Origin of the sequence: Candidatus Amarolinea aalborgensis (genome assembly GCF_900491745.1) — a bacterium.
Lineage (GTDB): Bacteria > Chloroflexota > Anaerolineae > SSC4 > Amarolineaceae > Amarolinea > Amarolinea aalborgensis.
Map to the genome: position 1 here is coordinate 1 of NZ_UETR01000016.1, position 57,671 is coordinate 57,671.

The 57,671-nt window shown below is 61.7% G+C and carries 46 protein-coding genes and 3 pseudogenes (1 of these 49 running past the window's edge); 28 read left to right on the forward strand and 21 right to left on the reverse strand.

Features of this window, described 5'->3' with window-relative positions; genetic code table 11:
- The first annotated feature begins 549 nt into the window (after positions 1–549).
- From ACPQ6D_RS16860 to ACPQ6D_RS16870, 3 genes are all read left to right on the forward strand, one after another.
- Positions 550–1,818, forward strand: coding sequence for a hypothetical protein (locus ACPQ6D_RS16860; protein ID WP_423225517.1), 1,269 nt, complete (start codon positions 550–552; stop codon positions 1,816–1,818).
- A gap of 125 nt (positions 1,819–1,943) precedes the next feature.
- On the forward strand, positions 1,944–4,433 hold the full coding sequence (locus ACPQ6D_RS16865) for an alpha/beta fold hydrolase (protein ID WP_423225518.1): 2,490 nt from the start codon (positions 1,944–1,946) through the stop codon (positions 4,431–4,433).
- Between the two features lie 140 nt (positions 4,434–4,573).
- Positions 4,574–5,740, forward strand: coding sequence for a low temperature requirement protein A (locus ACPQ6D_RS16870; protein WP_423225519.1), 1,167 nt, complete (start codon positions 4,574–4,576; stop codon positions 5,738–5,740).
- On the opposite strand, the gene ACPQ6D_RS16875 is transcribed toward ACPQ6D_RS16870, so the two are convergent.
- From ACPQ6D_RS16875 to ACPQ6D_RS16890, 4 genes are all read right to left on the reverse strand, one after another.
- Positions 5,727–6,995 (reverse strand): glycosyltransferase, encoded by a 1,269-nt coding sequence (locus ACPQ6D_RS16875; protein ID WP_423225520.1) that lies wholly within the window; start codon positions 6,993–6,995, stop codon positions 5,727–5,729. The genes ACPQ6D_RS16870 and ACPQ6D_RS16875 overlap by 14 nt on opposite strands.
- Positions 6,992–8,026: a glycosyltransferase family 2 protein gene (locus ACPQ6D_RS16880; protein WP_423225521.1), complete on the reverse strand. Its 1,035-nt coding sequence runs from the start codon at positions 8,024–8,026 to the stop codon at positions 6,992–6,994. The genes ACPQ6D_RS16875 and ACPQ6D_RS16880 overlap by 4 nt, the downstream gene beginning before the upstream one ends.
- A gap of 68 nt (positions 8,027–8,094) precedes the next feature.
- Complete coding sequence (locus ACPQ6D_RS16885) at positions 8,095–9,216, reverse strand: DegT/DnrJ/EryC1/StrS family aminotransferase (RefSeq protein ID WP_423225522.1); 1,122 nt, start codon at positions 9,214–9,216, stop codon at positions 8,095–8,097.
- A 50-nt stretch (positions 9,217–9,266) separates the two neighbouring features.
- A complete protein-coding gene (locus ACPQ6D_RS16890) occupies positions 9,267–10,583 on the reverse strand; it encodes an ATP-binding protein (protein WP_423225523.1) in 1,317 nt (438 codons plus the stop codon).
- A gap of 217 nt (positions 10,584–10,800) precedes the next feature.
- On the opposite strand from ACPQ6D_RS16890, the gene ACPQ6D_RS16895 reads away from it, so the two are divergent.
- Positions 10,801–12,003 (forward strand): trans-sulfuration enzyme family protein, encoded by a 1,203-nt coding sequence (locus ACPQ6D_RS16895; protein ID WP_423225524.1) that lies wholly within the window; start codon positions 10,801–10,803, stop codon positions 12,001–12,003.
- Positions 12,004–12,015: 12 nt separating this feature from the next.
- Here the strand turns inward: ACPQ6D_RS16895 and ACPQ6D_RS16900 are convergent, their stop codons facing one another.
- The 3 genes from ACPQ6D_RS16900 to ACPQ6D_RS16910 all read right to left on the reverse strand — a co-directional run bounded on the left by ACPQ6D_RS16900 (position 12,016) and on the right by ACPQ6D_RS16910 (position 19,190).
- Entirely contained in the window at positions 12,016–15,252 is a 3,237-nt protein-coding gene (locus ACPQ6D_RS16900; protein ID WP_423225525.1) for a two-component regulator propeller domain-containing protein, read from the reverse strand.
- A 123-nt stretch (positions 15,253–15,375) separates the two neighbouring features.
- Positions 15,376–16,425, reverse strand: coding sequence for a Gfo/Idh/MocA family protein (locus ACPQ6D_RS16905; RefSeq protein ID WP_423225526.1), 1,050 nt, complete (start codon positions 16,423–16,425; stop codon positions 15,376–15,378).
- 8 nt (positions 16,426–16,433) lie between these two features.
- A complete protein-coding gene (locus tag ACPQ6D_RS16910; RefSeq protein ID WP_423225527.1) occupies positions 16,434–19,190 on the reverse strand; it encodes an interleukin-like EMT inducer domain-containing protein in 2,757 nt (918 codons plus the stop codon).
- 67 nt (positions 19,191–19,257) lie between these two features.
- Between ACPQ6D_RS16910 and ACPQ6D_RS16915 the strand changes: the two genes are divergently transcribed.
- Together ACPQ6D_RS16915 and ACPQ6D_RS16920 are read left to right on the forward strand one after the other, a co-directional pair.
- Positions 19,258–20,676 carry a bifunctional folylpolyglutamate synthase/dihydrofolate synthase gene (locus ACPQ6D_RS16915; protein WP_423225528.1) on the forward strand — a complete coding sequence of 473 codons (1,419 nt, stop codon included), beginning with the start codon at positions 19,258–19,260 and terminating at the stop codon, positions 20,674–20,676.
- 4 nt (positions 20,677–20,680) lie between these two features.
- The gene (locus ACPQ6D_RS16920) at positions 20,681–22,099 is read left to right on the forward strand and encodes an ATP-binding protein (RefSeq protein ID WP_423225529.1); all 1,419 of its coding nucleotides are present in this window, start codon (positions 20,681–20,683) and stop codon (positions 22,097–22,099) included.
- A gap of 237 nt (positions 22,100–22,336) precedes the next feature.
- Here ACPQ6D_RS16920 and ACPQ6D_RS16925 read toward each other — a convergent pair whose 3' ends face one another.
- From ACPQ6D_RS16925 to ACPQ6D_RS16945, 5 genes and pseudogenes are all read right to left on the reverse strand, one after another.
- Entirely contained in the window at positions 22,337–22,729 is a 393-nt protein-coding gene (locus ACPQ6D_RS16925; protein WP_423225530.1) for a GxxExxY protein, read from the reverse strand.
- A gap of 151 nt (positions 22,730–22,880) precedes the next feature.
- A complete protein-coding gene (locus tag ACPQ6D_RS16930; protein ID WP_423225531.1) occupies positions 22,881–23,282 on the reverse strand; it encodes a type II toxin-antitoxin system VapC family toxin in 402 nt (133 codons plus the stop codon).
- The gene (locus ACPQ6D_RS16935) at positions 23,279–23,605 is read right to left on the reverse strand and encodes a helix-turn-helix domain-containing protein (protein ID WP_423225532.1); all 327 of its coding nucleotides are present in this window, start codon (positions 23,603–23,605) and stop codon (positions 23,279–23,281) included. Before ACPQ6D_RS16935 ends, ACPQ6D_RS16930 begins: the two co-directional genes overlap by 4 nt.
- A gap of 141 nt (positions 23,606–23,746) precedes the next feature.
- Positions 23,747–24,298 carry a hypothetical protein gene (locus tag ACPQ6D_RS16940; protein ID WP_423225583.1) on the reverse strand — a complete coding sequence of 184 codons (552 nt, stop codon included), beginning with the start codon at positions 24,296–24,298 and terminating at the stop codon, positions 23,747–23,749.
- A gap of 195 nt (positions 24,299–24,493) precedes the next feature.
- A pseudogene (locus tag ACPQ6D_RS16945) lies at positions 24,494–25,087 on the reverse strand (SH3 domain-containing protein); the annotation flags it as partial.
- Between the two features lie 213 nt (positions 25,088–25,300).
- Here ACPQ6D_RS16945 and ACPQ6D_RS16950 point away from each other — a divergent pair.
- From ACPQ6D_RS16950 to ACPQ6D_RS16965, 4 genes are all read left to right on the forward strand, one after another.
- Complete coding sequence (locus ACPQ6D_RS16950) at positions 25,301–25,597, forward strand: hypothetical protein (RefSeq protein ID WP_423225533.1); 297 nt, start codon at positions 25,301–25,303, stop codon at positions 25,595–25,597.
- Entirely contained in the window at positions 25,572–26,009 is a 438-nt protein-coding gene (locus ACPQ6D_RS16955) for a toxin-antitoxin system TumE family protein (RefSeq protein ID WP_423225534.1), read from the forward strand. Before ACPQ6D_RS16950 ends, ACPQ6D_RS16955 begins: the two co-directional genes overlap by 26 nt.
- A 132-nt stretch (positions 26,010–26,141) precedes the next feature.
- The gene (locus tag ACPQ6D_RS16960; RefSeq protein ID WP_423225535.1) at positions 26,142–26,444 is read left to right on the forward strand and encodes a hypothetical protein; all 303 of its coding nucleotides are present in this window, start codon (positions 26,142–26,144) and stop codon (positions 26,442–26,444) included.
- Positions 26,419–26,835, forward strand: a complete 417-nt coding sequence (locus tag ACPQ6D_RS16965; RefSeq protein ID WP_423225536.1) for a toxin-antitoxin system TumE family protein — start codon at positions 26,419–26,421, stop codon at positions 26,833–26,835. Before ACPQ6D_RS16960 ends, ACPQ6D_RS16965 begins: the two co-directional genes overlap by 26 nt.
- A 178-nt stretch (positions 26,836–27,013) precedes the next feature.
- On the opposite strand, the gene ACPQ6D_RS16970 is transcribed toward ACPQ6D_RS16965, so the two are convergent.
- The 4 genes from ACPQ6D_RS16970 to ACPQ6D_RS16985 form a co-directional block, all read right to left on the reverse strand.
- Positions 27,014–27,850: a fibronectin type III domain-containing protein gene (locus tag ACPQ6D_RS16970; RefSeq protein WP_423225537.1), complete on the reverse strand. Its 837-nt coding sequence runs from the start codon at positions 27,848–27,850 to the stop codon at positions 27,014–27,016.
- The gene (locus ACPQ6D_RS16975; RefSeq protein ID WP_423225538.1) at positions 27,847–28,674 is read right to left on the reverse strand and encodes a hypothetical protein; all 828 of its coding nucleotides are present in this window, start codon (positions 28,672–28,674) and stop codon (positions 27,847–27,849) included. Before ACPQ6D_RS16975 ends, ACPQ6D_RS16970 begins: the two co-directional genes overlap by 4 nt.
- A 61-nt stretch (positions 28,675–28,735) precedes the next feature.
- Positions 28,736–29,170, reverse strand: a complete 435-nt coding sequence (locus ACPQ6D_RS16980) for a hypothetical protein (RefSeq protein ID WP_423225539.1) — start codon at positions 29,168–29,170, stop codon at positions 28,736–28,738.
- 211 nt (positions 29,171–29,381) lie between these two features.
- Positions 29,382–29,819 (reverse strand): hypothetical protein, encoded by a 438-nt coding sequence (locus ACPQ6D_RS16985; RefSeq protein ID WP_423225540.1) that lies wholly within the window; start codon positions 29,817–29,819, stop codon positions 29,382–29,384.
- Between the two features lie 152 nt (positions 29,820–29,971).
- Between ACPQ6D_RS16985 and ACPQ6D_RS16990 the strand changes: the two are divergent.
- Together ACPQ6D_RS16990 and ACPQ6D_RS16995 are read left to right on the forward strand one after the other, a co-directional pair.
- A pseudogene (locus ACPQ6D_RS16990) lies at positions 29,972–30,679 on the forward strand (hypothetical protein); the annotation flags it as partial.
- 967 nt (positions 30,680–31,646) lie between these two features.
- On the forward strand, positions 31,647–33,566 hold the full coding sequence (locus ACPQ6D_RS16995) for a WD40 repeat domain-containing protein (RefSeq protein ID WP_423225541.1): 1,920 nt from the start codon (positions 31,647–31,649) through the stop codon (positions 33,564–33,566).
- A 12-nt stretch (positions 33,567–33,578) separates the two neighbouring features.
- Here the strand turns inward: ACPQ6D_RS16995 and ACPQ6D_RS17000 are convergent, their stop codons facing one another.
- Genes ACPQ6D_RS17000 through ACPQ6D_RS17015 form a run of 4 tightly spaced genes read right to left on the reverse strand, consistent with a single transcriptional unit; the run spans position 33,579 to position 38,936 of the window.
- On the reverse strand, positions 33,579–33,938 hold the full coding sequence (locus ACPQ6D_RS17000) for a hypothetical protein (RefSeq protein WP_423225542.1): 360 nt from the start codon (positions 33,936–33,938) through the stop codon (positions 33,579–33,581).
- Entirely contained in the window at positions 33,935–37,483 is a 3,549-nt protein-coding gene (mfd, locus tag ACPQ6D_RS17005; RefSeq protein ID WP_423225543.1) for a transcription-repair coupling factor, read from the reverse strand. Before mfd ends, ACPQ6D_RS17000 begins: the two co-directional genes overlap by 4 nt.
- A 15-nt stretch (positions 37,484–37,498) precedes the next feature.
- A complete protein-coding gene (pth, locus tag ACPQ6D_RS17010) occupies positions 37,499–38,074 on the reverse strand; it encodes an aminoacyl-tRNA hydrolase (protein ID WP_423225544.1) in 576 nt (191 codons plus the stop codon).
- Positions 38,075–38,117: 43 nt separating this feature from the next.
- Complete coding sequence (locus ACPQ6D_RS17015) at positions 38,118–38,936, reverse strand: hypothetical protein (RefSeq protein ID WP_423225545.1); 819 nt, start codon at positions 38,934–38,936, stop codon at positions 38,118–38,120.
- Positions 38,937–39,432: 496 nt separating this feature from the next.
- Here ACPQ6D_RS17015 and ACPQ6D_RS17020 point away from each other — a divergent pair, with 496 nt between their 5' ends.
- The 3 genes from ACPQ6D_RS17020 to ACPQ6D_RS17030 all read left to right on the forward strand — a co-directional run bounded on the left by ACPQ6D_RS17020 (position 39,433) and on the right by ACPQ6D_RS17030 (position 41,359).
- Positions 39,433–39,993, forward strand: coding sequence for a sigma-70 family RNA polymerase sigma factor (locus ACPQ6D_RS17020; RefSeq protein WP_423225546.1), 561 nt, complete (start codon positions 39,433–39,435; stop codon positions 39,991–39,993).
- An 81-nt stretch (positions 39,994–40,074) separates the two neighbouring features.
- Positions 40,075–40,914, forward strand: coding sequence for a DegV family protein (locus ACPQ6D_RS17025; RefSeq protein ID WP_423225547.1), 840 nt, complete (start codon positions 40,075–40,077; stop codon positions 40,912–40,914).
- A gap of 46 nt (positions 40,915–40,960) precedes the next feature.
- Positions 40,961–41,359 carry a hypothetical protein gene (locus ACPQ6D_RS17030; protein WP_423225548.1) on the forward strand — a complete coding sequence of 133 codons (399 nt, stop codon included), beginning with the start codon at positions 40,961–40,963 and terminating at the stop codon, positions 41,357–41,359.
- A 113-nt stretch (positions 41,360–41,472) separates the two neighbouring features.
- Here ACPQ6D_RS17030 and ACPQ6D_RS17035 read toward each other — a convergent pair whose 3' ends face one another.
- Positions 41,473–43,008 carry a leucyl aminopeptidase gene (locus ACPQ6D_RS17035; protein ID WP_423225549.1) on the reverse strand — a complete coding sequence of 512 codons (1,536 nt, stop codon included), beginning with the start codon at positions 43,006–43,008 and terminating at the stop codon, positions 41,473–41,475.
- A gap of 636 nt (positions 43,009–43,644) precedes the next feature.
- On the opposite strand from ACPQ6D_RS17035, the gene ACPQ6D_RS17040 reads away from it, so the two are divergent.
- The 13 genes and pseudogenes from ACPQ6D_RS17040 to nuoL form a co-directional block, all read left to right on the forward strand.
- On the forward strand, positions 43,645–44,577 hold the full coding sequence (locus ACPQ6D_RS17040) for an L-lactate dehydrogenase (RefSeq protein WP_423225550.1): 933 nt from the start codon (positions 43,645–43,647) through the stop codon (positions 44,575–44,577).
- A 238-nt stretch (positions 44,578–44,815) separates the two neighbouring features.
- Complete coding sequence (locus tag ACPQ6D_RS17045) at positions 44,816–45,172, forward strand: NADH-quinone oxidoreductase subunit A (protein ID WP_423225551.1); 357 nt, start codon at positions 44,816–44,818, stop codon at positions 45,170–45,172.
- A gap of 3 nt (positions 45,173–45,175) precedes the next feature.
- Positions 45,176–45,694: an NADH-quinone oxidoreductase subunit B gene (locus ACPQ6D_RS17050; protein ID WP_423225552.1), complete on the forward strand. Its 519-nt coding sequence runs from the start codon at positions 45,176–45,178 to the stop codon at positions 45,692–45,694.
- A 147-nt stretch (positions 45,695–45,841) separates the two neighbouring features.
- Positions 45,842–46,219: pseudogene (locus tag ACPQ6D_RS17055) on the forward strand (NADH-quinone oxidoreductase subunit C); the annotation flags it as partial.
- A 27-nt stretch (positions 46,220–46,246) separates the two neighbouring features.
- Positions 46,247–47,509, forward strand: coding sequence for an NADH dehydrogenase (quinone) subunit D (gene nuoD, locus ACPQ6D_RS17060; RefSeq protein ID WP_423225582.1), 1,263 nt, complete (start codon positions 46,247–46,249; stop codon positions 47,507–47,509).
- A 53-nt stretch (positions 47,510–47,562) separates the two neighbouring features.
- Entirely contained in the window at positions 47,563–49,431 is a 1,869-nt protein-coding gene (gene nuoF / locus ACPQ6D_RS17065) for an NADH-quinone oxidoreductase subunit NuoF (protein ID WP_423225553.1), read from the forward strand.
- A gap of 4 nt (positions 49,432–49,435) precedes the next feature.
- Positions 49,436–52,045: an NADH-quinone oxidoreductase subunit NuoG gene (gene nuoG / locus ACPQ6D_RS17070; RefSeq protein WP_423225554.1), complete on the forward strand. Its 2,610-nt coding sequence runs from the start codon at positions 49,436–49,438 to the stop codon at positions 52,043–52,045.
- A 126-nt stretch (positions 52,046–52,171) separates the two neighbouring features.
- On the forward strand, positions 52,172–53,176 hold the full coding sequence (gene nuoH, locus ACPQ6D_RS17075; protein ID WP_423225555.1) for an NADH-quinone oxidoreductase subunit NuoH: 1,005 nt from the start codon (positions 52,172–52,174) through the stop codon (positions 53,174–53,176).
- 63 nt (positions 53,177–53,239) lie between these two features.
- Positions 53,240–53,716, forward strand: a complete 477-nt coding sequence (gene nuoI, locus ACPQ6D_RS17080) for an NADH-quinone oxidoreductase subunit NuoI (protein WP_423225556.1) — start codon at positions 53,240–53,242, stop codon at positions 53,714–53,716.
- Positions 53,717–53,778: 62 nt separating this feature from the next.
- Positions 53,779–54,276 carry an NADH-quinone oxidoreductase subunit J family protein gene (locus tag ACPQ6D_RS17085; RefSeq protein WP_423225557.1) on the forward strand — a complete coding sequence of 166 codons (498 nt, stop codon included), beginning with the start codon at positions 53,779–53,781 and terminating at the stop codon, positions 54,274–54,276.
- A gap of 41 nt (positions 54,277–54,317) precedes the next feature.
- Positions 54,318–54,620, forward strand: a complete 303-nt coding sequence (gene nuoK, locus ACPQ6D_RS17090) for an NADH-quinone oxidoreductase subunit NuoK (RefSeq protein WP_423225558.1) — start codon at positions 54,318–54,320, stop codon at positions 54,618–54,620.
- Positions 54,621–54,676: 56 nt separating this feature from the next.
- The gene (locus ACPQ6D_RS17095; protein ID WP_423225559.1) at positions 54,677–56,179 is read left to right on the forward strand and encodes a glycosyltransferase family 39 protein; all 1,503 of its coding nucleotides are present in this window, start codon (positions 54,677–54,679) and stop codon (positions 56,177–56,179) included.
- 97 nt (positions 56,180–56,276) lie between these two features.
- On the forward strand, positions 56,277–57,671 hold the 5' portion of the coding sequence (gene nuoL, locus ACPQ6D_RS17100; protein WP_423225560.1) for an NADH-quinone oxidoreductase subunit L. The gene runs 483 nt beyond the window's last position; the window shows 1,395 of its 1,878 coding nt (coding positions 1–1,395); its start codon is at positions 56,277–56,279; the stop codon falls past the right edge of the window.

Genomic DNA, 57,671 nt, shown 5'->3' on the forward strand with positions numbered 1-57,671 from the left:
GGAGGTGGTTGCAGCGGCCTTCGACAAGCTCAGGCCCCGTGCGGTGAGCCTGTCGAACGCTCGGTCGAGCCGCTCACGACGAAGCTTCAATCGTTCGACGTCGGACCCACCCCCAAACTGAAATGCACCCCAGCAGATTTTGCTGCTTGACAGGCTCTGGCATGTGCGCTACAATGAATCTAGTCGTTCGTGAGTCTCCTCGATTAATCTTCCACCCTCGATTCTGTGTGAGCCTGCCCGCAAGGCGCGGACCACACAAAGGACCGGCGTTTCGCAATGAGCGAATTCTCTGTTCTGAGCGCATTAGCCGCCGCGCAAGCTGGCCCGCGATTCTCCCCGGGAAGGAGGCATAAAGCCAAACAAACGCGTGTTTTTGTGTTCCGACCACCTTCTTCGACAGAAACCTCGTCATTTTTGAGGCTGTTGACCAGGTTCCGCCGGTTCCTTGACTCTGTTTCGTTCGATCACAACTCACGTAGGAAGGATCGTCTACAATGCGCAAGGTAATCCTGTATGTTTTCCTGGTAACTACTCTCTTTCGGCCTCGTCGTGGCGGTATCGGCCAGCAAGGCCAACCCGCCGACCGCCAATGGTCTCTCTCGCACCGCCGCCATCTTGCCGGCGCATCCCGTGATCGTCACCCGCCCGCCTGCCAACCCCCATGCGTTGGTCAATGACGGCAGCTTTGAAAACGGCCCGCCGCCCGGATCCGCCTGGACCGAAGTCACCAATTCCACCTGTGAGTGGATTGGCGACTGGAGTGGTGTTTGGGGCGCGGCTGCGTTCGATGGCTCGATAGACTTCTGGGCTGGCGGCTATTGCAGCGGCGTAGCGACCACGTCATCCGTGTCGCAGGCCGCCATCGCGGTTCCGGCCGCAGACAACACGCTGCATTTCCACTATATGGCCTACCGCCCGGATCCAGATGACCCGACGCCCGATGACTACGCCTACCTGAAGGTCAACGGCACCACCGTCTGGACGCTCAACCTGACGCAGGCCAACGATACGTTCCCGAATTGGGCCGAGGCGACCTACTCGCTGGCCGCCTATGCTAACACGAACGTGACCCTGGAGTTTGGCGCCGTATCAACGGGCGCCTCCACCGGCAACATCCGCTATGACTACATCTTGATTGGCGAGCCGCCGCCGCCGCCCCTGCGCTGCGAGATTGGCTACCATGAGGTGACTGTCTTCACGCAGGGCTTCGAAGGCGCGTTCCCGCCGGCCGGTTGGGCTGTGGCCAACAACGGCGGCAGCTGCACCAACGCCAGTGCATCGCCTGTCTGGACGAACGTTGACAGCAATGCGCGCGGCAACCTGACTGGCGGCACCGGCGCGTTTGCCATTGCGGACAGCGACTACTGCGGCAGCGGTAGTTACATGGACACCGAGCTGTGGACGCCGAACGTGGATCTGACCGGCCTGGTGGCCCCTCACGTCGTCTTCAACCTGGACTACTATGCCCTGGGCGACTATGCCGCTGTGGACGCCAGCACCGATGGTGGGACCACATGGACCAACGTACACACCTGGACGGCCAGTGCACGCGGCCCACGTCTTTACGACACGGCCATGCCCGGCGACGGCCAGAATGATGTCAAGATTCGCTGGCACTATGGCAACGCCAGTTGGGCCTGGTGGTGGGAACTGGACAACGCTTCCGTCACCGCCTGCACGCCCGATACGCCGACGGCCATCAACCTGACCTCTGTCACTGCCAACCCCGCCGCGCCATTGGCCGCGCTCCCGTGGGCCATCCCGGCCGCGGCCGCCGTGGCTGGCCTGGCTTGGGCGGCTCGCAAGCGTACACGCTGAGCAAACGACTGAGGCCCCGGTAACGAATCGAAGGTTCAACCTTTGTAGTCTCAGCTCGCGTTGAGTAACGGGCAAGACCCGTTTTCGTGCATCGAAAACGGGTCTTGTTTTTGGGATTCATGTCTATGCAGATTGATGTCGAACTCTATCGAACCGATGTGCGTGTGCAAAACAGGCCGCCGGTGGCGCTGAGCGTCATTGAAATCGCACCGGAGCAGCCCAAGCGCACGCTGCTTTTCATTCACGGTTTTGGCGGTCAGGCCAGTCAGTGGGCGCGCCAACTGAGCCACTTCAGCCATGAGGCGCGCGTCATCGCCTATGACCTGCGCGGCCACGGTCAATCGGACAAGCCGGCCTCCCAGTATACGATGGAGGAGATTCAGCAGGATCTCGAAACCCTCGTTGCGCGGCTGCGCCTACCAGAGCGGTTCATCCTCTTGAGCCATTCCTTCGGCGGCGCGATTGCGGCCCAGTATGCGGCCAATCATCCCGAACGCGTGGAGCGCCTGGTGTTGATCGGCACTGCGTCCGCATTTCAACTCAACCGCTGGGCGCGCCTGCCCTTCAAATTGCCCGCTGCCTGGTTGGCGCCGCTCTGGCGCGTTGCGCGGCGTACGCTGTCGGCTCCGCCGCACGTCGCCAAAACACTGTATGACAACGCCTTAACGCGCTGGAACGGCGCGCTTGTCTTTCCCAAGATCCAAACACCCACGCTGGTCATCAGCGGCTATCGTGACCGCCTGTTTCCGACGGCGGCCTTCGCCGAGGTGCCCGCGCTCATCCCCGGTGCGCAGCAGGTCAAGGTGCCGGCTTCCGCGCACATGGTCATGATCGAGCGCGCCGAGGCTGTCAACCGCGCGATTGAGCGCTTCTTGGCCGAACCGGTCGTTGCGCCAGCCGGCCGGTCAACGCCGCGCGTCATCAGCCGGCCCATGTCCAGCACGCGGGGACGTTATCCCACGCGGCCCTGGCTGCGTTTCTACGATGAAGGCGTCCCCTACACCGTGTCGCTGCCGGAGCGGCCGCTGTACCGCTTCCTGGAACGATCGGCGCGGCGCTTTCCGTTGAAAACCGCCGTGCGCTTTCCGTTGGGCGGCGCCAATCTGACCTATCGGCGCCTGGAACGCCATGCCAACCGCTGCGCGACCGCCTTGACCGGACTGGGTGTGCAGCGCGGCGACCGCGTCATGCTCCTGCTGCCCAATCTGCCGCAGGCCGTCATCGCCTTCTACGGCGCGCTGAAGGCCGGCGCCGTGGTGGTGGCCTGCAATCCTCTCTTCGACCAAGAGGAATTGCTGCGCCAGGCGCGCGACAGCGGCGCGCGCGTGCTGATCTGCCTGGACCGGCTGCGCAGCGTGGCGGTGCACCTGGCCGCAGGGAGCCAGATTGAGCGCGTGATCGAGACGCGCACCGACGACTATTTTAGCCTGTGGCGCAAGGCCCTCTACGGCGTGCGCTTTCGCGCGGTGGGCGATGACATTCCCGCCGCCTTCCTGCATTGGGGCGACTTGATGCGCGGCACCTCGCCGCAGCGGCCTGATATCGCCGTGGAACCGCACGACCTGGCCGTCATCCAGTACACTGGCGGCACGACGTCAACGCCCAAAGGCGTCATGCTCACGCACGCCAGCCTGGTGGCGAACACGCTGCAAACGCGCCATTGGCTGAGCGATATGCGCGATGGCAAGGAGTCTTTCCTGTGCGTGCTGCCCTTTTCGCACATCTATGGCATGACCACGGCCATGCACGTGCCGATTGCGCTGGGCGCCACGTTGATCCTGCAGCCTACCTTCGAGGTCAGCCAGGTGCTCAAGGCGATCAAACGCGATCGCCCCACGGCGTTTCCAGGCGTCCCGGCCATGTACGTGGCGATCAACAACGCGCCCAACGTGCGTCGCTACAACATCTCGTCGGTGAAATTCTGTATCAGCGGCGCCGCGCCGCTGCCGGTGGAAGTGGCTGAGGAATTCGAGAAGCTGACCAAAGGGCGTCTGATCGAAGGCTACGGGTTGACCGAAGCCGCGCCGGTCACGCATGCGAATCCGTTCAAGGGTCAGCGGCGTGTGGGCACGATTGGCGTGCCCTTGCCCAACACCGAGGCGCGCATCACCGACCTGCAGACGGGCGAGGATTTGCCGCCCGGCGAGGTGGGCGAGCTGCTTGTGCGCGGGCCGCAGGTAATGGCCGGCTATTGGAATCTGCCGCAGGCCACCGCGGAAACGCTGATCACCGACGGCGCCGGGATGACATGGCTGCGTACGGGCGACCTGGCGCGCATGGATGAGGACGGCTACTTCGAGATCGTCAATCGCCGCCAGGAAATCTGGTATGCGGACGATGCCATGCGCAACCCCATCTTCCCACGTGAAATCGAAGAGGTGCTCTACGAGCATCCGAAGATCAAGGAGGCTGTGGTGGTGCCGATTGGGCGCACACCCAAGGCGTTCATTGTCCTGCGCGAAGGTGAGACCGCGTCGGTGGAGGAGGTCATCGCGTACTGCCGCGCGCGCATGGAAGAAGCCATGGTGCCGGCGCTGATCGAATTTCGCCAGGACCTGCCCAAGAGCTTCGTGGGCAAGGTGCTGCGGCGTCTGTTGGTGGATCAGGCCGAGTAGGCGTTGATCCTTGAGCGATGACCGAAGTGCGTCGTCAAAGGGAAGCAATTCTACAGATGTGCGGGCCTTGAAACGTCATACCTTCATCCCTACAAAATACCCGCTGCCGGTGGGCAGTGGTCAGCGGAGATGAAAAGACGATGCTGAATCGCGACTGGTTTTACAACATTCCGGGCCACACGCAACATCACGAGGAACGCAAGGTCACGTGGATCGAGTTGTTCTACGATCTCGTGTACGTTGCGACGGCCATCCAGCTGGGCAATCTACTCAGTAAGGATGTTTCGCTGTTGGGGTTCGTCAAGTTTGCCGCTCTGTTCATTCCGATCTGGTGGGCGTGGACCGGCATCACCTTTTTCGTGACCCGCTTTGTGGTGGATGACGTATGGCATCGCCTGCTGCTGTTCGCCCAAATGGCCAGTATTGCGGCATTGGCCCTGAGCATTGATGGTGTGTTCGGCGACCTCTATCAACAATTCGTTTTTGCCTACGTCATCGCGCGCTTCATTCTGGTGCTGCTTTATGTACGTGCCGCGCTGGCGGTGCCAGCCGCGCGTCCGCTGGCAGCCGGTTATGCCCTCGGTTTCAGTCTCGGCGCGGCGCTTTGGTTGGTGTCGGCGTTTGTTCCAGCGCCCGCGCGTTATGGTCTTTGGGCAGCCGGTTTGATCGTCGAGTTTGCTACTCCCCTTTCACCCGCCATGCGACGCTGGCAGGCGCGCTTTCCACCGGATGTGGAGCATGTGGCTGAGCGCTACGGCGTCTTCACCCTCATCGTCCTGGGTGAGTCCTTTGTCAAGGTCATTGATGGATTGGCCGGCACGCAATTGACGATAGATCTCGTGCTGCTGGGATTGGTTGCTGTGGGGCTGGCTGCAGCCCTGTGGTGGCTCTATTTCGACGATATCGGCGGCTCGCGGGTGCAGCATCGCGGCCTTGAGACCTATGTCTGGATTTACTCTCACCTGCCGCTCACGCTCTCGCTCACGACGTTTGGCGTGGCGGTCAAAAAGATCCTCTTGCACCCGAGTGGCGAACCGCTGGAGGATAAGTATCGGCTGCTGCTTGGCATCGCGGTCGTGCTGTTCTGCCTTTTCCTGGGAACCATGGACAGAGTCACTGCGCGCCAGGATGACATGACAGAAAACAAGACGCGATCCGGTTGGCGGTTTTTGGGGGTCGCTGCGCTGGCGTCGTGGCTGGTGGTCAGTCGTGGTGTGCTCTCTCTGCCTTTCCTGCTCGTCATCTTGCTTGTGTTCGTGGCCGGGGTGGCGTTGAATCTACGACGGCCTCGGGCTAAACCTGGCTGAGCAGACGGCGCGCTGTGTTGCCTCTCAAACGCTCAAAGTGGCTCAGGTAGCGGCGGGCCAGGTGCTCCCAGGCAAACTCCTGCTCGATGCGCTGACGACTGCGGGCGCCTTGCGCCAGGCGCAGGGCCGGCTCTTCGATCAGGCGCGTCACCGCGGCCGCCAGGCTGCCGGGCGAGCGTTCATGCACCAGGAAACCGTTGTCGCCATCTGTCACTACCAGGGGGTTGCCGGCCACCACCGTGGCGACGATCGGCTTGGCGCAGGCCATGGCGTCGAGCACGCAGACATTCAGCCCGTCCACCGGCTGTGTCACCGACGGCATGACGAAGACATCGGCCAGATTGTAGTACGCGCCCATCTGATCGTAGGGCACATTGCCGACAAAATGGACGTTGGCCTCAACGCCCAGGGCGCGCGCCAGGTTTTCCCACGTTACGCGATAATCGCCATTACCGACCAGCACCAGGTCCACGCGCGGCGCCACGGCCGCACCGCCATGCGCGCCGCTGAACAGCGGCATCGCCTGGATGATGGAATCGAAGCCTTTCTTGGGCACCATGCGCCCGACGCCCAGCAGCACGAAACTGTCGGCTGCCAGGCCCAGGCGCTGACGCAAGGCCGCGCCGGCCGGCGGGTCAGGCCGCAGCGCCTGCGGGTCCACGCCGTAGATGATCAGCTCGAACTTGGCTGGGTCCGCGCCCAGGTCGTGCACCGCAACCTCGCGCAGATCCGCGCTGTTGGCGGTGATGAGGCCGGCCGTGGCAAAGGCCTGGCGCGCCATACGCTTGAACAGGGGATTCTGTCCAGCCACCAGGGCATCCGAGCCGGGGATGGAGACGACCAGGGGAATGCTCCGCCGGGCGGCCGCGCCTGCGGCCAGGTAGCCGTTGGGGAGCACCCAATGCGCATGCAGCACGTCTGGCCGCGCCCCGGCGATCCAGCGCTCCACCGCGGCCTTACCGGCCGTGAAGAGCAGCGCGCCCAGGGTGTAGGCTTCACCCTTCATCGCCAGGTCTGCGCGCATGGAGCGCATGTAACCCAGGCGATGCGCGGCGTCCGGCCAGGCGTAACGGTAGGTGTGCAGCTGGATGCCGCCCAGGTCGGCTGGCGTGCGGCGATACGCCGGATCGAACGGCGCCACCACGGTGACGTCCGCGCCCTGGCGCGCCAGCTCACGACAGAGAGCCTCCACGAACGAGCCGCTGAAGTCGCCCTGGAAACGGGGAAAGTTGTGGGTGAGAACGCCAATTTTCATGACGACCTGGGGGCCGATTTTTCGATGACGGCAGCCTCATCGGTGGGGAAACCAGGTTTCTGCAAGAAACCGGATTTTTCGCCGTAGCCGGCTTCAGCCATGAACGCGTCGAGCCGCCATTCCATCTCTTTGATTTGTTCGCCCTGGCTGACGATCAACTCGGCGATGAAGCCGACCAGGATGAGCAGCAGACCCGCCAACGCCAGCCCGCCGGCCGCCCAGAAAATCGGGCGCTGCTGGGTCTGGGTCAGGACGTAGAGCAGGAGCAGGTAGATCGCCGTGATCGCGCTCAACCCCAGCGCCGCCAGGCCCAATCCGCCGAAGAAGCGCATCGGCGCCTGGCTGAAGGTGAGCAGGAATTTGACCACGAGGACATCGAGCAGGCTGATGGGGATGCGGCTGAAGCCGTACTTGGAGCGGCCCGCGCGGCGCGGATACCAGTTGGTTGCGACTTCGCCAATGCGATAGCCCTGCTGGCCGGCAATCATGAGCAGGAAGCGGTGCCAGTCTGAGCGCAAGGGAGGCAAGGTGAGCAGCACTTCACGGCGAAAGGCCTTGATCCAGTTCATGTCGTGCGCTTGCACGTTGAACAGACGCCGCGAGACGGTGTTGTAGATGCCGGATGCAAAATTCTTGCCGTCGGCGCGCCCCTGGCGCCAGCCTGCGACCACGTCGTAGCCTTCTGCCAGCCTGGACAACAGCTTGGGGATATCTTCCTCCGGGTCCGACTCCAGGTCGGCCGGGAGGAAGATGATCAAGTCGCCGGTCACCGCACGAAAGCCGGTGCGCAGCGCGGCCGTCAAGCCCAGGTTGCGGCGGTGACGGATCAAGCGCAGGAAGGGGTAAGCGATGATTTGGCTGGCCGCCACATCGCCGGTGCCGTCGGTCGAGCCATCATCAATTAACACCAGTTCGGCGCGACCGTCCAGCCCCAGCGCGCTGAAGGCTTTTGCCACTTTCGCCAGCAGCAGCGGGATATTCTCTGCCTCATTGCGCGCTGGCACGAGAACCGAAACCGTTTGACTGAGCATTACCACGTCAGCGTTTTGCCTTCAACTGTGAGCACCGCGCGCTCCCCGCTTTGCACTTTGCGCCCTCTTCAGCCGACGAACGCCTTGACCGCAGACGTGACCCGTTCGATCTGGACATCCGTCAATTCCGGGTACATGGGCAGCGAAATGACCTGCTGCGCGCAGGCTTCGCTCACCGGCAGACTGCCAGGGCCGTAGCCCAGCTCGCGGTAGGCCGGCTGCAGATGCAGCGGGAGGGGATAATGAATGACCACGCCGATGCCGGCTTGGGTCAGATGGGCGGCCAGCTCATCGCGCCGCGGTGTGCGCACGACGTAGCAGTGGTAGACATGGCGATTGTACGGTCGTGCGGCGGGCGTCACGATGTCGCTGCCGGCCAGGAGTTCATTGTAGCGCGCCGCGTGACTGCGCCGCGCTTCGGTCCAGGCTTCCAGGTGCGGCAGCTTAGCGCCCAAAATGGCGGCCTGCAGCGCGTCCAGGCGGTAGCCCCAGCCCAGCTCGTCGTGCTCATACTTGCTCATGCGGCCGTGGTCGCGTAGTTTGCGCACCCGTTTGATCAGGGTCTCGTCGTTGCCTGTGACCATGCCGCCGTCGCCATAGCAGCCCAGGTTCTTGCTGGGATAGAAGCTGAAGCAAGCCAGATCGCTCATGCTGCCGGCGCGGCGCCCGCGATACTCGGCCGCATGCGCCTGCGCAGCGTCCTCGATCACACGCAGGTTGTGGCGCTTGGCAATATCGAGAATCTCATCCATCTCGGCCGCCTGTCCGTACAGGTGCACGGGCATGATGGCCTTTGTGCGCGGTGTGATCGCTCGCTCGATTAGTTCGGGGTCCAGGTTATACGTGTCAGGCTGAATATCCACAAAAACCGGCGTCGCGCCAGCCTGGGAGATGGCCTCGCCGGTGGCAAAAAACGTAAATGGGGTTGTGATGACTTCGTCGCCGCGACCGATGCCGCAGGCCAACAGGGCCAGGTGCAGGGCGGCGGTGCCGGAGGCGACGCCGACGCTGAAACACGCGTTGCTTACCTGGGTGAAAGCCTGTTCAAACCCGGTCACTTCCGGCCCCATGATGAAGCTGGTATTGTTGACGACTCGCTCAATCGCGGCATCAATCTCGGGCTTGATCGTGCGATATTGTGCTTTCAGGTCCACCATTGAAATGGCGTCCTGTCGTGCAGCGGATTCCATAAAATCGTTCTTCCCTCTACATGTTTGGTATCGTATGGTTGGTTCAGTCTCTAGCGCGCAGGCATATAACTGGTATGTGGGCTGGCCAGGCCGTCCGCCAGGTGGGCCAACTGGTCTTCCAGGCGTCCGATGTCGCGGCGGGTCAGATTGATGCTGTTGATCAGGCTGAGCGGCACCTGGATGCCAAACTGGACGCGCTGCAGCTCCAACTCGGCCAGGTTGCTGCGCAGCAGAGTCAGTTGATCCTGCAAGAGCTGCATTTCCTCACGCCGGCCTGCTTGCAGAATCTGCTGACTGCTGCCGTCGGAGATGGCGCTGCTGATCTGTTGTTCCAGGCGCGCACGGTTCTGCTTTAGCCAGGCATCGAGCAGTTGGTTGCCTACGGCCAGTTGATTGTGAATGACGCGCAGGTAACCGAGCTTGACCAGGCCGAAGACAAAGCCGGCCGATTCTGGTTCTGACAGTCCCGTGGCTTCACGCACGGCGGTTTCGCTCAAAAGCCCTGCCTGGCTGACCGCCAACAAGATGCGTCGCTCGCCGGCGCTCAGGTAGCGAAAGTCATGTTGAAAGAACCCGGCCAGCATGTCATCCACGATCAAGTCGGCTGGCGTCAACTCACGCAGGCTGTTATCTTCTTGCCACAGCCGTTGGCAAATCATCTGCACGAGATACGGATGATCGCCAGCCTCCGCCCGAATGGCGTCAATCGTCTGGTCGCTCACCGTGACCGGCGTCGGCGATTGCGACTGGCGAATCAGCATTTCCGCGGCCACGGGATCAAGCCCGGTCAAGTTGCGGGGCGCAAAGCCGTTCAGGAAGGGCGATGTGTCCCACGCGGCGTCCTGATCATTGAGCTGCAGCAGGATCTTGGTGGAGACCATGATCACACGCAGGCCGGCGCCAATCAGGAAGTTCTTGCGCAGCTGCTGCAGCAGTGCGGGATCCATTTTCCCGATGGTGACCAGGGCTTCAGCCTCGTCAATCAGCAGCAGCAAGACGCGGTTCGCGGCCAGTAATTGACGCCGCATGGCGCGCAGCAATGTGATTTCATCCGCCGCTCTGAGCGCTGCGACATCCACACCGTGCGGTTCGAAACGATCGGCCGCTTCCTCCAGCGCATAGTAAAGTTCCCGATTCAACTCGGCGCGCGTGCTGATCCCCTGCAGGTCCACGAACAGCGGCACATACTGTGAGTGCGTCAGGGTCAGCGCTTCAATCTGGCGCAGCAGCGATGTCTTGCCCATGCGTCGCGTGCCCACGGCCCACAGCGCGTTGTTCGGGCCATCGAGCAGATGAGAAATCAGGCCGCGCCGGCCATAATGGGACGCGCCCTTGACCCAACCACCCACGATATACGGATTGCGCACGATGGTGCCTTTCTTCGATGCAACCAGGATCAACAATGATGACGACCAGCGGCTTGCTTCATTCGCCGCACGCGCCGGCTGGTCTGAACGACACCGCAGGGCGTATTATAGTCAATATTCGACGACAGGCAACTTTGACGAAAAAGGGGTTTTTGAATTGGCGGCCATCGGGGTTTGTGCTACACTACGAGCTGTCATTACGTTGCCAAGGAGACCTATGCCGAAAAAAGAGAACCGTCCTGGCCCGTCCACGCAGGCGGTGCATGCCGGCGGGGCGCGGCCACAGCCGTACCACGCGCTGACCACACCCATTGTGCAAACCGCCACCTACACGTTTGCCGATACCGCCGATCTGAGCGATTTCATGGAAGAGCGCATGTGGGGCGGCAGCCGGCAGCGCACGGAGTACGGCCGCTACGGCAATCCCACGGTCAGCGCGGTGGAAGCCAAACTGGCGGCTCTCGAAGGCGCTGAGGAGGCGCTCCTGTTTGCTTCTGGGATGGCGGCGATGACCACGGTACTCCTATCGCTTCTCTCCAGCGGCGCGCACCTGGTGATTACCGATGACGCCTACCGGCGGACGCGGCAGTTTTGCCTCAATTTTCTCAAACGCTTCGCCATCGAGGCGACCGTGGTGCCCATGGGCGATTACGCTGGCGTGGAGGCGGCCATCCGCCCATCCACACGTTTGATCGTCTCAGAATCGCCGACCAACCCTTACCTGCGGGTTCTCGATCTACCGCGGCTCGCTGAGATCGGTCGGCGGCGGCAGGTCAAGACTGTGATTGATTCCACCTTCGGCACGCCGATCAACCAGCGGCCTCTCGCGCACGGGATTGACCTGGTCATTCACTCGGCGACGAAATATCTGGGTGGGCACAACGATCTCCTGGCCGGCGTCGTCTGCGGCAGCGGCGCCTTGATCGCGCACCTGCGTCAGCAGTTGTGGATGTTAGGCCCGGTGTGTGATCCGCAGAATGCCTTCTTGCTCGGACGCGGTCTGAAAACGTTGGCCCTGCGCGTCAACCGGCAGAATGAAAATGGCCTGCGCATCGCGCGCTTTTTGGAAGGCCATCCCAAAGTCGCGCGCGTTTGGTATCCCGGCCTGCCCTCGCACCCTGACCACGCTGTGGCCGCGACGCAGATGGACGGTTTTGGCGGCGTGGTCACTTTTGAGGTGCGCGGCGACCTGGAGACGGCCAGCCGGTTGATTGACGCGGTGCGCCTGCCGTTGATCGCGCCCAGCCTGGGCGGCGTCGAGACGTTGATCGAACAGCCGGCGTTGATGTCGTACTACGAGTTGTCAACCGAAGAACGCCTCCAGGTTGGCATCAAAGACAACCTGGTGCGCCTGGCGCTTGGGATCGAAGACGTCGAAGACCTCATGGCCGATCTGGAGCAGGCATTCGACCGCATCTAACCGCGCTTTGCCCTATGTTTCTGACATGCGCAGGATGGCCTCGTGCGCAGCTTCGACATCGGCGAGCTTGATCGTCGTGCGTTTAGCCTCGAACATGTGATTGACCGCCTCCAGCCCGTACTGCTGAATCCGATACGGGCGGCCGTTGGCATGCGCAATGACGAACTCCAGGGCATCCTGGTCCCAGCGGTAGATCCCCTTGACTGGCTCTTGCAGCAGGGCCACGGCATCATCCCGTCCAAACGGCGCCAGTTCGATTTCGTTGAACAGATTGTACCAGGGACTTTCTGGCCGATCCCAGGCTTTGCTGATGCGCACACCAGCCACCACCGCGCCGAGGTTTTGCGCAAATTGCTCCATGAAGATACCGCGCAACTGCTGCTGAGTCAGTTGATCGTAATCGTTCATCACATCCACTTCGTCCAACAGCAAGATGAGCCGGATGGTCTTGTCCGTCTGCTCCTGCAGGTGGCCGATGATCAGCCGCAAATCGCGGCGCATGTCGCGGGCAGAGTAGCTGCTGACCGAAGGCTGAAAAACCAGCCCCAGTTTGTCGCGGTCGGCGGCCGGCAGCGTCTCGAAGACTGCCTCCATCACCCGGTGAAAGAATTCAGGCTCGGGTGTGCCTTCCAGGTCAACCAACACGGGGATGAAGACGCAGTCAGGGTCGTTGGACTCGCGCAAACGATTGGCCAAATGGAACAGCAGACTGGTTTTGCCAATGCGCCGCTCGCCGTGAATCATCACACTGTTGCGGTGCAAAATAGTCAAGATGCGCTTGAGTTGTTCATTGCGACCGAAGAAGAGATCATCCCGCCGGACTGGCTCGCCAGACACGTACGGATTGAATTTGCGCTGCAGCGCCTGACGCGGCCGACGCCGTACGCGCAGCCAGGAGCCAATGCCCAGGCCGCTGCTGATGAGCACAATGCCCACCATGACCGAGCCGTAGATCACATTGGAGAGTAGGACCGTACCCACGATGGGCAGCGTCACTTCCACGGGCGGCTGCACAACGGTCAGCTCCGTTTGCGCCACCGGCGAATAGTTCATAGCGTCGTCACGCGTGCGCACCTGGACTGTGTAGGCGCCGACCGCCAGGCTGCCAAAGCGCATGCGCTGGTTGCGGGTGGTCTGCCAATCGGGCATGCCCGGCAGCAGGCGCACCTGGAACAGGATGCTTTCTGGAGGCGTCTCGTGATCGCCGCCCGTGAAATCAACCGTTACTTCGTCTCTCGAGGTCAGGCTGATGGGGCTGTGGTTCACAGGCTTGGAATTGACGGCAGACACACGCACCCACGGCGGACGGGTCTCTGGCTGATAGCGCCTGAGGCCGTCCACCGTGGCTAACCAGTAGATTCCCTGGTGGTCCTGATGCATGGTGGTGACAATACCGCCGGCCAGTCCATCGTTTTCCTGGTATCTCTGCCAGGTGTTGCCGTCGAAACGGCTGATGCCGCCCTCGGTGCCTACCCACATCGCGCCAGATTGATCCCGCATCAGGGCGACAATGCCGTTAGAAACCAGCCCCTCAGTAGTGGTCAGCACGCTCCATTCCCCCGCGTCAGGTTCTAGTCGCCCAATGCCGCTTGCCCAGGTGCCGATCCACAGGTTGCCGTTTCCATCTTCCATGAGCGCACGGACGTCATTCGCGGGCAAGGGAGAGTTCTGCGCCGAAAACGTCTTCCAGCCAGCGCTGCGCAGGACGCCGGCCCCTTGGTCCGTACCAATCCACAACTGATTCCTGCTGTCCACAAACATGGCTTGTATACGCGCGCTCGGCAGCCCATCAGCCGTTGCAAACACGCGCCATGCCGCCGGTTCTGCGCCCGACCCGGGGCGCCGCTGCACCAAACCGTTGAACGTGCCAAACCACAGCGTGCCATCCTCTTGTTCGGCCATCGAGATGATCGTCGCATCGTTCAGCACGGCCGTTTCCGTGATTGCGCGCCATTGATCTTCGTCGCGCACATAAAGGCCATCGCCGTTGGTGCCGACCCACAAGCGCCCCTGGTGATCGAAGTGCAGCGATGTCACGAAATCGGCTGGCTTATCAGGATCGTCGCTCACGCTGACCGGCAGCCAGTTACCCCCATTCCCATCGGTGCGGTCGAGGACGAACAGCCCCGCTGTGTCCGTGCCGGCCCACAGCAGGTCGTCCGCGTCCTCCGCCAGCGCAAACACACGGGCGCCATTGGTTGTGGCCTCCAGCCCACCGTCGCGCCACTGTCGCCAATCGTAGCGAGTCAGCCCGGCCGTCGTGGCAAACCACAGGTTGCTGTTCACGGGGTCTTCCCAGATCGCGCGCACTGAGTTGGCAATCAGGCCGCTGTTGCTGGCATTGAAAACCGACCACGCTTGTCCCTCCTCGTTGCCTGGAGAGAAACGGGCCACGCCCCCAAAATTAGCGCCAAACCAATAGTCGCCCTGCGCATCCTGCCAAATAGACCAGATGTTTGCGTCTGGCAGGCCGTCCGCGGTTCCATATTGCTGCCAGCTTTCATCCACATCCGACCGGCGCAGAACGCCGCTGTCTTGGGTGGCAAACCAGAGGTCGCCTGCACGATCCTGCAGCATGGCATTGATCCGCGTCAGGGTCATCCCGTTGCCAGGGGTCACCTGGCTCCAGCGTTGACCATCAAAACGAGCCACGCCAGCCATTGTGCCAGCCCAAATTGCGCCGGTGGTGTCTTGCAGCAGCGCGGTGACCTGGCCAGGGGGCAAGCCATCCTTGACGGTCATCTGCGCCCACTCATTGGCGCCGTTGGCATGAACAGCTAGAATTGATATTCCCTCGGCTGTGCCAAACCACATGCTGCCGTCAGACGCAGCCAGCACCGCGCGCACATTGTTGTTGAGGAGTCCGCTCGTCGCGTCGAACGATTGCCACGATTCACCTCCGTCTGCGCCGATGGTCAGGTGGCTGACGCCGTTCAGCGTGGCAAACCAAATGGAACGCATGTCCCGACTTTGGGTGATTGCGCGCACCCGGTTAGAAATCAGCCCGTTGGCCGTGGTGTAGGTGCGCCAGCTGCCGTTGAAACGGCTCACGCCCGCGTCTGTTGCCAGCCAGATGTCGCCAGCCTGGTCCTGGATCAACGCGTAACCCTCGTTCGTAGCCAAACCATCGTCCGTGGTGAAGGTGCGCCAGGGTGAATACGACGTCTGCGCGGCGGCTGGGAAGACAGTCGCCGTACAAATCGCCGCCAGCGTGATGAAAGCCAGAATGAACGCGCTTGTTCGGTGCATGAGGATGCCTCCTGACACGGGCCAGTTGGGTCTGCGATGTTGGTCATGAGACATGACAACGGTCGGATTGAATCGGGGGCATGGGCTGCGACGCCCAGTGAGAAATGATACCCGTCGCCCGGCCTAAGGCCCAGCCGGCGCCTGTGTGTCTGGCGGCGCCACGACCACGTTGACCCCGCCCGCATCCAGAGACTGCTGCGCGGCCGCCAGTACGCTGACCACCTGTAGGCCGTTTACGCCGTCAGTTAGCGGTGTGCGCCCCTGGCAGATGCAGTCTACGAAGTGCTGACACTCCAACTGCAGCGGCTCGGTCATATCGAGGCGGGGAATCGTTATGTCGCCGGAGTGCACCTTCACCTGGTACTCCCCATAACCCGCCTCGCTCTTGCGATAGACGCCTTTGTCGTAGATCTTGACCTTGCCTTCAGACGCAACGTCGTCGTATACGACCATGCGGCGGCTGCCGACGACGGTCAACTGCCGCGTCTTGCTGGGATCGAGCCAACTGGCATGAATGTGCCCCAGGGCGCCGTTGGCAAAATCGAGCGTGACGAAGACAACATCTTCTACACTGCCGCCAAGAAAGGCCTTGCCGTGCGCGCTCACCTGCTGCGGCAATCTGCCAACCAGGTGCAGCATGATCGAAACATCATGCGGGGCGATGCTCCACAGCGCATTGATGTCTGCCTGCACGCGGCCCAGGTTGACGCGCGTGCTGTACAGATAGTACAAATCGCCCAGCTCGCCCTGGTCGAGCAGCATTTTGATGTGGCGCAGGGCCGGGTGATACTCGAACACATGCCCCACCATCAAGATACGTCCAGCCGCACGACCCGCGGCCACCATCTGCTCGGCGTCGGCCACGGTCATCGCCAGCGGCTTCTCAACGAAGACATGCTTGCCCGCGGCCAAGGCGGCCAGCGCCAGGCCGGCATGTGTGCGCGCCGGCGTTGCCAACACCACCGCATCAATGTCTGCGCGCCGCAGCAGCGCCGCGCTGTCGGTGGTCATCTCGACGTGGGGGTACTGGCGCTGCATACGCGCCAGCGCCTGCGGGTCGCTGTCAGCGCACACGACCAGGCGTCCGTTATTGACCTGGCTCAGGTTGCGCGCCAGGTTCGGACCCCAGTAGCCGCAGCCGACCAGGGCGATGCGCACGGTTGATTCGTTCATGTGTTACCTCAGGGCAATGCCCACGCGACACGGCGTAAGGCCGCGGCCGCCCGCGGGCTGCGCCAGGCGCCGCCGACTGCCGCAGTCGCCGGCTGCACTGCGCCCATTGCTTCGATTGCCTGACCAGGCTGCGCGCCTTTGACGCCGATGACGGCGTGACCCCAGCGAAAGCCCCCGCGCAAATCGCCCGCGGCGCCGATTTCGTGTAGCGCGTTCACCGCGTCTGCGCCTAACGCCAGCGAGGCTTCGTCGGCCGCGGCCGCAACCACGATGCGCCCGATCGGCGTATCTCGTATGAACGCGGCCAGCGCGCTCGATGCAGTCGGGTCGTTCAGCGTGTTGAAGCGACGCACACTCTCCACCTCGCCCTTCACCGGCTCGATGATGGCCACATAGTAGCCCGGTTCGCCAGGCGTGACAACGGCATCGCGGCCATTGACCCAGATGTGGGCAAAATCGCCGCTCTCTTCGCCCGCGCTCTCGACAAAAATCGGCAGAGGCGCACGCACCCCGGTCGCCCCAATCACAGCGGGCGGCTCTGATTCTAACCGTAAGGGGTACAGTTCGCCAAATTCGAGAATGACATCATTGAGGCCCGTACGGGCAGGAATTTCCAGCGTCAGCGTTTGCCAGGTGGGCGCCAGCGGCAGCGCAGGCGATTGCCAGCCGTTGACGCTGACGCGCACGGTTTGCCCTGGGCCGGCGGCTTTGGCCTCCAACGTCAGGTTGACCTTGCCGGGCAATGGCAGCAGCAGCCGACTGCGAGTGCGCTCAGCCCACACCGCGTCCGGCGTTTCACCCTGCCAGGCGTCGCCCAGAAGCGGCGGCTGCAGCCAGCCATTCCAGCCTTCACCCAGGTAGAGTGTGCCGATCGGCGATGTCAATGCCACATTGGCCGGTTCGGCTGCCTCTGTGTTCGTCACGGCATACAGGCGCACGCCGTCGCGTGCAGTCAGCAGACTGACCGGCAACACGGACTCGACATAAGTAATCAGGGCCGGGGGAGCGTAGGCCTCGTGCACGGTAATGAAGCGAATGTCAAATTGGCGCAGAACCGCAGGCGCGGCGCGGCGATCTTGCGCCAGCAGCAGCTGCCAGGCGGTGGGATCGGCAAAGAGGCTGCGCAAGCGCGCGTGCGCAGGCTGGTCAGCAGCGTTGGTCAGCGCGAGGAGGGTGCTAAGCACCGGCGCCTGGCTGAAGTATTGAAACTTGAAAGCCGGATTGCGCGAGGTGTTACCGCCCAGCAGTCGTTTGTGGTGCACGGTTTGGTACCACTGCTGCCTCATGATCAGCTCGTCCTGCTTACCCAACACGCGCGCCCCGTTACGCCAGCCCAGGGGAAGCTCCAACAGCGTGAAATCGCCTGGCGCTGCCGCCACCTCCTTGTAGACAGCCGGTATCTGCGCCAGGTTGGTCAACGGCAGCGGCGCAGACAGATGCTCGAACAGGATCAGCAGCAGGCAGACCACCATCCACGCGGTCTTGCGCCCGCTGCTGGTTGCCAGGCGGCGGGCGAACACAGCCAGCCCTTCCGCCGCCAGCACCGCCAGGCTGAGCATCAGCATGACGCTGAAGCGACTGGGGTAGCGATTGCCGTTGAAAAACGGCAGCCGCGCCAGCAGCCCAAAGGGGCCGCCGATGCCGGTGTCATGCCCGGCGATGCGCAGGGTAGGGCCTAGCGTCAGCAGAAAGAAAGCGAGCGCAGCCAGCGCCCAGAAACGCATCTCGCGTCGGTGTTGACCGCGCCAGGCGCCCAGCAGCGCCAGCGCCAGCACCGAAAGACCGGGGTAGATGTGTTGGCCCTTGTCGTGCGGAAACGAGGCGGCGCGCGCGGCCGCGCCCAGCAGCGGGTGGAGCTGCGTTGGCTGTACAAAGCCGGCCAGGTCGGCTGAGAAGATGTCGGCAAAACCGCCGCCGCTGCCGAAGAAGTCGCCTTCGGCGCGCAGATCGGGCAGCATGGCGGCCAGCAGGGGCAGCGCGCTGAGCGCAGCCACGACGGCCAGGGCTGCCAACCCGCCCAGCCGCGGCGCCAGCCAGGCGCGCCCGCGCGGCGCGGTCACCGCGGCGACCACCCACTGGATGCCGAACAGCCCGACCAGAATGAGCAAGAAACTGGCGAAGGTCATCTCTGCCCACAGTTGCAGAGCCAGGAAAAGACCGGCCAGCGCGCCGTCGCGCAGCGTCTGGCGCAGCGTGCCAGCCCGTCCCAGGCGCACCAGGTAAAGCGCGCAGAAGGGAATCCACTGTGAACTGGCGATGTTGGCTTGACCGAGCGCGGCGTAGAAGAGCTTGCTGGAGGCAAAAGCGTAGATGATGCCGGCCCCGAACGCCGGCCAGAAACCAGCCTGCGGCCGGCGTTGCACCGCGCGTGCCAGCAAAAAGGCGCCATACCCGCTGAGCACGAAGGAGGAGAGCAGCAGCACGTTGTTGGCGACGATCACCGAGGCGGCCGTTTGCAGCGGCGCGGCCAGCAGGCCGTTGAGCACGGTCAGGGTGTAAAACGCCAGGTTGATGCCGATTGGGTAGAACATCCAGCGGCAGTCGAACAGGTTCAGTTGGCGATCAATCGCGGCGTACTTCACCCACCAGAGGTTCCAGGCCAGCGCAGGATCGTCAATACCGTCGCCAGGGACGTGGGTGGTCAGGTGCGGAAGCAGCGGCCAGGTCAGCAGCAGGCTCAGCAGGGTGAAGCCGGCGAGCGCGACCACGTGAGGGTGGCGTTGGAGGATCTCGGTTGCGCGCAGAAACCGAAATCCTCTTTTCACTGGTCTTGTATCCATCACGCGTTGCACGCTTTGCCTTTCGCGCTCGCTAGAGTACAATAGCGCCGCCATGAACGACCACGATCCAGCCTATCTCGACGCACTGCACACCATTTTCGGTCGCGTCAATTTTGAGCGCCAGCCGCGCTTTGACTATTCCGCGTCCACGCTCAACCTGGAACGCATGCGGGCCTTGTTGGCCGACTTGGGGAATCCACAGCAGCATTTTCATATTGTACACGTCGCAGGCACCAAAGGCAAAGGCTCTGTCTGCGCCTTCACAGAGTCCATCCTGCGCGCGGCCGGCTACCGCACGGGCTTGTATACGTCGCCCCATCTGCACACGTTTCGTGAACGCATGCGGGTCAATGGCGCACTGATCAGCCGCGCCGAGTTGGCGGCGTTGGTTGCGCGCTGCCGCCCAGCCTTCGAGCACATTCCTGGCGTCACCACGTTCGAGCTGATTACCGCGTTGGCTTGCACTCATTTTGCCCAGCAGGGCGTGCAGTGGGCCGTGCTCGAAGTAGGTCTGGGCGGCCGCCTCGATTCGACGAACGTGGTGCAGCCAGACATCACGGCCATCACCTCCTTGAGCTACGATCACATGGCGGTTCTTGGCAACACCTTGACGCAGATTGCTCACGAGAAGGCCGGCATCATCAAGCCAGGCGTGCCGCTGGTGTGCGCGCCGCAGGCGCCGGAGGCCCTGGCCGTCATCGAAGCCACGTGCCACGAACGCCAGGCGCCCCTGCTGCTCTTGGGGCGTGAATGGATTTGGAAAGCCGCCGGGCCGGCGTTTTGGGTGCAGCCGCGCGCAGGCCCGCCTTCGCCGGAGACGCCCGGCTTCATCATCCCATTGGCTGGCGCGCACCAGGTGGTCAACGCTGCGCTGGCGGTCGTGATTGCGCGCACGCTCGACGCCCAGGGCGCGCTTATCGGCGAGGAGGCGATCCGAAATGGCCTGGCTGCAGCTCGCTGGCCCGCGCGGTTCGAAACCTTGACGCCGGTTGGAGAACGGGGATCGGAGGCTGCGGAGTGGCCGACGGTCATTGCGGATGGGGCGCACAACGTGGACTCGGCGCAGAAGCTGGCCGGGATGCTGGATGCGGTCAAACGCCAGCAAGGCGGCCGCCTGGGGTTGATTTTGGGCGCGTCGCTGGACAAGGATGTCTCAGGCATGTTACGTGAGCTGCTGCCGGTCACTGATCTGCTCGTCTGCACGCAGGCGCAGCATCCGCGTGCGTTTGCGCCGCAGAAGCTGGCGGAGCTGGCGGGTGAGATCATGGCTGCGAAAGGTGATGTTACGACGGCGCCGACGGTAGACGCGGCCCTGGCGCGGGCGTTGGACTGGGCCGCGCCTGTGGATGTGATCTGTTTTGCCGGCTCGCTCTTCATTGCCGCTGAAGGGCGTGAAGCCTGGGCGCGGCGCCACGCCGATCATTTTGCGCCGGCTGATTGGGTTTTCGAAGCCGAGGCGTTGGAGCTGTGAACCGATGAACGCGCCTTCACTCATTATGCGCCGCCAGGCCAGCCACACTGCAGCCGACGCCGAGTCGCTGCTGCAGCGCGGCGCGGCTGATGATTTGGCGGTGTTCAACGAACCGCCGGACGCTGCAGAACTAGCCGCCACACTGGTGGCCCTGGCCAACGATCATGGCGGTCTGGTTGTGCTGGCGCCGGCCAACGCCAGCCCTGATTCCCTGGCTGACCTGACGCAGGCCGCTTGCCTCCTCGCGCAGCCGCCGTTGATCCTGCCCCTGCCCGAACTGCTGACGCTGCCAGGCGGCCTGGCGGCGGTCATCAGCGTACCGCCGGGCTTGCCACATGTGTACAGCGTGCGCGGCGTCTTCTGGACGCGGATGGCAGCCCAGAATCGGCCGCTGACCACCGAGGAACTGCGCCGCCTGCTGCTGCAGCGGGATCCGGGCAGCGCCGGCTTCGAGGCATCGGCCGTGCCCGGCGCGCGCCTGGATGACCTGGATTCCGCGCGCGTGCGCGCGTATGTGCAAGCGCTGTCAGGACTGGCCGCGGAGACGATGGAAGAGGTGCTGTTGAGCCGCGGCTGCCTGCTGGAGATCGGCGGCATGCTGGCGCCGACGGTGGCCGGCATCCTCCTCTTCGGCCGCGATCCGCAGCGTTTTCTACGCTCCGCCGAGGTGATCGCCGTGCGTTACCAGGGCGCGGACATGAGTGATGAGTTCGTACGCCAGGACATTCGCGGCGCGCTACCGCAGCAGGTGCGCCTGGCCGAGGCTTTTGTCAGTGACCACATGCGGCGCAGTAATCGCATCCGCGGCCTGGCGCGCGAGGAGATGCTGGAATATCCGATCTCCGTCGTGCGCGAGGCGCTGGTCAACGCCGTGGCGCATCGCGACTACGCCGCGCGAGGCGAGGGCATCAGACTTCTCATGTTCAGCGATCGCCTGCAGGTCTACTCGCCGGGACGGCTGCCGGGCCACGTCACCCTGGCCAACCTGCTGGCTGAACGTTACAGCCGCAACGAGGCCATCGTGCAGATTTTGTCGGACATGGGCTTCAGCGAGCGCCTGGGCTACGGCATGGATCGCATGGTGCGCGTCATGCGCGAACATGGCCTGCCGCCGCCGCAGTTCACCGAGACGGCGGCCGGCTTCGAAGTGACGCTGCGCAATGGCGGGGAGATGATCTCGGCGCCTGCGCCCGCCGCCAGCGAGACGCCGGCCGTGCGCTGGCGCGGCCTCAATTTCAATCCACGGCAGGAGAAGGCCTTGCAGTTCCTTGCGCAGCGCGGCCGCATCACCAACAGCGATTACCAGGGTTTGGAGCCAGAGGTCAGCGCGGAGACCCTGCGCCGCGACCTGGCCGACCTGGTGGATCAGGGCATCCTGCTGCGCGTCGGCGAAAAGCGCGCGACGTACTACATCTTGAAGTAGGTAAGATTCTTTAGACACGATTTGCAGGTTTTCGACTGTTTGATCCTGTTAATCCTGTGAGTCCTGTCCATTGCGGTTTTGTTTTAGACAGGATTAACAGGATTCACAGGATTTCGACTGTGCGATCCTGTTAATCCTGTGAATCCTGTCCATTGCGGCTTTTTTAGACAGGATTAACAGGATTCACAGGATTTCGACCGTTTGATCCTATCAATCCTGTTAATCCTGTGAATCCTGTCAAATCACCTTCTTTGGCCGGAAGGTGCGGTATTTGTGCTTTATTTCTACTGAATGTCCGAAGTTGATTAACAGTCCATCTTCGATGCTGGTTGCGGTCAGATAGTGAACCAGTTGCACTTCATGTTCTTTGAGAAGTTGTTGGACAGCCTTGATTTCGAGAACCAATTTGTTTTCTACCAGCAAGTCAGCATAATACTCGCCCACGGGTCGTCCTCGGTAGATCACAGAGATAGGCACTTGTTGTCGAACTGCCAGCCCAGCTTCTTTCAATTCAATTAGCAGGGCGTTCTCGTAGACTCTTTCCAAAAACCCTTCCCCAAGTTCGTTGTGAACTCGGAATGCACAGCCGATCACCATATCGCTGAGCTCCGCTGGAATCCTCTCTGTCATGGCACCCTCGCAGTGATGTAAGATTTTTCGGTAAGATGAACAGGATGAACAAAATGGCTGCGGGCTGTTGTTGATCCTGTTTACCTTGTCTTGATCCAGATCGTTCCCAGGCTGAGACAGAGGAGTGTTTGGTCTGATCCCAAGGCCGATCTTAGCGCAAGAACGCCATTTGACAGACAGATTTCGCGGCGAGAGGGTCGAATTCTCGATGATCAGAGGTGAGCAGGGTGGCTTGCATGCGCTGCGCCAGTATCACTGCAAAACAATCGGCCAGTGACAACTTGTGGTTGGCCTTCAGTTGGCCTACGCCCAACCAAAACGCCCTGTCCAGGTCATCCCTGCTGACCACATCAATAGACTCGATATCGCGGATCGCTTCTTGGGCTGTTTTTTCATCGGCTGCTTTTAGGAAATCATAGTATACTTCACATAAGTATATGACATGCATCAGACACGTGTTCGTTTCATCCAATAGGTAATCTTTCACGATATCTGATCCCGCTTCGCCGCGCAAATAGGCGATGGCAGCACAGGCATCCAGGACGATCCTCATGGGGTGGCTTCCTCAAGCGTCAATTCCGCGTGCTTGCGCTGGGCAAATCCTTCGCTGCTGGTTGGCACAAACGCATATTTGCCGTGCAGCGCGTGCACCCGCTCAGCACGGACGACTGATGGGGAGGATGGATTGAGGAGCGTTCTCTGGTTTTGTTGCCACGCCAGGTAAGCCCGAATGCTTTCAAGCTCTACCAACCACGGGCTTCTTGGAGCAGGCGTCTTGCGTTTTGCGCGCAAAATCCCTGCGTTAATGAGGCGATCAACGGTTGACTGGCTTAAGCCGAGAATACGAGTGGCTTCGCGCACGGTGACGGTTGGCATCAACCCCTCCATCAGGAAGAACCCCTGACTGCCTGCCTCTTTTCACCCGTCGTCCGTGTGGGATAGGCGGCCTTATCCCACACGTATCCCACAAAATCCCACAGGTTATCCCACGCTCGTCCCACGTCATACCCAAAGTTGTTACCACTTGAACAGCCATCCATCCCAGATGCTTCCGCTTCTTCGGTCATCGTCGTCGGAATTGTCATCACTCCTCGTATCGGGGTAGCTTGAGTACGGGTCATAGTCTGGGCGGTTGTCGCTCAATTCGCCAGATGTTGCATGGTCTGGATGGCTCAACAGAGGATAGGACGATGGCGGCAGGTAGTCAGGGCCAGGCAGTAGCGCCAGGAAGATGGGATAAACGATGGCGAGTATCCCGAAGACTATGATACCGCCCAAAATGCTCACTGCGGTGAGCACCAAAAAGACAATTCCTATCGTAGTCTGCACTGACTCCAAATTGACGAAATTCTGAAGCAATTCGCGCGGGGAAGTTGAGCCATCTGGGTCAGCCAGTTGCAGCAAGCCGGACAGGATGGTGACGAGCCAGCCGATCGGAAGAAGCAGAACCGTCACAAGGATGCAGTGCATGACCCAACGCCAACGTCTGCCTGCCACCATTAACACAAGTGCAGCGATCCACAGGCTCAGGCCGCCTAAGAAAGTGTTGCGGCGGGCGGGTTCGCCCAATAGCCAATCTATGCAAGCGAGCGGAGAGTCAAGACTGCATTCTAATGAATCGGCGCGTTCAACCCTGCCAATACCTGTGCCGGTCCCTCCCGCCGTGGACGTCCGTGTCGCCATCGCTGGTGTAGATGCTACTTCTGTTGCAGTTGGAACATCCGTTACCACCGGTACCCTCGGCGCGCTATTGAGCAAATCGCCAAATATCCAGGTCCCGTTGGCAGTCTGATACCAAGTGCCAGTTGAGTTTCGCCCAATGATGGTCAGCGCTTGTCCAGACTTAGCGACACCTACGATGGGATAGTTAGTCCCAGGGCCAGTCCGCAGGTTAGCGTTGGTTCTCACCTTAACCGCTACCTGCGGCGGTCCGTCCGCGGGCTTGGTGGATGGCGGGGTCGTTGCTGGCGCGGCTGAGGCTGGATTCGGTGCAGCGGCCGGTGGCGCGGGAATGCTCACGGCCTCCGGAACGTTGGGCGTGCCGACCACCAAGTTGCCGAAAATCCAGGCACCGTTCGCTAGTTGGTACCAGTTGCCTGCCGGGTTGCGGGCTACGATCTCGATAGTCTGGCCAGCCTTGACGTTGCCAATTCTAGGGTAGTCTGTGCCTGGCCCAGAGCGTAGGTTAGCGTTGGCCTTCACTGTAGCGGATGATTTTGCGTGTGGGCTTTGGAGGACAGGAGTCGGCGGAGTTTGAACTGACCGCACCGATTGAACGGCTGAGGGTGCGGTCAGCAGAGCAAGCAGAATGCCAAACCACACACAAATCCATAAAGGCACAGTGCGATTGTTGCCCATGTTGCTGCTCCAAATGCGCCGTTGCCACCTTCATCAGGTGGTACTCTTGGCGATCATTCGGGAGCATTATACTCGAACCACAGCCACCTGCCAACATAGGCTGTCCAAGCGGAACCAACTCAATTCAGGTTGCACTGCCAGTGGGCTTTGGCAAGCCGGTGGATTTCGGCTATAATGCAGGCCGGATCGCAGTGTGCTTATGGGGGTGAGATCATGACATTGGACGATATCATGCAAGATATTTATGCTTTGGAAGACGACATGCGCACCTATGAGCGCAAATACGGCGTTTTGTCCGAAACCTTCTATGAAGCCTACGCCAACGGCGAAGAACCGCCGGATGACTCATGGGTTCGTGATTGGACGGCCTGGGCCAGCGCGTACCGGCTTTGGCTGCGACGACGCGACCAATATCAGACAACGCTACATTTCTTTCTGGCCGAGACACGGTCTATCATTGACGTGATTCAGAGAACCGCGCGCCATGAACCCATTCCGGTCCTTGCGTGATTACGAACTCTACATCTATTCGCTGCAGCGAAGCGAATCTCGGATTACTCGCTCGACGTTGGTTGTGGCCCAGCGGGGTCGCCTGTTCGCCGAACTCACCGGCGATGTCACTCTAATGGGAGGATGCCGCCTCTCCGTCTATGAACGCCTCACCTGGGACGCTGGTGCTGTCACCATCGAGGCCTATAGCTACGAAGTGTGGCTTGGCGGTGATAAGCTCTACTGGTACGACTCGCAGCCGCATCCCAACGATCCCACCCTGGCCGGCACCCATCCGCACCATAAACACCTGCCGCCGGACATCAAGCATCACCGCGTGCCTGCCCCAGGCCTCAACTTCTCGCAACCCAATCTACCCTTTCTGATCGCCGAGATCTTGGCGCTGGCAGCCCGCGACCCGACGACGGGTTGAACATCACCGGCGTGACGGCTTGGCCGATGTTGGAATTCGCACCAACTGGAATAGCCTGTCGAAGGGCTTTGGCAGGCCGGCGGATTTCGGTTATAATGCAAGCCTGACAACACTTGCTGAGGGGGTGGGACCATGACATTGGACGATGTTTTGCGTGACATTCATGCCATGCGCGAAGACATTCTGGTTTTCGAACGCAAATATGGAATTCCCACCGAAATCTTCTACGCGGCCTACCAGGATGGTGAAGAGCCGGCTGATTCGGCCTGGGTTCTGGACTGGAGTCAATGGGCCGGTTCGTACGAGATATTGCAGGAACGCTTGAGCTGGTATCGCCGCAGCGTCGAACAGCTCTTGCACGAGGCCAAAGTAGCCAGCCTGTCACAACTCATGGAACGTACCGCTCGTCATGAACCCGTTGCAATCTCTGCCTGAGTACGAGATTTTCATTTACACGTTGCCGCAGCACAATCCGGGTATCGCTCGCAGCACGCTGGTAGTCGCCCGCCGAGGCGCCACGGCCGCGACGCTCAATGGCGCTATTGAGTGTCACAACGGCCTACGCCTGATTGTGCGTGAAATGTTGTCGTTTGCTCCCACAGGCCAGATCAAGAGCTATGGCTATGAAGCCTGGCGTGGTCACGAGCTGCTCTACTGGTACGACTCGCAGCCACATCCCAATGACCCCGCACTTGCCAGCACCCATCCGCACCACAAACACCTGCCGCCGGACATCAAGCACCACCGTGTGCCTGCCCCAGGCCTCAGCTTCTCGCAACCCAATCTACCCTTTCTGATCGCCGAGATCCTGGCGCTGACGTCTTAGAAACTTAAGGCCGCTCACTGTCGGCTTGTAGGCTGCCTGCAACCGCCATCGAGAGGAGTTTCCGCGCTCCAACCGTTGGAAAGATGGCGCGCGAAATCCACGAAGCACGGCGGGGAATGCTTCGTGGACTTCGCGCTTCGCGATCTTCGCGTCACTTCGCGTCTTCGTGATCCAAACCCTACCGCCGCCGCGCGACATACGGCAGATACACGCCGCCTCCTGCGACGATACTGCGCTCTGCCCCAGTCGCCGTGTTCCCGCTCAAGTCTGCACTGCGCACACGTAGGTAGTAGGTTGTCCCCGCACGCAGGCCAGTCAGATTGATCTCGTGCTGCCTGTCGAATAGAGGATTCGTCACCGACTGCGGATAGCTGCCCGATTGCGTTCCGTACAGAACGGTGCTGTTGGCGAACTCGTTGGTCGTCCAGGTGACGCGGATGCTGGCGCCCACGCGCGTCACCACGACGTTGCTGATCTGCGGCGGCGCCGTGTCGCCAATGATCTCGCGCGGAAAGACGAGGGTCTCCCGCCGCCCGGCGTTGGCCGACTGCAGGATGATGCGCTCCGCGACCTGGGCGAAGAGCGCCTGCAGTGAGCCATCGGGCGTGGCCAGGCTGGCGTGGCGCAGGGCGTTGGCCGCCTGCAGCACGATGCGCCGGGACACCTGGTTGAAACGGGCTTGCAGGTCAGCCGGCAAAACGCCGATAGTTTCATGTCGAGCCGCATTGGCCGCCTGCAGCACGATGCGCCGACTCACCTGCGTGAACAACGAGTTCAGTGCTGATGGCAGCGCGCCGATGGCTTCATGCCGCCCCGCATTAGCCGCCTGCAGCACGATGTGCGAACGAACTGTCGAGGCAACCGCACCCAGGTTGGGATCGAGGCTGGCGCCGGTTTCACGCACGGCATCGGCATTGTTCACAATGATGCCGCTCTGGCTGCGCACGGGCAAGGCGAGCGGCAACACCAACAAACAGAGCAGGAGCAGGATTATCCGATAACGCGCGTTCATCATGGCACCCGATACACGAGGGCAAGGCCAGCGTAAGCCAAGTAGTTGCTGTCGTTAGTCACTTCGAATGTATGATACCGATCGGGAAGTAACTGCGACGCCGTCAATGCGCCATCGGCATAGTCATACGTGGTCGCGATTTCCACGCCATCAAGCTTGAGGTGCGCCGCGTTATACTCTACGCGTCGCAGCGACCAGCTCCTTTCATAATACGCATAGCTTCCGGGCAGATTGACCTGGAATTGACTCCCATTGCGATTATCTTCAGCCGCCAGCAAGAGGCGATTGGCATTGGGAAAGCGGAAGTCGTAGTAGGCCGCGCCTGGGTACGAGACGCCCGCGGCATTGGCCGCGACCGCCAGGACGTTTTCGAGCAAGGTGGGAATCGAGCCGCTGGTATAGGCATTCCAGTCGAAGATCTTGGCGGCCGGGTCGGCCGCCAGGTAGTACGCCAGGAACCAGCCGCTGCGATGGATGTAGACATGGACATCGAAGCGCTCCGGGTAGTTGGCTGGCGGTACGGCGCCGATGAGATAGTCCGATGTTTCTGCTTCGATCACGCTATAGATGCCACGCACATCGCTCAGGTTGATGGCATTGCTGGCGTGAAAATACGCAGAAATGCCGGCCTCATCCTGCGGAAAGGCGGTGGGCGCATCGCCTTCTTCCTGCGCGTTGGCAATGGCGACGAAGGATGGCGCGGCCAGGCGGATGGCGTTGTCGCCGCTTGCCGGTGCAGCCGGACGGCCGCTGAAACTCAAGGCTGCCAGGGTCAAAATTAGGAGGATGATCCAGCTCAACGGACGACGTAGCAAATGGAAACTCATGTAATTGCCCCTTCTAGGTTCGGAATGGACTGCCGCGTTGCTCGTCCAACGCTCATTCAATTCACTCGCACAGATCGAGCACCTTCTCCATCATCGGCCCCAGGTTTTGGAGCAGGCTGAATGGATCGGCTCCGCCTGAGCCACCCGGCGTCTGCGCCAATTCCTGCTGCAACCTGACCTGGATGCGCTGTAACCGCTCCGCGCGTTCGCTGGCATAGATATCCACATACCAGTTGCCGTCCTGGCTGCGGCGTACGTCGTGTTGGTCGCAAAAGTTCAGCTCCAGGGCGACGATGGGGTAACGCACCTTTCCGCTGGCCTGCACCAGGGCGTAATCGTCTCGGCTGCTGACCAGGTCTACTTTCAGATCTTTCACGGTGAAACCTGTCAGCTTGGACGGCTCAAGCCTGACAGGCCCGATTAAGAACGAGAAGGCATCCAGCAGCCCCAGCGGATAGCCGCCCCGCTGGCGATTTTCGGGCAGGATAGCGTCCATGTACGCGTCACGATCGTTTTTTGATAGGGCGTCGTACATGCGGCGTACAACGTCTTGCGCCGGATGAGTTCTGGCGCTGGCGCACGCGCTCAGGATGACCGCAAGGCATACAAACGCAGCCCCACCGCTAATCCTGGCAATCCAACCTCTCTTCATCATCGCTCACCTCCCATCGCTAAGCATGGAAGCCATCGTGGCTCATGGCCGGTTGTCAGGCGTTGGACGCCTGGCTTTCGCGGGCGCCTGCTGGCGTTTGCACAAGCGCAGCCACGATGATCGCGATGCCAAAGACGATTGTGAGCCAGGCGCCAATCGAAAAGGCTTGCCATGCCAACTGCAGCGCGACCTTCATCGCTTCGATGCCTCCGTCGAGACCGACCCTCACAAGGGCATAGAGTATGGCGCCGAGCGGAATAATGCCAGCCACGGCGCCTACGGCGCGATTGTCGACTTCAATGAAGCTGAGCACTATCGTAATCCCAGCCACGATGGGAATGATCCAGGCATAGTTGCCGTACGAATCGAGCTGACCGAGGTTGTACCCAGATATGCCGACGCCAAAAATTCGGATCCAGGGCAGGAAAAAGGCTGCAACCAAGCCGACGGCGCACACGACAACGGGCGTGGATGAATGTACGTTCAGGTTCACGATGCCCTCCTGTGGTCTTTTCTCAGCAAACCGACTTGACGTATTGAGGCGAAACGGATAAACTGAGTCTACGCCATCCTTCACAGCGTAACACATCCAACACTCGGAATGTCGGAAATTTTTCCTGGGAATTTCGCCCGACAGGAGATCCCATGCCTGCTGACTGGAAACGCTTCGGTAACCTGCTGACCAACCTTCTGTGGCAAATCAAAGACGCGGGCGGTCCTGCGATCGAGGACCTGCAAGAGATCATCGGCCAGACCCTCGGCAAACGCGGCGGCGCTTCCATCGCCAAATGGCGCCAGGGCCAGCCCGTCGCGCGTCAGCAGGATGTCGAAGGCCTGGTGCAGGCATTGGCCGATCTGGCCCAGGACGCTGGCCTGGCACGGGAATCGTTGCGGCCTGACTTACGCACGCTGCTGACTCTGGCCGACCATTCACATCCTGACCTCGTGCTGCCTGCGCTCGCTCAGCCGGCGCCGGCGCAGCAGCCGCCTCGTTCGGCCAAGCCCGCCGGCCGCACCGATTGGGGCCGCTCATCGGATGTGGCCCGGTTCGTGGGGCGTGAGTTAGAACTGGTGCAGTTGCGTCGCATCCTGCAAACCGACCGCAGCCGCCTATGCGGCGTCTTCGGCCTGGGCGGCGTCGGCAAGACCTTCTTGACCAAAAAGGCGACGTTGGGTGTGGCGCCGCTGTTCGACGCCACGCAATGGGTGCTCTTGCAAGACGGCCCCCCTTTGGATGAAGTGCTCACCAAGTGCATCCATTTCCTTTCGGACTATCGCGATACCGACCTGCCAGCAACCACGGCCGGCCGTATTGACCGGCTGCTGACCTATTTCCGCCAGCAGCGCTGCCTGCTCATCTTCGATAAACTCGAAGCTGTCATGCGCCCGGGCAAACCGGCCGGTTACTTCCGCGACGTCTATGCCGCCTATGGGGATCTGGTTCAGGCCGTGGCCGAAACCGAGCATCAGAGTTGTCTGATCGTGGTCAGTCGCGAAAAGCTGCGGGACATGGCGCGTTGGGAAAGTCCATCGGCGCGTGTTGAGTCTCTGTCGCTGAAAGGGATCAGCGTCGCTGATGCCCAGGACATTCTGAAAGGCTCGCAGCTCATCGGCAGCGACGCCGACTGGGAAGCCCTCGTCAGGCACTATGCCGGCAATCCCTTAATGCTGCAATTAACGGCCGCGCCAATCCGTGACCTCTACGCGGGTCGGTTGGGCCATTTTCTGACCGGGGATCGCTTCGCCTTCGAGGACGTCAATGACCTCCTTGACCAACACGTCGTTCGCCTATCGGCCAGCGAGCAGGATGTCATACACTGGCTGGCGCTCGAGCGCACGGCGCTGTCCCTGGACTACCTGGCAGATCATCTTCTGCCCCATCAACCCATCAACGATGTCTGGACGACCCTTAGTTCCTTACTGCGCCGCCACCTGGTGGAAAAGGACGCCGCTGGCTTTTTTCTGCAGGATATCGTACTGGAATATGTCACCGACCGCCTGGTACGGACCCTGGGTGATGAGATTGTGAAGGGTCAGGTTGACTATTTTCGGCGCCTTCCCTTGCTCAACCCTACGGCCAGGGAGTACAAACGCCTCGGCCAGGAACGCTTCATGGCTGCTCCCTTAGCCGACCGCCTGCGCCACGCATGGCCGCAACGGGGCATGGCGCAGCGCCTGGTTGACCTCGTAACGATGGAGCGCGGCACAGGACTGCCTGGCTACACGGCTGGCAACAGCCTCAATCTCCTCCGACACATCGGGGATGATCTCACCGGCGCCGATTTTTCCCAAGTGAGTATCTGGCGCCTTCCTGCAGGGCGTGGATCTGCACGAGGTCAACCTGGCGGGCGCAGACCTGCGCGAGACCGTGTTTACGGAGGCCTTTTCCAGCGTGGCTGCTCTCGGGCTCAGTCCAGACGGCGCGTTGTTGGCGGCTGGCGCGGACAGCGGTGACATCTACCTTTGGCGCTGCCGGGACTTCAAGCGTCTGTTAACCCTCAAAGGTCATAATGATTGGGTACGTTCGGTGACTTTCAGCCCCGACGGCGGGCTGCTTGCCAGCGCCAGCAGCGACAAAACGATTCGTCTGTGGGATGTTCGCACGGGCGATTGCGTGCGTAGCCTGGTCGGGCATGAGAACCGTGTGCGTTCGGTCGCCTTCAGTCCCGACGGAAGCCTGCTCGTAAGCGCCAGCAGCGATGAGACGGCACGCGTGTGGCGCGTCGCGGATGGCCAACTCTTGCGCACCCTGGTCGGACACGAAGATGTGGTCTATTCCGCTCGCTTCAGTGCACGCGGTCTCTGGCTCGCGAGCTGTAGTTACGACAAGACGATCAGACTGTGGGATGTGGCGACCGGCGCGTGTTTGCGTACCCTGACGGGGCATGATGGCTGCGTCTTGCCGCTGGCCTTTCATCCCACCAACGAACACCTCCTGGCCAGCGGCAGCGATGACAAAACAGTGCGGCTGTGGGATGTGCGCGATGGCGCCTGCCTGCATATCTTCGCTGACCACGACGCTGAGGTGCGCAGTGTGGCCTTTAGCCCGGACGGCGCCTGGCTCGCCAGCGGCAGTTACGACCGCCGCGTGCGCATCTGGCGCATAGACAACTATGCACCGTACCGTCTCTTCGAGGGTCACCACGATGTGATTGAGGGATTGGCCTTTGCTCCCGACGCGCCCCTGCTCTACGTGGGCAGCCAGGACCAGTCTGTCCACGTGTGGGACATACGTGGCCCGCAGCGCGTACAGATCCTGCAAGGGCGCAGCGATCGCACTTGGACCGTGACCTGGCACCCTCAGCGCCCGCGGCTGGCGACTGCAGGCAGTGATGGGCACATTCGCATCTGGGATCTCGATCAGAGCCGATGTCTGCATGATCTGACTGGCCACACCGGCTGGGTGCAGATGATTGCCTTCAGCCCCGATGGCAGCCAACTGGCCAGTGTGGGGAACGACAAGACCGTCCGCGTGTGGGATACGCAGGATGGCCGGCAGCTGCTGTCCCATCGCCAGCATACGCAGCAGGTGGCAAGTGTCGTTTGGACACACGATGGACGCTTGATTGCCAGCGGCGGCGAAGATAGCAATATCTGTTTGTGGGATTTGCACACCGGCCGGTTGGCATCGCTGCCGCAACACACCAACTCCGTGCGCGGACTGGCCTTTTCTGGTGATGATCGCTGGCTCGCCAGCAGTGATGACGATGGCGTGATTCGTCTATGGGATCTGGCGACGCAACTGGTCGCGCGCACCTGGCAAGTAGGCGTGGCTGTTTGGGCGCTGGCCTTCGATTCTCGTGACGGTCACCTGGCAAGCGGCAGCCACGACGGCATCGTGCGACTGTGGGATATCGAAACTGGAGCCTGCATCCGGACCTGGGATGCACACAGTGATCTGATTGTGGCCCTGGCCTTTCATCCACACGTCAGGCTGCTCGCCAGCGCCAGCTATGACGAAACGGCGCGTCTGTGGGATGCCGACAGCGGCGCCCTGGTGCGCACGCTGCAGGGTGAGACCCGCGTCCCAGCCATTGCCTTCAGCCCCGATGGGCGCCGGCTGGCCGGGGGCAGTCACACAGAGACGGTGCGCATCTGGGATATCGAGACCGGTCAAGTCGTGCAGGAGATCCACAGTCCGCGGCCCTACGATGGTCTGAACATCACGGGCGTGACGGGCCTGACCGATGCGGAAATCCGCATGCTCAAACAACTCGGCGCAGTAGAATTCGCTGCGTGATCGCCTACTGCCCTACTCCCCCTCCTCCTCAAACTCCTCTGGCAGCTTCAGCGCTTCCAGCCGCTGCTGCAGGTCACTCAGCAGCGCGAGGACCTGGGACGCGTTCCAGGCATGACCCTGCGCATCGCTCCACCCCTCGCGCCCCGGATTCTTGGCGACAAACGCCTGCGTGCGTGTTTGCCAGGCGCCGATCGTCTGCACGAGGTCGCCCGGCTCGGCCAGGATGCGCGTCAGCAGCCGTTGTTCGGCCTCCCAGGCTGTATGCAATTTGTTCTGCAAGCCGCTGGCCCCGCCGCCCTTGAGCACCGCGGCCGCGCTGGTCAGGCTTTGCAGCGTCTTGAGCCGGGTTTCCAAGAATTCACGATCTGTCATCGCTCCCCTCCCATCCCCTCCAACACCCGCGCGAGCAGCGCCTGCCAATCCGGCGCGTTCAGCGGCAGCCAGACGGCGTCCTTGATCACACGCGCTGGCGGGCCTAGCTTCTGCTGCAGCGCCCGGCCGTCGGCGCTTTCCACCCACGGCGCCTTGATGATCAGACGCTGCTCTTCCACGGCGATGCTGGTGACGCCTGCCTGCGTCGCTAACGCCTTGACTCGCACCTGGTAGAGCAGGCTGTCAACGGCCGCCGGCGGCGCGCCGAAACGATCGCTCAGCTCCTGGCGGAAGTCGCTGATGGCGTTCAGGTCGGCCAGGCTGGCAAGCCGGCGGTAGAGTCGCAGGCGCAGGCCGGCGTCGGTGACGTAATCATCGGGGAGCCGCGCTTCCAACGGCAAATCCAGGGTTACGGCGGGCGCCAGCGCGTCGGTTAGGGCGTTTCGCCGCCGCTGCCCATCCGTGCCCACTTCCATTTGGCGCTGAGCGCGGGCGTCATCCACCGCCTGCGCCAACAGCCGCGTGTATAGATCAAAGCCGACGGCCGTCATGTGGCCGTGCTGGCGTGCGCCCAGGATCTCGCCCGCGCCGCGAATCTCCAGATCGTGCATGGCGATGCGAAAGCCGGCGCCGAGCTCGCTGGCCTCCAGGATGGCTTCCAGCCGGCGCTTTGCAATCAACGACAGCGTGGCGCCGCGGTCATAAAGCAAGTAGGCATACGCACGCACCGCGCTGCGTCCCACGCGCCCACGCAGCTGGTAAAGCTGCGCCAGGCCGAAATGATCGGCCCGATTGATGATGATCGTGTTGACGTTGGGAATGTCCAGGCCGCTCTCGATGATGGTGGTGCACACCAGCACATCGCGTTCGCCGTTGGCAAAGTCGAGCATCACCTGCTCCAACTGGCGCTCTGGCATCTGCCCATGGCCGATGCCGATGCGCGCTTCGGGCACGATGTGCTGCACGCGCTGCGCCAACTGCTCGATGCCCAGCACCCGGTTGTGTACAAAGTAGACCTGCCCGCCGCGGTCCAGCTCGCGCAGGATGGCCTGGCGGATGAGCTGCTCATCATACTCGGCCAGCGTCGTCTTGATGGGCAGGCGCTCCTCCGGCGGGGTGTCAATCGTGCTCAGGTCGCGCACCCCGGTCAGGCTCATGTGCAGCGTGCGCGGAATCGGCGTCGCGGTCAGCGTCAGCACATCCACCTCGGTGCGCATTTGTTTCAGACGCTCTTTGTGCGTCACGCCGAAGCGCTGTTCCTCATCAATGATGAGCAATCCCAGGTCTTTGAACGTCACATCCTGGCTCAACAGACGGTGCGTACCGACCACCAGGTCAACGCTGCCTTTCAGCAGCCCGTCAATGACTTTGTCCTGTTCGCCCGCGGTGAGAAAACGGCTGAGCATGGCCACGTGGACCGGGAACGAGCGCAGGCGCTGGCTGAAGTTGGTGAAGTGCTGCTGCGCCAGGACGGTCGTCGGCACCAGCACCGCCACCTGCTTGCCGTCCATGATGGCCTTGAAGGCCGCGCGCAGCGCCACTTCCGTCTTGCCGTAGCCCACATCGCCGCAGATGAGCCGATCCATCGGCCGGCTGCGTTCCATGTCGTGCTTGACATCTTCAATCGCCGCCAGTTGATCCTCGGTCTCCACGTAGGGAAAGGAGCCTTCGAGTTCATCCTGCCACATGCTGTCCGGCGCAAAGGCATGACCGGCCACCGTCTCGCGTGCGGCGTACAGATCGAGCAGTTCGTCAGCGATGTCGGCCACGGCCCGTCGCGTGCGCTGTTTGACATGCTCCCAGTCGGCGGTGCCCAGGCGGTGCAGAATGGGCGCTCCATCCCCTCCGCCCACATAGCGGCTGAGGCGATCTGCCTGGTGCACCGGTACGTAAAGGCGGTCGCCCTGCGCGTAAGAGAGGTGTAAATACTCACGCGCCACGCCACCCATGTCCAACTTGGCCAGCCCCTGGAACTGCGCGATGCCGTGCTCCATGTGCACCACTAAATCCCCAGGCCGCAGATCGGCAAAAAAAGTCTCTGGCGCAACGGCCCGCGCGCGCATGGCGCGTTTCGGCGCCGGCCGCGCCATGCCGAACAACTCGGCGTCGGTCAGCACCGTCAGCCGCAACCCGCCTTCATCTTCGTTGCGCAGCACAAAGCCTTCGTTGAGACTGCCCGGCGCCAGGTAAACGGCCGGCGGGGGCGTGTCTGTAATGACCTCGGTCAGGATCGGCGCCTGGCCGGCCGCGCGCATCAGGTCATCCAGCCGCGCGGACTGGCGGGTGATCAACACCGTGCGCTGACCGGCCTTGCGCCAGGCTTCCGCCTCTTCCACCACGCGGCGCACCTTGCTGCCGAAGTGCGGCGCCGGCAGAAACGCGCGCGCCAGGTCATCGCCTTGCGCGACCGGCCGCCCCATCAGGTCGCCGAAGCCGAGCTGCACCGGGTGCAGCGCTTGCAAACGCAGCCGCAGGTCATCCACGGCCGCGTAGGGGCGAGGGACGCCACGGGGAAGTTCGCCGGCGTGGGTCAAGTCAAGCGCCAGCTGCTCGGCCTGGGCCTGCAAGTCCGACAGTGTTGCCGTCAGTTCGGCGGCGTCATCCACCAAGATCAGTCCGTTGGCCGGTAGATAGTCGAGCAGCGTGGCTGGCTGGCTGTAGAGGCATGGGATGTACCATTCGACGCCGCGGAAGCCCGTGCCGCCGAGGAGCTGGTCGCGTTCGCGTTCGAAGTCATGCTGTGCAGGCGCGTGGCATGGCGTCAGATCCAGCGCCTCGAGACGCGTGCGCGCCGCGGGGCCATAGCGCGGCAGGGCTTCGCTGGCCGGGCCGAGGAGAACCTCAGTCACGCGGCCGCCTTGTTCCGCGGGCAGGGTGCGCTGCGTGCCTGGATCGAAGAAGCGCAGGCTGTCAATCTCGTTGCCAAACATCTCCAGGCGCAGAGGCCAGGGCAAGTTAGGCGCCCACACGTCCACGATGCCCCCGCGGCGGCTGAACGCGCCTGGTTCTTCCACCACCGTCGCCGGCTGGTAGCCCCAACCCAGCCATTTTTCAAGCAACCCGGCCATATCGGTCATTTGGCCGCTGCGCAGCGGGCGCAGGGCCAGGGCCAACTCGCGCCGCGGCAGCGTCAACAGAGCCAGGGCGCGCGCCGAAGCTACGATCACCGGCGGATGCACGGACGCATCCCCCGGCCGCGGCGCTTGGGTCAAAGCGACCAACGCGCTCAGACGCTGCTGACTGGTTTCGCGTGACCAGGCCACGCGTTCATACGGGAGCGCGTCCGGATCGGCGAAGAGGTGCACGGATGCTGGTTCTGGCAGCCAGCAGCGCAAAGTGTCAACCAACTGGCGCGCCAATTCGGTGCGCGCCGTCAGTATGAGCGTGGGACGTCCGAGGTCAGCGGTCAGCGCGGCGGCCAGAAACGGACGCGCCGCATGCACGATTCCCATCGTTGGAAGGGCAGAGCCATCTTCGACGCGTTGACGCAGCGCGGCGTAAGCTGGAATGTCGCGGACGAGTGACAGCAGGCCCGAAAGTTGCATGCGCGTTTCTCCCTTTCAGGCTGAGTTGAACCGGTTCATGGCGGCGGCGATGCCCTCGCGCAGCCAAATCTCGACGCCATCGGCCGCGCGGGGGCGACAAAAGGCCATTTCAATTTCCTGATCGGCGCTGAAATCTTGCAGCACGTAAGCGGCCGGATCCATGCGGCCAGGAGGGCGGTCAATGCCAATGCGTAGACGGGCAAAACCTTGCGTGCCCAGGTTGTCAATCAGCGATTTCATGCCGTTGTGACCGCCGGCGCCGCCATCGGGTCGGAAGCGCAAACGACCGAGGGGTAGATCAAGCTCATCGTAGAGCACCAGAACCTGGGGGATGGGAATTTTGTAGAAACGCGCCAACGGCGCCACGGCCTGACCAACCAGGTTCATGAAGGTCTGTGGCTTGGCCAGCAGAATTCGCTTTTCGGCAATCGTACCCATTGCCACGGCCGCGCGAAACTCGGCGCGCTGAAATGCCAGGTGATGGCGCTGCGCCAGCAAGTCCACGACCTGGAAACCGACGTTGTGACGATTGCGAGCAAAGCGTGGACCCGGATTGCCCAGGCCCACGATCAGGAAGAGGTCTTCGTTCATGAATGACTCTCAGAAACCCGTTTTCTCCCAGAAAACGAGCTTCTTATTGCCGGCGGGCAAGCAGCCAGCGGATGAGCCACTTGAGCACGAGATAAGCAGCCAGGAAGGCGAACGCCGCCACCGCCAGCCGTGCGCCGCGCAGAAACGCGCCAGTCAAACCTTGTGCGCTCAGCGAACTGGGCATCTGTCCTAGATTGAACAGACTGCCGAACAGGCTGCCGCTGTCCCCGCCGTTGGCGGTCGTGTCAGTGCCTGTACTGTTCGGTGTCGTGCGCGGGGTTATCGTCCCGCTGATGACAGCCGTCGCCGTGACCACAACTGAGGCCCGCGGGGTTGGCGTGGCAATCTGAGGCTGCTCCACCGTCACCGGCGTCGGCGTGAAAAGGGAGGTCGGCGTGGCCGTGGGCGCGGCTGGCTCCGGCACGGTGGGCGTAGCGTCTGGTGTTGGGGTATCCAGGGGTCGGGTGTTCGCCACCAGCAGACCGTTGATTTCCTTTTCGTCATAGTTGCCATCCACGCGTACGACCCGCAGTCGCAGAGCATAGGTGCCATCCGGTACGCCGCGTGTGTCCCATGTGCCCAGCAGGCCGTTCGACACCTGGTTGGTCTGCTCGAACATAAAGTGCCATTCGTCAGGTACACTCTCAGAACGGAAATACAGTTGGAAACGCTGGAAGCCCGGATGAGTGGCTGTGCCGTTGATCGAAATGACGCCGCGCAGGGTGGAGAAGGGCTGCGGCGAGCTGATGGTCGCTTGCCCGCTTTGCCAGGCCAACGCCAAACCAGGCGCTACCAGAACGCCAATCAACAAGAGTCCGACAAGTATACGCGCCCAGGCAAGCCGCCACTGGGGTCGAATCATAAAGGTTTTCCTTCGCCAAATCAGTTATCCACGCACTCTGCGCACGAGCGTGAATGACAATGCCAGCAGACCTGGAGTCCCGAACTCGTTCGGGTGGTCACCACGCCAATAGGCTGCCAACTTGCGCGGCAGCGCAGCGCATTTTCAGTTCCATGGTGCGTATCAACGCCCCCGCCAGGCGCCGCAGCGGCCCGGCGATGGGAGAGCGCCACTCAGTTAGTGTAACACAAGCCAAACGGCGGCGCAAACCGACAATCCGCCCCCTGCGCCTGGGACATGGGTCGGTTGTCAGCACCGGCAACCGTAGTTGACCAGCCGCATGGGATGGGCTACAATCGTGTATCAAGACGTGACCGAGTGGGAATTCGAGCTGCTTTTGACGCGCTGCGCAACTTCGCACCGTTTTCGGTGTTCTAACCGGTGCCAATGGGCAGAAACTTGCGGGCAGAGCAGGCGCTCTCCACGGATGGTCACACGCTGAGGAGCAAAGCCAGCGGTGGCGCCAACAACTGCACGTGAGTTAAGCCTGATTGATCGGGCCAAGACCGACCCTGAAGCATTTGGTCAGCTGTATGAGATCTACGTAGATCGCATCTACAGTTACATTTATTATCGCACCGGCAGCCATGCTGACGCCGAGGATTTGACGGCCCGCACCTTTTTTCGGGCGCTGGACAGCATTGGGCGCTATGTTCATCGCGGACTGCCATTCTCAGCCTGGCTCTATCGCATCGCCCATAACCTGGTGGCCAATTGGCATCGCGATCGCGGCCGGCGCAAAGTGGTCTCGCTCGAAGATGTCACTGGGGCTGGCGCGCGCGGCGGTACCCCTGACGCGCATGTTGAAGAGAATGAGCGTCGCGCGGCGCTGCTCGCTGCCATCCGCCGACTGCCTTCCGACCGCCAGCAGCTCATTTCGCTGAAGTTTGTGGAACATCTGCCCAATGCTGAGATTGGGGAAATGATGGGGCGGACGGAAGGCGCGATCAAGTCGCTTTATCATCGCACGCTCATTGCGCTGCGTGAGGACCTGGCCGCACGCGGATTCAACTGGTAACGGCCGAGTTTTTCCGGCGGAGTGCGCGCTTCTGCGCGTGAACGCTGTCGGACAGCGTCCTCCGGAATGGATAGGCTTGTCATGCTGCAACTAGTAACCGATTCGACCTGCGACTTGCCGCCCGCATTGATGGCCCAACTGCAACTCCATGTGGTGCCGATCACGATTCGCTTTGGCGCCGACACCTACCTGGAAGGCGAGACCATTGACGAAGCGACCTTTTATGAGAAAGTGCAGGCCTTGGGCATCATTCCGAAAACGTCGCAGCCTGCGCCCGGCCTTCTGGCTGATGTTTATCGCGAGGCAGGCCGGCATGGCGATCCGGTGCTGTCGCTGCACATCACGAGCAAGCTGAGCGGCACGTACAATTCGGCCGAGCTGGCCAAGGCCATGGTGCAGGATGAGGTGCGGGTCGAGGTTTTTGACAGCCTGGCCGGCTCTGGCGCGCTGGGCTTCATGGTGATGGAAGCGCGGCAAATGAGCCAGGCTGGCGCCAGCCTGGACGACATTCTGGCCCGGCTGCGCGTCATTCGCGAGCGCATCCTCATTTTCTTGACGCTCAAGGATCTCAAGTTTGCACAGATGAGCGGCCGCGTCAACGCCCTGCAATATGCCGTAGCCTCCTTGCTGGACGTCAAGCCCATCGTCGGTCTGCACGAGGGCGCGCTGGATGTGCAAGGGCGTGTACGCAGCCGCAAGCGGGCGTTGCAGTATTTGTTGGATCTGGTCGCAGAGCGAGTTGGCAAGGCGCCGATCAACTTTGCTGTGATTCACGCACGTGCGGCTGACGAAGCGGCCGAGCTGCTGCACCGGGCCGAGCAGTGTTTTACGCTGCAGCAGTCTTTTGTGACGCCGCTTTGTACATCTGTCGCCGCCAACTTGGGGCCAGGCACGATCGGCGTCGTGGCCTACCGGGTTTAGGCGTTTTGCCTGTGGGCCTAGATCATTACAGAAACGGGGGAGCAACATGATGTTGATGGAAGACACCACCATCGCCGACTTACTGTCATCGTATGCCGAACGCTTGTTTTTTGGTGATGATCACTCGCAGGATTACCTCGCCCTGTTCCCAGAGCTGCGCCCAGATTTACATCCACTGCTGCGCCTGACGCGTGATTTGGCAGCCTGGATGCGGCCTGTCAAGCCGCGCGCCGCCTTTCGCCAGGATCTGCGCCGCGCCTTGGTTGCCACCGGCTACCGCCAGCTGTCGCCTTCGTTGGCGTTGGAACCGCTTGAGCGCGACTCGCGTCGCGACTGGATGTTAGGCGCGGCTGCGATTGGCTCAGCCGTTTCCGTTGTAGGCGTTCTAGCCTATCTTTGGCGCAATCGCGACGTCAGTGAGGCGCCGACGCTGCCGGTGCAGTAATGTGCACGGACACAGAACCCGGTTCGTCGTGCTTTTGCCAAAAGTCACGACAAACCGGGCGCCATGCTGATGTCAAACCCGCTTTCGAGGAGAAAGCGGGTTTCTTTGTGTCCTTACTCCGCCCAGCTGCGCACGAACTCCACAAGCGTGCGCATAGGGTTGGCCGAAGCACCACGGGGCTGGTAGGGCTTGTTGTCGTCTTGCCAGGCGGCGCCGGCAATGTCAATATGCGCCCACGGCGTATTCTCTGGCACAAATTCCTGTAAGAAGAGGGCGGCAATGATGGCGCCGGCGTAGCGCGTGCCGGTGCTGCCCTTCATGTCAGCCACATCACTGTTGATTCGTTCCCGGTAGGGCTTCCAAAGCGGCAGGCGCCACAATGGCTCGCCAGCCGCTTCGCTGGCTGCCTGCAGCCGGGCGAACAAGGCGTCATCATTGCAGAAAATGCCGCTCAGATCTGACGAGAGGGTCATCACGATTGAACCTGTCAGGGTCGCGCAGTCCACAATGGCTGTGGGATGGTAGCGCGCGCTGTAGCACAAGCCGTCGGCCAACACCATGCGACCTTCGGCGTCGGTGCTGATGTATTCAACCGATTTGCCATTCATGGCCTTGACCACATCGCCTGGCTTGATTGCTGCCGGACCGGGCATGTTCTCAGCCGCGCACACCAGGCCCACCACGCGCACCGGCAGGTGGAGCTGTGCAATGCTGCGCAGCGCGCCGATGACGGCCGCGCCGCCTGCCATGTCGCTCTTCATCTCCCACATCCCATCGTTGGGCTTGATCGAAATGCCGCCTGTGTCGAATGTAATCGCCTTGCCGACCAGCACCAGGGTGTCGGCGCTTGCGGCAGCCGGCGGAAAGTATTCCAGCACGATGAACTGCGCCTCTTCGGCGCTGCCGCGGCTGACGCTGAGAAAGGACTCCATGCCCATCGCGCGCATGGCATCTTCATCACACACCGTCAGGGCAATGCCCATCTCCTGGGTCAACGCCTGCGCCTGCGCAGCCAGAACCTTTGGCGTGACATAATTCCCTGGCTCGTTCACGAGATCGCGCACCAGGTTGGCGTTGTCAGCCAGTATTTGGCCGACCTGCGCGCCGACCTCCATTTCCTTGACCAGGTCAGCCGTCGGCGCCAGCAAAATCAGTTCATCTGCATCAACGGTGGCGCGCTGCGAATTTTCCTCACGTTTGTGGGTGATGAAACGATAGAGGCCCAGGATGGTGCCCTCCACCACAGCTTGGGCCGCCGTCGCAGCCGGTAGGCGATGGTTGCCAGCGCCATGCACCACGCTCGTCAGCCGCCGCAGCTTTAAGTCAATCAGCGCTTGCGCGGCGACGCCAGCGGCCCGGCGCGCCAGGGCAGCGCTGAACTCGGCTTGCTTGCCCAGCCCAACCAGCAGAATACGCCGCGTGGCGACGGCATCGCCGTGTGTGTACAGCAGGCGCGTTTTGAGCGCTTCGCCTTTGAAGTCCCCGGCGTGGATGACTTGTTCGATCATACCGCCCAAGGCAGCATCAAGCGTGCCGAAACCCGCCTCTTTAGCTGATTGGCCTTCGAACAGGCTGATGACAAGCAAATCGCTCGCAATCTCGTCCCATCCGCCACCGCCCAGGTTCACGTCCTTAATACGAATATCCATCTCTTGTGTGCACGGCATTCTGCCTTGTCGGGTCAGAATGCCGCTGCGGCTCCTTTCCTCATATTAGCCCGTCGTGTGTGCGATGGGCGTTCTTGTGATTATACTCTCAGACTGCTGGCAAGAGAAAATTATCTGGGGCCAGGCCTGGAGTCTGCGATACGACTGCCGGCGCGGCAGCCCGTGTGCGCCGATCTGAATCTGTTGGATTGCAGGCCCGCGTTCATAGGGCGCGCAAAGTTGGTTGGTATTGGCGTTGCTCAGGCTGACGTGTTACAATCTGGCTCAGGAGGAACCAGGTCGTGGTGATGCCACACGCGCCAGGAACCCGCGTTCGCCGCATCGGTTGGCGCCTCTGCAGCCCGGCGTCGTCTGTTCGCCATGATTGGCGATGACGCCGTCGGCGGCAAGTCAGAAGCCAACGTCGCTGCCCTGGTGCATGGTTGATACCCCATTTTCGTTTTAACCGTTGGGGACAACAACGACCCAAGCATGGTTCACTCTATGATGATGCGCTGGTCGTCATGGCAACTTGAGGTTGCAGACCGTGCGTTGCGAGTCAGGTGAGCAGCATCTTCACGATGGCCCGGATTGAGATATTCGGGACTGACCAGATGATCCAAGGAGGATCCAGAAGCGATGAAAATTGTTATTGTTGGCGCGGGCGCCGTCGGCGCAAGCGCGGCCTATGCCATGATGATTGGCGGGCTGGCCGCGGAGATTGTCTTGATAGACGTGAATGAGGCAAAGGCGGAAGGCGAGGCCATGGATCTGATGCACGGCTCACCCTTTGTGCGGCCGGTGACTGTGCGCGCGGGTAACTACCCTGATTGCGCCGGCGCCAGCATTATTGTCATCACGGCTGGCTCCGCACAGCGCCCCGGCGAAACTCGGCTCGACCTGGTCAAGCGCAACGCCGGTATTTTTGGTCAAATGATTCCACAGATCGTGGCGGCAGCCCCCGAAGCCATTCTGCTTATTGTCTCCAACCCGGTTGACATCCTGACCTACGTCAGTCTCAAGCTGTCGGGGCTGCCCGCCAGCCGGGTGATCGGTTCAGGTACGGTGCTGGATACGGCGCGGCTGCGCGCGCTCTTGGGCCATCGGTTGAACGTGGATCCCCGCAGTGTGCATGGCTATGTCATCGGCGAGCATGGCGACAGCGAAGTGGTTGTCTGGAGCCGCGCCACGGTGGCCGGGCTGCCCGTGGAAGAATTCTGTCATCAGCGAGGCATCGTGTACAATGCGTCCTTGCGTGAAGACATTGGAACGCAGGTGCGCCGCGCGGCCTATGAAATCATTGCCCGCAAGGGCGCAACGTACTACGCCATTGGCCTCGGCATCCGCCACATCGTCGAGTCCATCTTGCGCGATCAGAACACCATTCTGACCGTGTCCACCCTCATGACGGGCCAGTTTGGAATGCAAGACATTTGTCTGAGCTTGCCAAGCATCGTGGACCATGGCGGCGTCGAGGGCGTTCTGCTGCCCGATCTCAGTCCGGATGAGCTGATCGCGTTGCAGCACTCAGCGACCGTGCTGCACCAGGTTGCCACGTCGGTCGGCCTTTAGGCGCCCCGTGCACGACTCTGCACGTCGTTCGCGCCTGCCGCAGGCTGTTTGGTAGGCGCTGCGACGCAAGCAGATTGACAAGTATTCGGAATCATGCTACAATCACGGTCGTGACAAAAGGCACGATGTTATTTTGACACTCGCAAGGTGTCATAATCGTCACCTCACACCACGTGTGGGGTGATGTTTTGTATAGCGTCTGGCGCATGGCGTTCAGCGACTGAATCTGGGAGGCCGCGTGTCGTTAGACTACATTCCACTCTTAGTTCTTTTTCTTCTCGCTGGCGTTTTTTCAGCAATTGCCATCGTTGTTCCATCGGTGCTTGGCCCCAAGCGCCCGACGAAGACGAAACTAGCGCCTGTTGAATCGGGCATGATTCCGTTTCATGACGCACACCGCCGCTTCCCCGTGCAGTATTATGTCGTCGCTGTGCTCTTCATTCTCTTTGATATCGAAGTCATCTTCCTCTACCCCTGGGCTGTCCTCCTGGGCCAGCTCAAGCTGTTCGGTCTAATCGAAATGGGTGTTTTCTTGCTGCTCCTCGTGGTTGGATATGTTTACGCGTGGCGCAAAGGCGCCCTGGACTGGAATTAGCATATGGGCCTTGAGAATCAATTACCGGAAGATTCCGTCATTACGACCACGCTTGAAAAGGCGGTCAATTGGAGTCGAAGCAACTCTGTCTGGCCGCTGCTGTTTGGCCTGGCCTGCTGTGCACTTGAGATGATCGCCAGCGGCATATCCCGTCACGACATCGCCCGCTTTGGCTCTGAGCTGTTTCGCGCTTCCCCACGCCAGGCGGACCTGATGATCGTGTCTGGTCGCGTCTCGAACAAAATGGCCCCAGTCGTCAAGCGCCTGTATGACCAGATGGCTGAACCGAAATGGGTTATCGCCATGGGCATCTGCGCTTCGGCCGGCGGCCCCTTCAATAACTACGCCATCGTGCAAGGCGTGGACAAGATCATTCCGGTGGATGTCTATGTCCCCGGTTGCCCGCCCCGCCCCGAAGCCCTCTTGTACGCGCTGACCAAGCTGCAAGAGAAGATTGGACGCGAGAAGCTACAACGCTTCGCCAACGTTGATGTGACCCAGGCGGAGGGATCAGCCGCCTGACCATTGCGCCTCGCGGCGGCCACTCGCCCGTGAGTCAAGCTAGACTGGATTCAATCATTTATGGACTCTGCTGCAATCCCAACCATGCCTGTCGTGGACGCTTTGCGTGCTCGTTTCGGTGATGCCATTCTGGATGCCGCCGAAGCCATGCGCGGCGACCCGTCTGTCACGGTGCGCGCGGACAAGGCGCTTGCCGCCGCGTATGCCCTGCGCGACGAGCACAGCTTTGACTTGATGTCAGACGCCACCGCGATTGATGGTCTCAACCTGGGGCACAGCCCACGCTTCACCGCCATCTGGAATCTGTATGACTCCACGCACAACCAGAAGCTGCGCCTGCGCGTGCCTGCGTCCGGCGGTGATACGCCCAAGGTCCCCAGTCTGACGCCCGTATGGGCCGGAGCCAACTGGATGGAACGCGAAGCCTTTGATCTGCTGGGCATTCGCTACGATGGGCACCCTGACCTGCGCCGCATTCTGCTGCCGGACAACTGGCAGGGCTATCCCTTACGCAAGGACGCGCCGCTGGGCGGCGAGCCGGTGCCCTTTACCGTGACCTGGAGCGAGCCAGAATTTGCCAACCTGGGGCGCCAAATCTTGCCGGCCGAGTCCATCACGCCGATTCTGCCTGTGGGCATGGACAGCACCAAGCACATGGTGGTCAATATGGGCCCGCAGCATCCAAGCACCCACGGCGTTCTGCGCCTGATTGTTGAACTGGATGGCGAGCAGGTCGTGCGGGTCGTACCCGATGTGGGCTATCTACACTCCGGCTTCGAGAAGTCGGGCGAGAGCAAACGCTACAAGGATTTCGTTTACTACACCGACCGCATGGACTACGCGTCGGCTATGCAAAACAACCTGGCTTATTGCGTCGCCGTGGAAAGTATGCTCGGCATCGAGATTCCGCCGCGGGCGCAGGTGATCCGCGTGATCATGGCCGAGCTGCAGCGCATTGCCTCGCACCTGCTGTGGCTGGCAACCCACGTGCTTGACCTATCGGGCACGATCATGTCGCTGCTCATGTACGCGTTTCGCGAGCGCGAAATGATCCTCGACTTGTTCGAGATGGTGTGCGGCGCTCGTTTGACGACCTCGTATATCCGCATTGGCGGCGTCTGGCAGGACCTCCCGCCCGCCTTCTTGCCGCGTCTGAAGGACTTCCTGGCCCTCATGCCCAAGCATCTGGATGACTACGAAGGGATGTTGACCGACAGCACGCTGTGGAAGGCGCGCACGCAGGGCATCGGCGTGCTGACTCGCGCCCAGGCGCTGGCGCTGAGCTGCACCGGCCCCATGCTGCGCGGCAGCGGCGTCAAGTATGACATTCGCAAAGCGCGGCCGTACTCCGGCTATGAAAACTACGACTTCGAGGTGCCCACTTCTGAACTGGGGGACACCTACGGTCGTTACCTGGTGCGCATGCAGGAAATGCGCCAAAGCCTGCGCATCGTACAGCAAGCTGTGACGAATCTGCCCGATGGCCCGGTGAAGACGGCCGACCGCAAGGTGGCGCTGCCGCCGCGCGCGGAGCTGGACCGCAGCATGGAATCGCTGATTCATCACTTCAAGCTGATGACAGAGGGTTTCCATGTGCCTCCGATGGAAATCTACTCGACCATCGAGGCCTCCAAGGGCGAACACGGCTATTTCATCGTTTCTGATGGCAGCGCCAAACCCTACCGCCTGCACGTGCGCGGTCCATCGTTCGTCAACCTGCAATCGCTTGACACCATGGCGCGCGGTCATCTGCTTTCTGACCTGGTGGCCGCCATCGGCACATTGGACATCGTGTTGGGTGACGTGGATCGGTAGCGGTGACTTCTGCTGACCGATGCTCCTGATTTCGCAGGACGTAAGGATGTTTCATGCTTTCTGACAACGCAAAATCTGAGATTCAAGCCCTGATTGCCCGCTATCCCAAAAGCCGTTCGGCCCTGGTGCCGGCGTTGTACGTGGCCCAGCGTGAAGTGGGCTGGCTGCCGCCCGCTGCGCTGGAAGATGTGGGTCTGCTCTTTGGCCTCAAGCCTGCCGAAGTGGAGGAGGTGGCGTCGTTCTACACGATGATGAACCTTCACCCTGTCGGCGCGTATCACATCGAGGTTTGCACCAATGTGCCGTGCACGTTGCGCGGCGCGAACGGCTGCGCGGCGCAGCTCAAGGAGCGCCTGGGTATTGACTATGGTCAGACAACCCCAGATGACCAGTTTACCCTGAGCCACATGGAGTGCTTAGGCGCATGCGCCACCGCGCCGATGTTTATGGCGACGGAACGCGCCACGGGCAAGATTCGCTATTTCGAGGAGCTTGACGCGCCAGAAAAGATCGAGCAGGCGCTCGATCTGATCCGCTCCGGCCGGGGCTTCGACACCTGCGAGCGTTGGCCGGCTGGCCCGTATACGCACGGCGGCATGGAACCGCGCTATCTGCTGGCGAATGTGGACAAGCCAGACTCACACACGATTGACGTGTACATGCAGAGCGGTGGTTATGAAACCGCGCGGCTGGCGCTGACCTCCAAGACGGCCAAGGATGTGCTCGAAGAGGTGAAAGCAGCCAATGTGCGCGGCCGCGGCGGCGCCGGTTTTCCGGCCGGCACCAAATGGGGCTTCCTGCCAGCCGGCGTCTACCCGCGCTACCTGGTGGTCAACGCGGATGAGTCCGAGCCGGGTACCTTCAAAGACCGCATGATCATGGAGTATGACCCGCACCAACTGATCGAAGGCATCATCCTGGCGGCTTATGCCGTGGAATGTAAGCAGGCCTTTATATACATCCGCGGCGAATACTACTTTGCCTACACGCGCTTGATGGACGCGATTGCCGAGGCCAGGGCCAGGGGCTTCCTGGGCAAGAATCTTTTTGGCACGGCGAACGAACTGGACATCATCGTCCATCGCGGCGCTGGCGCCTACGAGTGCGGCGAAGAGACGGCGCTGCTGACCTCGCTGGAAGGGGATCGCGGCCATCCACGCCTCAAGCCGCCCTTCCCGGCCGTCGAAGGCCTCTATCGCAAGCCCACCGTGGTCAACAACGTCGAGACCATCTGCAATGTGCCGCACATCATCAGGCAGGGCGCGGCCTGGTACAAACAGTTCGGCACCGAAAAGAGCACCGGCTTTCGCATCTTCTGCCTGAGCGGTTGGGTCAAGCGCCCGGGCCTGTATGAACTGCCGCACGCCACCACGCTGCGTGAGTTGATCTACACCTACGGCGGCGGCACGCCAGACGATCGGCCGGTCAAGGCGGTAGTGCCAGGCGGCCTTTCGATGAAGTTGCTGACGAACGCGCAGCTCGACACACCCCTGGACTACGAAAGCATTCAAGGCGCGGGCTCGATGCTTGGCTCGGCCGGCGTGATCGTCATCGGCGAGGGACAGTCCCTGGTGGAAATTGCCCGGCGCACCCTGTCGTTCTACCGCGAAGAATCGTGCGGCAAATGCACGCCCTGCCGTGAGGGCACCTCCTGGTTGGAGAAGATTTTGATCCGCATCGAGGCTGGCGAGGGCAATCTGAGCGATCTCGACCTGGCCCGTTCGATTACGAACTTCGTGGCGGGCGGCCGCGCCTTTTGTCCTTTCGGCGACGCTGCGGTCTGGGGATTGCAGAGTCATCTGGACAAGTTCCGGCCGGAGTTCGAGCAGTATATCAAGGACAAGAACCCTGACTTGGATCGCCCCGTCATGCCGCTGCGCCCCACCTATCGGCCATCCACGAACGCCGCGGAGTTGGATTGAACCTATGCCAAACGTAAACGTGACCATTGACGGCAAAGCGGTCTCTGTGCCTGCCGGCACGCTCGTGGTGGATGCGGCCAAGACGATCGGGGTCGAGATTCCGGTTTTCTGCTCACACTCGCGACTCGACCCATTGGGCGCGTGCCGCATGTGCCTGTGCGAAATTGGCGATGCGCGCGGCCAGCGCCTGCAAACGGGCTGCACCGTGCCCGTGGCCGAGGGGATGATCGTCAAAACCGACACGAAGCTGGTCAAGGAGACGCAGGAGGCGACGTTGGCCTTCATCCTGACCAACCATCCGCTTGACTGCCCCATCTGCGACAAGGGCGGCGAATGTCCGTTGCAGGATCAGACCTTCAAGTACGGCCCTGGGCTAAGCCAGTTCGTCGAGCCGAAGCGGCGCAAGCAGAAGCACTACCCCATCAGCGATCTGATTATGCTGGACCAGGAGCGCTGCATTCTATGCTGGCGCTGCATCCGCTACCTGGAAGAATGGGAGGACAAGCCGCAGTTGGGCTTGTTCGAGCGCGGCGGCGAAACCATCATTGACATCTTTCCCGAAAGGCCGGTGGACGCCAAGACGTCGGGCAACATCATTGACCTGTGCCCCGTGGGCGCGCTGACCAACCGGGTGTCGCGCTTCCGCTACCGGCCGTGGGAAATCCAGGGCGTGGAGACGATTTGCACGCACTGCGCGGTCGGCTGCAACGTGCGCGCAGATGTGCGCCACAACGAGCTGCGCCGCGTCATGGCGCGCGAGAATGATGCCGTCAACGACCTCTGGCTGTGCGACAAGGGGCGTTTTGCGGTGGACTATGTCAACAGTCCGCAGCGGCTGACCACGCCCTTGATTCGCCGCACAAAAGGCGGCGCGCTTGAGCCGGCGCCGTGGGACGCGGCGTTGGCCCTGGTGGCTGAACGCTTGAGCGGCATAGCGCAGGCCAATGGCCCCGCGGCCGTCGGCGCCATCGGATCGGCCAAAGTGTCCAATGAGGCCAGTTACCTCCTGCAGAAGGTGATGCGCACGCTTGTCGGTACGAACAACCTTGATCATCGCGACGGCCAGGACGTGGCGGCCGTCAGCAGCGGTCTGGCAGCCATTCGCCAGGTTGACAACGCCGACCTGATTGTCCTCCTGGGCTTCGACCCATCCGAAGAGGCGCCGGTGCTGGAGCTGTTCATGAAGCGCGCCGCGCGGCGCAAGGGCGTCAAGCTGCTAATCGCACACCCGCGCCAGGTTGAATTGACCAAGTATCCAGGAACCTACCTGGCTTATCGCCCCGGCGGCGAAGCGGCGTTGTTCCACGGCATGGCACAGGCGATTCTCAAGAACAAGTGGGCCGATGAGAACGCGGCCAAGCGGGTACCGAACTACGCGCAATTGGCCGGCTGGTTGAGCGAAGTCACGCCCGCGGTCGTCAAGGCATTGGCTGGCGTCGAGCAGACAACGCTGGAACCTGCAGCCCAGGCGCTTGCACAGGCCAAGAACCCGCTCATCGTCTACGGCCCGCTGCTGACGCGCGGCGCGGCCGGCGCCGCGACCTTGCAGGCGCTGCAGAATCTCGCCTGGCTGTGCGGTCACGGCGACCGCCTGGCGTACGTGGGCCTGGAAGCCAACAGCCAGGGCGCACGTGACATGGGCCTGCTCCCGTCATGCCTGCCCGGCCAATACGGGCTGGATGATGCTGGCGCGCGTGAGCGCCTGGCGCGGCTGTGGAACGCGCCGCTGCCGACGCAGCCTGGCCTCAGCTACCGGCAAATGGTGCATGGCGGCGTCAAGGCGCTCTATGTCCTGGGCGCTGATCCCGCCGCCGACAGCGCCGCCGCAGCTGCTGCGTTGGCAAAGCTCGATTTTCTGGTCGTGCAGGACCTGTTCTTGAGCGAAACTGCCAGCCTGGCTGATGTCGTTCTGCCTGCTGCTTCTTCTTTCATCGAGGCCGATGGCACGTTTACCAACCTGGAAGGCCGCGTACAGCGCAGCCTGGCAGGCAATCGCCCGCGCGGGCAAGCCGCCGCCGACTGGTCCATCCTGCTGCACCTGGCGCGTGCGTGGCCGCAGCCAAAGGATGAGAAGCGTGAGGAGAAGAAGGGCAAAGAGAAGGCGGCGAAGTCGCGGCGCCAAACCGGCTTTGACTATGACTCGGTGGCTGCCATCCTGGTCGAAATCGGGCGCGCGATCCCTACGTACGCCGAAATGAGTTGGGATGGCCTGGGCGCGACCGGCAAACAGACCGGCGCGAAGCCGACGGTCAGCCGCAAGTTCCAAGCCGTAGAGTTGAAAACATCTGGCGGCGATAGCGCGTATCCATTAACGCTGGTGACAGGCGCGCTGCTATTCGACGGCGGCCGCCTGGTGCAAACTACCGAGAAGGTGGCCCAACTGGCGCCGGCGCCGTTCATTGGCCTGAACGCGACCGATGCGCAGGCCCTGGGTCTGGCCGACGGCGACACGGTGACAGTAGCCTCAACCGCCGGCGAAGTGGCGCTGCGGCTCAAAGTGGATGCCAGTGTGCAGCCGGGCGCCGCGTGGACGCCTAGTGGTCAGGTCGGCGAGCCGGCCGGCGCGCTGATCGGCCAAGCCAGTGTGACGCGCGTCAAGGTGAGCAAAGCCTGATGCGCTTGCCGTGACCGTCTCGCGGGCAGACGCCTGCCTGACCTTGGGCTGGGCGTTGATCCTGCGTGGTTGAGCGTTTCTTTTTGCGGCGATAGATGCAGAGGCAGGAGAAAGCAAAAGACGCTTATGGACTGGATGAGTCTCGTTGTCATTCCGATCATCAAGAGCCTGGTCATGATTATTGGCCTGCTCACAGCCTTTGCCTATTTGACCTGGTATGAACGCAAACTCGTGGCGCGCTTCCAGGTGCGATATGGACCCAATCGGGCTTGGAAATTTGGCTTGGGGCAGCCGGTGGCAGACGCGCTCAAGGCCATTTTCAAGGAAGAGGTGGTGCCCGGCCATGTAGACAAGCCGGTTTACCTGCTTGCGCCTGCTTTGTCGCTCTTTCCGGCGCTCGTGGCGTTTGCTGTGGTGCCTATTGGGCCTTCGGTAATGCTCTTCGGGCGCAAGGTTGACCTGTTCGTCGCTGATGTGAACATCGCCCTGCTCTACGTCTTGGCCATTGCCAGCGTGGGCACGTACGGCATCATGCTGGCCGGCTGGTCGTCCAACAACAATTACTCCATCCTGGGCGCGCTGCGCACGGCTGCACAAATGGTCAGCTATGAGCTGCCGATGGGCATCTTGTTGGCCAGTTTCCTGATCATTACCGGCACGCTCAGCCTGCGGGGCATTGTAGAGACGCCGCGGCCGCTGTGGCAATCGCTGTGGATGATGGTGGCGTTCATTCCATACTTCATCTGCGCCCTGGCTGAAACCAATCGTTCGCCGTTTGACCTGCCAGAGACAGAAAATGAGTTGATTGCCGGTTTTCAGACCGAATACGGCGGCATCAAGTTTGCTCTGTTCTTCATGTCCGAGTATATCAACATGATTACCAGCAGCGCGATCATGACCACGCTGTTTTTTGGCGGGTGGAAGGGGCCGTTTGTTGACCAGTTTCCCTGGCTGGGGCTTGTCTACTTCTTCCTTAAAGTGGTCGCCTTGCTTTTCTTATTCATTTGGGTGCGCAGCAGCGTCCCGCGTGCGCGCTATGACCAGCTGATGCACTTTACCTGGAAGTTCCTGATGCCGCTGTCATTAGCCTACCTGGCCGTGACCGCCATTTTGAAGGTTTTCATTGGTTAACTATCGTCCCAGTTTACAGGCTGCAATCGGCCAGATTGCACACCAGAACCAGCGAGTAGAGCCATGTCTGTACTAAACGAGACCATTCGGGGATCCCTCCAAATCGCCCAGGCGATGGGGACAACCCTCAAGCATCTGTTCAAAGCGCCGGTGACGGTGGAATTTCCCAACCAGCCTGCTTCCATCTTCCCGCGGTTTCGTGGGCGGCACTATTTGCGACGCTATGAAAACGGCATGGAACGCTGCATCGGCTGCGCGCTGTGCGAGGCCGCTTGTCCCACTGGCGCCATTCTGGTGGAGGCCGCGGAAAACACCGACGCCCATCGCGTTTCTCCTGGTGAGCGCTACGCCAGCGTTTACGAGGTCAACCTGCTGCGGTGTATCTTCTGTGGCGACTGCGAAGAGGCCTGCCCGGTGGAAGCGATCGTCCTGGGACACGATTTTTCCCTGGCCCAATATGCGCGCCGCGATTTGATCTTGACGAAGGAAGATTTGCTGAACCCGCCGGAGCCGAACGTCGTCATCCGACCGGATGCGTGAGATTCTGTACTTCCACCGGTCAGGAGACTGGGGGAGCCTGCCAAAGCGGTGAAAGGAAACCTATGTCGTTGGTCTTGTTTCTTGTCCTGGCCTTGATCGCTGTCGCGGCTGCTGTCGGCCTGGTGACCGCGCGCAATCCGGTGCACAGCGCCTTGTTCCTGCTGCTGAACTTTGCCAGCCTGGCTATCATGTATATCTTGCTCAACGCCCAGTTCCTGGCCGCGGCGCAGGTCATCGTCTATGCCGGCGCCATCGTGGTGCTCTTCCTGTTCGTCATCATGTTGATGGGGTGGCGCGTCAGCGACACCATTGCGCCTGCGCGCGCGTGGACGCGCGGCCTGGCCGTTGGTTTGGGCGTCCTGCTGTTGGCTGCGTTGATCTTTGCCCTGTTCACACCCCTGGCCAGCCCTGCCTCGACGGGCGCTGTGGACGGCGGGACGACGCAAGCTATCGGTCGCGAACTGTTTACCTCCTACCTGCTGCCGTTCGAGCTGACATCGGTGCTGCTGCTGGTGGGCATTGTGGGCGCGATTGTGCTGACAACGAAACCTACGAAATGATGCTCTGGAGCCGCTAGGCCGATTACGGGGATTTACGTTTCATGATTCCAACTTCGTACTACTTGATTCTCAGCGCCCTGCTGTTCGTGGTGGGCATGGTGGGTGTGCTGGTGCGGCGCAATGCCTTGATCATCTTCATGTGCATTGAGATGATGATGAACGCCGTTAATCTGATTTTCGTGGCTCTGGCGAACCAGTTTGGTCATCTGGAGGGCCAAGTCTTTGTGTTGTTGGTGATGGCTGTGGCGGCCGCGGAAGTCGCCGTTGGTTTGGCAATCGTCATCGCGCTCATGCGGCACAAAGATTCAACGAATGTGGATGAAATCAACCTGTTGAAGTGGTGATGCAGGCGCAGGCAACGTTCAGCCAACCGTCCACAGCACGACGGCGGCGTGTATGGATGCAAGCCGCTGTGGTTCTGCTGGCTTTTGGGGTGTTTTGTTCCGGCCTGACGAGCGAGTCGCTGTGGCTAGACGAAGTCAGCAGCATTCATAACAGCCAACTCCCCGTCGGCCAGGTGGTGCAAGCAGCCGCGGCCGATACGCATCCGCCGCTCTACTACCTGACTTTGCACTTTACGATCAGAATACTGTCTGCCAACCAGCCGTTGCAGGGCCATACCGGCGAATTCATCGCCCGCTGGCCGTCTGTCCTGGCCGGCGTGCTCAGCGTTGCCACGCTGATGGCGCTGGCGCTGCGCGTGGCTGCCGCTCGCCGTGAGATCGGACATTGGAGAGCGGAGATCGGATTGCTGGCGGGCCTGTTCTTCGCCTTGTCGGCCTACGCGCGCTGGTATGCGCAAGAGACGCGCATGTACGCCCTGCTGACGCTGTGGGGTTTGCTGGCAACCTATTGGCTGCTGCGCGCCGCATCGCAGGGGCGCGCCTGGCGCGGCCGGCTGGTTTACGTCCTGCTGTGCGTCGCCGGGTTGTACACGCACTACTATTTTGTCATGGTGCTGCTTGTGCACAACCTCCTGGCCCTGGTTGAGCTGGGGCGTCGCTGGCGGAAGTCGCGACCGAACATCAGCGCAGCCATCTTGGCTTGGATCGGCATTCAAGGCGCCATCGGCCTGGCCTTCGCGCCCTGGCTGCCGACCCTGTTGACGCAAGTGAGTCGCGGCGAAGGCCTGTGGATTGCCCTGGCTGTCGGCCGACCGGATCTGCCAACGCTGGCCTATGCGCTGATCCAGTTCGTGGGGATGCCAGTCAGCGGCCCGGCCCTTGTGCGCTATGCCAGCTACGCGCTGGCGCTGGGGCTGTGTGGGTGGGGCGCGTGGCAGATTGCGCGGCCGGCCTGGCGTTCGACCGTGACGGTGGCGCTGATTTACGCGGCTGCGCCCGCGGCGGCTGCCCTGCTGATTTCGCAGGCGCGCCCGATCTTTGCCAGCCGCTATCTGCTCGTGGCGCTGCCGGGCTGGTGCCTGCTGCTGGCGCTCGGTGTGACCGCGTTGGCCCGTGCGCGCTGGCGCCACATCGTCACCGGCGCGCTGGTAATCTTGATGAGCGTGACCGTTGCGACGCAGGCCCTGACGCCAGAAAACCCGCCCTGGCGCGACGTAGCGGCGTGGGTGCGGGCGCAGGCGCAGCCAGGTGATTTTGCCGTCTTCATTCCCTCGTTTCACTGGCGGCCGTTCACCTACTACGCGGGGCGCGATCTGGTGGCATATCAAGATGAACTGTGGCTGCCCAACGATGACCTGGACTGGCGAGCGCAGTTTGCCGCCGCGGCGCAGGGCCATCCGCGCATCTGGCTCCTCTGGTGGCGTGCCCATTGGGGAGATCCGCGGGGCCGCGTGCGTGAGATGCTTGATGCGCAGGCGACGCTGGTGGCGCAGCGCGAATTCCAGGGCGTGGACCTGGTGCTGTTGTACGATTTGGCTGGCAGGAATTTGCACCCGTAGAGCGGGCTGCTGGCCCAACGATGATCGTTCGGAAGGGCGGCCCGGCCGCAAAACGGATGGGGTTTGGGATTTCGGCTTTTTTGGGGTTTAGGTTTCTATGCTCAATTTTGCCTGGCTTCTTTTCGTGTTTCCATTGCTGGGCGCGCTGATCAATCTGTTGATCGGTCGTCGCCTGGGTAAGACCGCTGGTTGGCTCGGCGCCGCGGCCATCGGCCTGGCGTTTGCCGTCGCCGTAGGCCTTTTTGTCGCGCTCTGGGCGCGCCCGGCCGAACAGCGCAGCGTTGAACAACTGCTCTGGCGTTGGATCACCATCGGCGCCTTCAAAGTAGATATCGCCCTGTTGATTGACCCGCTCTCAGTCACGATGGCCCTGGTCGTCACCGGCGTCAGCACGTTGATTCATGTCTACTCCATCGGCTACATGGATCACGAGCCGCGCTATACCCGTTATTTCGTTTTCCTCAACTTCTTCGTGCTGATGATGCTGGTGCTGGTCATGGCCAACAACTTCCTGCTGATGTACGTCGGCTGGGAAGGCGTGGGCCTGGCGTCGTATCTCTTGATCGGCTTCTGGTTCGAAAAACCAAGCGCGGCTGATGCTGGCAAGAAGGCCTTCCTCGTCAATCGCATCGGCGACTTTGGCATGGCCCTGGCGATCATGCTGATCTGGAGCACGATCGGCACGATCACGTTCAGCGAGGTCTTCAAACAGGCGCCGGCGCTGCAGGGCGTAGCGACCACGCTCGGCTTGCTGCTGCTGTTGGCCGCCACCGGCAAATCCGCACAGATTCCGCTGTTCGTCTGGCTGCCAGACGCCATGGAAGGCCCCACCCCGGTCAGCGCCTTGATTCATGCCGCGACCATGGTGACGGCCGGCGTCTACATGGTTGCACGGACGCACGCCATCTTCCAACTCTCATCCACAGCATCCAACTGGGTGGCCTGGATTGGCGTCTTGACCGCGTTCATGGCCGGCACGATTGCCCTCGTGCAGACCGATCTGAAGCGCATCCTGGCCTACTCCACCATTAGCCAGCTTGGCTACATGTTCCTGGGCGTTGGCGTGGGCGCGTACAGCGCAGGGATTTTCCACCTGACCACCCATGCCTTCTTCAAGGCGCTCTTGTTCTTGGGCGCGGGCAGCGTCATGCACGCGCTGCACGGCGAGCTTGACATCCGCAAGATGGGCGGCCTACGCGAAAAGCTGCCGACGACCTATCGCACTTTCCTGATCGGCGCGGCCGCGCTGGCCGGCTTCCCGCTGCTCTCCGGTTTCTTCAGCAAGGACGAAATCCTGTTCAAAGCCTTCGAGCACAATTTTCTGCTCTATCTCGTGGGCACCCTGACGGCGTTTATGACCGCTTTCTACAGCTTCCGTATGGTTTTTGTACCCTTCTGGGGCAAGGCGCGTGACAAGAAGCTGGCCGACAAAGCGCATGAATCGCCGTCGGTCATGACGACGCCGCTGTGGATTCTGGCTGGTTTGGCGGTC

Bases quoted from the DNA above. Each gene is read 5' to 3' on its own strand.
- ACPQ6D_RS16865 (WP_423225518.1), top strand. From the start codon at position 1,944: ATGCAGATTGATGTCGAACTCTATCGAACCGATGTGCGTGTGCAAAAC.
- ACPQ6D_RS16870 (WP_423225519.1), top strand. From the start codon at position 4,574: ATGCTGAATCGCGACTGGTTTTACAACATTCCGGGCCACACGCAACAT.
- ACPQ6D_RS16875 (WP_423225520.1), bottom strand. From the start codon at position 6,995: ATGAAAATTGGCGTTCTCACCCACAACTTTCCCCGTTTCCAGGGCGAC.
- ACPQ6D_RS16880 (WP_423225521.1), bottom strand. From the start codon at position 8,026: ATGCTCAGTCAAACGGTTTCGGTTCTCGTGCCAGCGCGCAATGAGGCA.
- ACPQ6D_RS16885 (WP_423225522.1), bottom strand. From the start codon at position 9,216: ATGGAATCCGCTGCACGACAGGACGCCATTTCAATGGTGGACCTGAAA.
- ACPQ6D_RS16895 (WP_423225524.1), top strand. From the start codon at position 10,801: ATGCCGAAAAAAGAGAACCGTCCTGGCCCGTCCACGCAGGCGGTGCAT.
- ACPQ6D_RS16900 (WP_423225525.1), bottom strand. From the start codon at position 15,252: ATGCACCGAACAAGCGCGTTCATTCTGGCTTTCATCACGCTGGCGGCG.
- ACPQ6D_RS16905 (WP_423225526.1), bottom strand. From the start codon at position 16,425: ATGAACGAATCAACCGTGCGCATCGCCCTGGTCGGCTGCGGCTACTGG.
- ACPQ6D_RS16915 (WP_423225528.1), top strand. From the start codon at position 19,258: ATGAACGACCACGATCCAGCCTATCTCGACGCACTGCACACCATTTTC.
- ACPQ6D_RS16920 (WP_423225529.1), top strand. From the start codon at position 20,681: ATGAACGCGCCTTCACTCATTATGCGCCGCCAGGCCAGCCACACTGCA.
- ACPQ6D_RS16925 (WP_423225530.1), bottom strand. From the start codon at position 22,729: ATGACAGAGAGGATTCCAGCGGAGCTCAGCGATATGGTGATCGGCTGT.
- ACPQ6D_RS16930 (WP_423225531.1), bottom strand. From the start codon at position 23,282: ATGAGGATCGTCCTGGATGCCTGTGCTGCCATCGCCTATTTGCGCGGC.
- ACPQ6D_RS16935 (WP_423225532.1), bottom strand. From the start codon at position 23,605: ATGCCAACCGTCACCGTGCGCGAAGCCACTCGTATTCTCGGCTTAAGC.
- ACPQ6D_RS16950 (WP_423225533.1), top strand. From the start codon at position 25,301: ATGACATTGGACGATATCATGCAAGATATTTATGCTTTGGAAGACGAC.
- ACPQ6D_RS16955 (WP_423225534.1), top strand. From the start codon at position 25,572: ATGAACCCATTCCGGTCCTTGCGTGATTACGAACTCTACATCTATTCG.
- ACPQ6D_RS16960 (WP_423225535.1), top strand. From the start codon at position 26,142: ATGACATTGGACGATGTTTTGCGTGACATTCATGCCATGCGCGAAGAC.
- ACPQ6D_RS16965 (WP_423225536.1), top strand. From the start codon at position 26,419: ATGAACCCGTTGCAATCTCTGCCTGAGTACGAGATTTTCATTTACACG.
- ACPQ6D_RS16970 (WP_423225537.1), bottom strand. From the start codon at position 27,850: ATGATGAACGCGCGTTATCGGATAATCCTGCTCCTGCTCTGTTTGTTG.
- ACPQ6D_RS16975 (WP_423225538.1), bottom strand. From the start codon at position 28,674: ATGAGTTTCCATTTGCTACGTCGTCCGTTGAGCTGGATCATCCTCCTA.
- ACPQ6D_RS16980 (WP_423225539.1), bottom strand. From the start codon at position 29,170: ATGGACGCTATCCTGCCCGAAAATCGCCAGCGGGGCGGCTATCCGCTG.
- ACPQ6D_RS17000 (WP_423225542.1), bottom strand. From the start codon at position 33,938: ATGACAGATCGTGAATTCTTGGAAACCCGGCTCAAGACGCTGCAAAGC.
- mfd (WP_423225543.1), bottom strand. From the start codon at position 37,483: ATGCAACTTTCGGGCCTGCTGTCACTCGTCCGCGACATTCCAGCTTAC.
- pth (WP_423225544.1), bottom strand. From the start codon at position 38,074: ATGAACGAAGACCTCTTCCTGATCGTGGGCCTGGGCAATCCGGGTCCA.
- ACPQ6D_RS17015 (WP_423225545.1), bottom strand. From the start codon at position 38,936: ATGATTCGACCCCAGTGGCGGCTTGCCTGGGCGCGTATACTTGTCGGA.
- ACPQ6D_RS17025 (WP_423225547.1), top strand. From the start codon at position 40,075: ATGCTGCAACTAGTAACCGATTCGACCTGCGACTTGCCGCCCGCATTG.
- ACPQ6D_RS17030 (WP_423225548.1), top strand. From the start codon at position 40,961: ATGATGTTGATGGAAGACACCACCATCGCCGACTTACTGTCATCGTAT.
- ACPQ6D_RS17035 (WP_423225549.1), bottom strand. From the start codon at position 43,008: ATGGATATTCGTATTAAGGACGTGAACCTGGGCGGTGGCGGATGGGAC.
- ACPQ6D_RS17040 (WP_423225550.1), top strand. From the start codon at position 43,645: ATGAAAATTGTTATTGTTGGCGCGGGCGCCGTCGGCGCAAGCGCGGCC.
- ACPQ6D_RS17050 (WP_423225552.1), top strand. From the start codon at position 45,176: ATGGGCCTTGAGAATCAATTACCGGAAGATTCCGTCATTACGACCACG.
- nuoF (WP_423225553.1), top strand. From the start codon at position 47,563: ATGCTTTCTGACAACGCAAAATCTGAGATTCAAGCCCTGATTGCCCGC.
- nuoG (WP_423225554.1), top strand. From the start codon at position 49,436: ATGCCAAACGTAAACGTGACCATTGACGGCAAAGCGGTCTCTGTGCCT.
- nuoH (WP_423225555.1), top strand. From the start codon at position 52,172: ATGGACTGGATGAGTCTCGTTGTCATTCCGATCATCAAGAGCCTGGTC.
- nuoI (WP_423225556.1), top strand. From the start codon at position 53,240: ATGTCTGTACTAAACGAGACCATTCGGGGATCCCTCCAAATCGCCCAG.
- ACPQ6D_RS17085 (WP_423225557.1), top strand. From the start codon at position 53,779: ATGTCGTTGGTCTTGTTTCTTGTCCTGGCCTTGATCGCTGTCGCGGCT.
- nuoK (WP_423225558.1), top strand. From the start codon at position 54,318: ATGATTCCAACTTCGTACTACTTGATTCTCAGCGCCCTGCTGTTCGTG.
- ACPQ6D_RS17095 (WP_423225559.1), top strand. From the start codon at position 54,677: ATGCAAGCCGCTGTGGTTCTGCTGGCTTTTGGGGTGTTTTGTTCCGGC.